Source organism: Martinezella miluonensis (genome assembly GCF_900094545.1).
GTDB lineage: Bacteria > Pseudomonadota > Alphaproteobacteria > Rhizobiales > Rhizobiaceae > Rhizobium > Rhizobium miluonense.
This window is the reverse complement of record NZ_FMAH01000031.1, coordinates 1-57,025: the sequence shown is the minus strand read 5'-3', so window position 1 is coordinate 57,025 and position 57,025 is coordinate 1. Positions and strand designations below refer to the sequence as shown.

General features: G+C 60.0%; 52 protein-coding genes and 1 other RNA gene (1 of these 53 cut by a window edge). 15 read left to right on the top strand and 38 right to left on the bottom strand.

The window, feature by feature from the left end; genetic code table 11:
* Together GA0061102_RS22200 and gcvA are read right to left on the bottom strand one after the other, a co-directional pair.
* Nucleotides 1–679 carry the 5' portion of a polysaccharide biosynthesis protein gene (locus tag GA0061102_RS22200; RefSeq protein WP_092853286.1) on the bottom strand. Its footprint begins 713 nt before the window's first position, so 679 of the gene's 1,392 nt are visible here — the first part of the coding sequence; the start codon lies at nt 677–679; its stop codon lies beyond the left edge, outside the window.
* Between the two features lie 131 nt (nt 680–810).
* Nucleotides 811–1,701, bottom strand: coding sequence for a transcriptional regulator GcvA (gene gcvA / locus GA0061102_RS22195; protein ID WP_092853284.1), 891 nt, complete (start codon nt 1,699–1,701; stop codon nt 811–813).
* 124 nt (nt 1,702–1,825) lie between these two features.
* On the opposite strand from gcvA, the gene GA0061102_RS22190 reads away from it, so the two are divergent.
* The 3 genes from GA0061102_RS22190 to panB all read left to right on the top strand — a co-directional run bounded on the left by GA0061102_RS22190 (nt 1,826) and on the right by panB (nt 4,501).
* Complete coding sequence (locus GA0061102_RS22190) at nt 1,826–2,530, top strand: SDR family oxidoreductase (protein ID WP_092853282.1); 705 nt, start codon at nt 1,826–1,828, stop codon at nt 2,528–2,530.
* Between the two features lie 272 nt (nt 2,531–2,802).
* Nucleotides 2,803–3,678: a pantoate--beta-alanine ligase gene (panC, locus tag GA0061102_RS22185; protein WP_092853280.1), complete on the top strand. Its 876-nt coding sequence runs from the start codon at nt 2,803–2,805 to the stop codon at nt 3,676–3,678.
* Nucleotide 3,679: 1 nt separating this feature from the next.
* Nucleotides 3,680–4,501: a 3-methyl-2-oxobutanoate hydroxymethyltransferase gene (gene panB / locus GA0061102_RS22180; RefSeq protein ID WP_092853278.1), complete on the top strand. Its 822-nt coding sequence runs from the start codon at nt 3,680–3,682 to the stop codon at nt 4,499–4,501.
* 7 nt (nt 4,502–4,508) lie between these two features.
* On the opposite strand, the gene GA0061102_RS22175 is transcribed toward panB, so the two are convergent.
* Nucleotides 4,509–4,760 carry a DUF2164 domain-containing protein gene (locus GA0061102_RS22175; RefSeq protein ID WP_092853276.1) on the bottom strand — a complete coding sequence of 84 codons (252 nt, stop codon included), beginning with the start codon at nt 4,758–4,760 and terminating at the stop codon, nt 4,509–4,511.
* A gap of 245 nt (nt 4,761–5,005) precedes the next feature.
* Between GA0061102_RS22175 and GA0061102_RS22170 the strand changes: the two genes are divergently transcribed.
* Both GA0061102_RS22170 and GA0061102_RS22165 read left to right on the top strand, forming a co-directional pair.
* A complete protein-coding gene (locus GA0061102_RS22170) occupies nt 5,006–5,728 on the top strand; it encodes an AzlC family ABC transporter permease (RefSeq protein WP_092853274.1) in 723 nt (240 codons plus the stop codon).
* Between the two features lie 2 nt (nt 5,729–5,730).
* Nucleotides 5,731–6,042: an AzlD family protein gene (locus GA0061102_RS22165; protein ID WP_092853272.1), complete on the top strand. Its 312-nt coding sequence runs from the start codon at nt 5,731–5,733 to the stop codon at nt 6,040–6,042.
* Nucleotides 6,043–6,093: 51 nt separating this feature from the next.
* On the opposite strand, the gene GA0061102_RS22160 is transcribed toward GA0061102_RS22165, so the two are convergent.
* From GA0061102_RS22160 to GA0061102_RS32985, 5 genes are all read right to left on the bottom strand, one after another.
* The gene (locus tag GA0061102_RS22160; protein ID WP_092853324.1) at nt 6,094–7,929 is read right to left on the bottom strand and encodes an aminopeptidase P family protein; all 1,836 of its coding nucleotides are present in this window, start codon (nt 7,927–7,929) and stop codon (nt 6,094–6,096) included.
* A 685-nt stretch (nt 7,930–8,614) separates the two neighbouring features.
* On the bottom strand, nt 8,615–9,493 hold the full coding sequence (locus tag GA0061102_RS22155) for a 50S ribosomal protein L11 methyltransferase (protein WP_092853270.1): 879 nt from the start codon (nt 9,491–9,493) through the stop codon (nt 8,615–8,617).
* Between the two features lie 20 nt (nt 9,494–9,513).
* The gene (locus GA0061102_RS22150; protein WP_092853268.1) at nt 9,514–10,656 is read right to left on the bottom strand and encodes an FAD-dependent oxidoreductase; all 1,143 of its coding nucleotides are present in this window, start codon (nt 10,654–10,656) and stop codon (nt 9,514–9,516) included.
* 8 nt (nt 10,657–10,664) lie between these two features.
* Entirely contained in the window at nt 10,665–11,267 is a 603-nt protein-coding gene (locus GA0061102_RS22145) for an SCO family protein (RefSeq protein ID WP_092853266.1), read from the bottom strand.
* A gap of 307 nt (nt 11,268–11,574) precedes the next feature.
* Nucleotides 11,575–11,739 (bottom strand): hypothetical protein, encoded by a 165-nt coding sequence (locus GA0061102_RS32985; protein WP_208858687.1) that lies wholly within the window; start codon nt 11,737–11,739, stop codon nt 11,575–11,577.
* Between GA0061102_RS32985 and GA0061102_RS22140 the strand changes: the two genes are divergently transcribed.
* Nucleotides 11,726–12,190 carry a chemotaxis protein CheW gene (locus tag GA0061102_RS22140; RefSeq protein ID WP_092853322.1) on the top strand — a complete coding sequence of 155 codons (465 nt, stop codon included), beginning with the start codon at nt 11,726–11,728 and terminating at the stop codon, nt 12,188–12,190. The two genes, GA0061102_RS32985 and GA0061102_RS22140, sit on opposite strands and share 14 nt — an antisense overlap.
* A gap of 267 nt (nt 12,191–12,457) precedes the next feature.
* Here GA0061102_RS22140 and GA0061102_RS22135 read toward each other — a convergent pair whose 3' ends face one another.
* From GA0061102_RS22135 to GA0061102_RS22125, 3 genes are all read right to left on the bottom strand, one after another.
* Complete coding sequence (locus GA0061102_RS22135; RefSeq protein ID WP_092853264.1) at nt 12,458–12,952, bottom strand: CreA family protein; 495 nt, start codon at nt 12,950–12,952, stop codon at nt 12,458–12,460.
* Nucleotides 12,953–13,137: 185 nt separating this feature from the next.
* Nucleotides 13,138–13,581, bottom strand: a complete 444-nt coding sequence (locus GA0061102_RS22130) for an SRPBCC family protein (protein ID WP_092853262.1) — start codon at nt 13,579–13,581, stop codon at nt 13,138–13,140.
* 38 nt (nt 13,582–13,619) lie between these two features.
* The gene (locus GA0061102_RS22125; RefSeq protein ID WP_092853260.1) at nt 13,620–13,943 is read right to left on the bottom strand and encodes an ArsR/SmtB family transcription factor; all 324 of its coding nucleotides are present in this window, start codon (nt 13,941–13,943) and stop codon (nt 13,620–13,622) included.
* A gap of 318 nt (nt 13,944–14,261) precedes the next feature.
* Here GA0061102_RS22125 and GA0061102_RS22120 point away from each other — a divergent pair, with 318 nt between their 5' ends.
* On the top strand, nt 14,262–14,798 hold the full coding sequence (locus GA0061102_RS22120) for a GNAT family N-acetyltransferase (protein ID WP_092853258.1): 537 nt from the start codon (nt 14,262–14,264) through the stop codon (nt 14,796–14,798).
* A 40-nt stretch (nt 14,799–14,838) separates the two neighbouring features.
* Here the strand turns inward: GA0061102_RS22120 and ligA are convergent, their stop codons facing one another.
* From ligA to aqpZ, 9 genes are all read right to left on the bottom strand, one after another.
* Entirely contained in the window at nt 14,839–16,992 is a 2,154-nt protein-coding gene (gene ligA, locus GA0061102_RS22115) for an NAD-dependent DNA ligase LigA (protein WP_092853256.1), read from the bottom strand.
* A gap of 122 nt (nt 16,993–17,114) precedes the next feature.
* Nucleotides 17,115–18,788 (bottom strand): DNA repair protein RecN, encoded by a 1,674-nt coding sequence (recN, locus tag GA0061102_RS22110; RefSeq protein WP_092853254.1) that lies wholly within the window; start codon nt 18,786–18,788, stop codon nt 17,115–17,117.
* A gap of 12 nt (nt 18,789–18,800) precedes the next feature.
* Entirely contained in the window at nt 18,801–19,670 is an 870-nt protein-coding gene (locus GA0061102_RS22105; protein ID WP_208858686.1) for an outer membrane protein assembly factor BamD, read from the bottom strand.
* Between the two features lie 286 nt (nt 19,671–19,956).
* Nucleotides 19,957–20,913, bottom strand: coding sequence for a UDP-3-O-acyl-N-acetylglucosamine deacetylase (gene lpxC / locus GA0061102_RS22100; protein ID WP_092853250.1), 957 nt, complete (start codon nt 20,911–20,913; stop codon nt 19,957–19,959).
* Between the two features lie 329 nt (nt 20,914–21,242).
* Nucleotides 21,243–22,979, bottom strand: a complete 1,737-nt coding sequence (gene ftsZ / locus GA0061102_RS22095; RefSeq protein ID WP_092853248.1) for a cell division protein FtsZ — start codon at nt 22,977–22,979, stop codon at nt 21,243–21,245.
* Between the two features lie 103 nt (nt 22,980–23,082).
* Entirely contained in the window at nt 23,083–24,414 is a 1,332-nt protein-coding gene (ftsA, locus tag GA0061102_RS22090) for a cell division protein FtsA (RefSeq protein ID WP_092853246.1), read from the bottom strand.
* Nucleotides 24,411–25,343 (bottom strand): cell division protein FtsQ/DivIB, encoded by a 933-nt coding sequence (locus GA0061102_RS22085; RefSeq protein WP_092853244.1) that lies wholly within the window; start codon nt 25,341–25,343, stop codon nt 24,411–24,413. The genes ftsA and GA0061102_RS22085 overlap by 4 nt, the downstream gene beginning before the upstream one ends.
* Complete coding sequence (locus tag GA0061102_RS22080; protein ID WP_092853242.1) at nt 25,331–26,257, bottom strand: D-alanine--D-alanine ligase; 927 nt, start codon at nt 26,255–26,257, stop codon at nt 25,331–25,333. The genes GA0061102_RS22085 and GA0061102_RS22080 overlap by 13 nt, the downstream gene beginning before the upstream one ends.
* 302 nt (nt 26,258–26,559) lie before the next feature.
* Nucleotides 26,560–27,246 carry an aquaporin Z gene (gene aqpZ, locus GA0061102_RS22075; protein ID WP_092853240.1) on the bottom strand — a complete coding sequence of 229 codons (687 nt, stop codon included), beginning with the start codon at nt 27,244–27,246 and terminating at the stop codon, nt 26,560–26,562.
* Nucleotides 27,247–27,501: 255 nt separating this feature from the next.
* Here aqpZ and GA0061102_RS22070 point away from each other — a divergent pair, with 255 nt between their 5' ends.
* Nucleotides 27,502–28,833 (top strand): MFS transporter, encoded by a 1,332-nt coding sequence (locus GA0061102_RS22070; RefSeq protein ID WP_092853238.1) that lies wholly within the window; start codon nt 27,502–27,504, stop codon nt 28,831–28,833.
* Nucleotides 28,834–28,925: 92 nt separating this feature from the next.
* On the opposite strand, the gene murB is transcribed toward GA0061102_RS22070, so the two are convergent.
* The 17 genes from murB to GA0061102_RS21985 all read right to left on the bottom strand — a co-directional run bounded on the left by murB (nt 28,926) and on the right by GA0061102_RS21985 (nt 47,516).
* Complete coding sequence (gene murB / locus GA0061102_RS22065; RefSeq protein WP_092853236.1) at nt 28,926–29,900, bottom strand: UDP-N-acetylmuramate dehydrogenase; 975 nt, start codon at nt 29,898–29,900, stop codon at nt 28,926–28,928.
* The gene (gene murC, locus GA0061102_RS22060; RefSeq protein ID WP_092853234.1) at nt 29,897–31,312 is read right to left on the bottom strand and encodes a UDP-N-acetylmuramate--L-alanine ligase; all 1,416 of its coding nucleotides are present in this window, start codon (nt 31,310–31,312) and stop codon (nt 29,897–29,899) included. The genes murB and murC overlap by 4 nt, the downstream gene beginning before the upstream one ends.
* Nucleotides 31,309–32,430, bottom strand: coding sequence for an undecaprenyldiphospho-muramoylpentapeptide beta-N-acetylglucosaminyltransferase (murG, locus tag GA0061102_RS22055; protein WP_092853232.1), 1,122 nt, complete (start codon nt 32,428–32,430; stop codon nt 31,309–31,311). Before murG ends, murC begins: the two co-directional genes overlap by 4 nt.
* A gap of 171 nt (nt 32,431–32,601) precedes the next feature.
* Entirely contained in the window at nt 32,602–33,756 is a 1,155-nt protein-coding gene (gene ftsW, locus GA0061102_RS22050) for a putative lipid II flippase FtsW (RefSeq protein ID WP_092853229.1), read from the bottom strand.
* Between the two features lies 1 nt (nt 33,757).
* Nucleotides 33,758–35,170, bottom strand: a complete 1,413-nt coding sequence (murD, locus tag GA0061102_RS22045; RefSeq protein WP_092853227.1) for a UDP-N-acetylmuramoyl-L-alanine--D-glutamate ligase — start codon at nt 35,168–35,170, stop codon at nt 33,758–33,760.
* 7 nt (nt 35,171–35,177) lie between these two features.
* On the bottom strand, nt 35,178–36,299 hold the full coding sequence (gene mraY, locus GA0061102_RS22040; protein WP_004116058.1) for a phospho-N-acetylmuramoyl-pentapeptide-transferase: 1,122 nt from the start codon (nt 36,297–36,299) through the stop codon (nt 35,178–35,180).
* Between the two features lie 11 nt (nt 36,300–36,310).
* Entirely contained in the window at nt 36,311–37,771 is a 1,461-nt protein-coding gene (locus GA0061102_RS22035; protein ID WP_092853225.1) for a UDP-N-acetylmuramoylalanyl-D-glutamyl-2,6-diaminopimelate--D-alanyl-D-alanine ligase, read from the bottom strand.
* Entirely contained in the window at nt 37,768–39,231 is a 1,464-nt protein-coding gene (locus GA0061102_RS22030) for a UDP-N-acetylmuramoyl-L-alanyl-D-glutamate--2,6-diaminopimelate ligase (RefSeq protein WP_092853223.1), read from the bottom strand. Before GA0061102_RS22030 ends, GA0061102_RS22035 begins: the two co-directional genes overlap by 4 nt.
* Before the next feature lie 65 nt (nt 39,232–39,296).
* Nucleotides 39,297–41,051: a peptidoglycan D,D-transpeptidase FtsI family protein gene (locus GA0061102_RS22025; RefSeq protein WP_092853221.1), complete on the bottom strand. Its 1,755-nt coding sequence runs from the start codon at nt 41,049–41,051 to the stop codon at nt 39,297–39,299.
* Nucleotides 41,051–41,575, bottom strand: a complete 525-nt coding sequence (gene ftsL / locus GA0061102_RS22020) for a cell division protein FtsL (protein WP_092853219.1) — start codon at nt 41,573–41,575, stop codon at nt 41,051–41,053. Before ftsL ends, GA0061102_RS22025 begins: the two co-directional genes overlap by 1 nt.
* A gap of 1 nt (nt 41,576) precedes the next feature.
* Complete coding sequence (rsmH, locus tag GA0061102_RS22015) at nt 41,577–42,602, bottom strand: 16S rRNA (cytosine(1402)-N(4))-methyltransferase RsmH (protein WP_092853217.1); 1,026 nt, start codon at nt 42,600–42,602, stop codon at nt 41,577–41,579.
* Nucleotides 42,603–42,616: 14 nt separating this feature from the next.
* The gene (gene mraZ, locus GA0061102_RS22010) at nt 42,617–43,057 is read right to left on the bottom strand and encodes a division/cell wall cluster transcriptional repressor MraZ (protein ID WP_092853215.1); all 441 of its coding nucleotides are present in this window, start codon (nt 43,055–43,057) and stop codon (nt 42,617–42,619) included.
* A 429-nt stretch (nt 43,058–43,486) separates the two neighbouring features.
* Nucleotides 43,487–43,886: RNase P RNA component class A (gene rnpB, locus GA0061102_RS22005), an RNA gene on the bottom strand.
* A 67-nt stretch (nt 43,887–43,953) separates the two neighbouring features.
* Nucleotides 43,954–45,147, bottom strand: coding sequence for an NAD(P)/FAD-dependent oxidoreductase (locus tag GA0061102_RS22000; RefSeq protein WP_092853213.1), 1,194 nt, complete (start codon nt 45,145–45,147; stop codon nt 43,954–43,956).
* 77 nt (nt 45,148–45,224) lie between these two features.
* The gene (locus GA0061102_RS21995; protein WP_092853211.1) at nt 45,225–45,782 is read right to left on the bottom strand and encodes a lytic transglycosylase domain-containing protein; all 558 of its coding nucleotides are present in this window, start codon (nt 45,780–45,782) and stop codon (nt 45,225–45,227) included.
* A gap of 265 nt (nt 45,783–46,047) precedes the next feature.
* The gene (locus GA0061102_RS21990) at nt 46,048–46,809 is read right to left on the bottom strand and encodes an N-acetylmuramoyl-L-alanine amidase (RefSeq protein WP_092853209.1); all 762 of its coding nucleotides are present in this window, start codon (nt 46,807–46,809) and stop codon (nt 46,048–46,050) included.
* A complete protein-coding gene (locus GA0061102_RS21985) occupies nt 46,806–47,516 on the bottom strand; it encodes a J domain-containing protein (RefSeq protein WP_092853207.1) in 711 nt (236 codons plus the stop codon). Before GA0061102_RS21985 ends, GA0061102_RS21990 begins: the two co-directional genes overlap by 4 nt.
* 289 nt (nt 47,517–47,805) lie before the next feature.
* Here GA0061102_RS21985 and GA0061102_RS21980 point away from each other — a divergent pair, with 289 nt between their 5' ends.
* The 3 genes from GA0061102_RS21980 to GA0061102_RS21970 all read left to right on the top strand — a co-directional run bounded on the left by GA0061102_RS21980 (nt 47,806) and on the right by GA0061102_RS21970 (nt 51,045).
* The gene (locus tag GA0061102_RS21980; RefSeq protein WP_092853205.1) at nt 47,806–49,017 is read left to right on the top strand and encodes a pyrophosphate--fructose-6-phosphate 1-phosphotransferase; all 1,212 of its coding nucleotides are present in this window, start codon (nt 47,806–47,808) and stop codon (nt 49,015–49,017) included.
* A gap of 120 nt (nt 49,018–49,137) precedes the next feature.
* The gene (locus GA0061102_RS21975; RefSeq protein WP_092853203.1) at nt 49,138–49,773 is read left to right on the top strand and encodes a LysE family translocator; all 636 of its coding nucleotides are present in this window, start codon (nt 49,138–49,140) and stop codon (nt 49,771–49,773) included.
* 135 nt (nt 49,774–49,908) lie between these two features.
* On the top strand, nt 49,909–51,045 hold the full coding sequence (locus GA0061102_RS21970) for a lytic transglycosylase domain-containing protein (RefSeq protein WP_092853201.1): 1,137 nt from the start codon (nt 49,909–49,911) through the stop codon (nt 51,043–51,045).
* Between the two features lie 27 nt (nt 51,046–51,072).
* Here the strand turns inward: GA0061102_RS21970 and GA0061102_RS21965 are convergent, their stop codons facing one another.
* Entirely contained in the window at nt 51,073–52,461 is a 1,389-nt protein-coding gene (locus GA0061102_RS21965) for a serine hydrolase domain-containing protein (protein ID WP_092853199.1), read from the bottom strand.
* A gap of 191 nt (nt 52,462–52,652) precedes the next feature.
* Between GA0061102_RS21965 and GA0061102_RS21960 the strand changes: the two genes are divergently transcribed.
* From GA0061102_RS21960 to GA0061102_RS21945, 4 genes are all read left to right on the top strand, one after another.
* A complete protein-coding gene (locus tag GA0061102_RS21960) occupies nt 52,653–53,900 on the top strand; it encodes a BtaA family protein (RefSeq protein WP_092853197.1) in 1,248 nt (415 codons plus the stop codon).
* Complete coding sequence (locus GA0061102_RS21955; protein ID WP_092853195.1) at nt 53,897–54,568, top strand: class I SAM-dependent methyltransferase; 672 nt, start codon at nt 53,897–53,899, stop codon at nt 54,566–54,568. The genes GA0061102_RS21960 and GA0061102_RS21955 overlap by 4 nt, the downstream gene beginning before the upstream one ends.
* A 214-nt stretch (nt 54,569–54,782) precedes the next feature.
* Nucleotides 54,783–55,574, top strand: a complete 792-nt coding sequence (locus tag GA0061102_RS21950) for a glycoside hydrolase family 25 protein (protein ID WP_092853193.1) — start codon at nt 54,783–54,785, stop codon at nt 55,572–55,574.
* A gap of 79 nt (nt 55,575–55,653) precedes the next feature.
* Nucleotides 55,654–56,898 carry a lytic murein transglycosylase gene (locus GA0061102_RS21945; protein ID WP_092853191.1) on the top strand — a complete coding sequence of 415 codons (1,245 nt, stop codon included), beginning with the start codon at nt 55,654–55,656 and terminating at the stop codon, nt 56,896–56,898.
* The last annotated feature ends 127 nt before the right edge of the window (nt 56,899–57,025 follow it).

Below are 57,025 nucleotides of genomic sequence, written 5' to 3'. Positions count from 1 at the left end.
CCGCCGTCAGGATTGACTTCAAGCCCAGTGGCGCCAGCATACCGAGCACCGACGCGCTGGCCGCAACACTGCCATAGACGAAATGCTTGCGGACCAGCGGCGGCTCGAAGCGGGCAGCCTCGTGCAGGTTGTCGCGGGTTAGAAACACAGCCCATAGGCCATAGCCGAGATAGCCTGCCAGCAGCCCAACGATTGTAGAGGTGAAGTTCGGAGCAACGACTGCCCCGGCGAGCGTGCCGACAGCAAGAATGGTAGCGCGCGATCCCTGCAGGCGCGAGAAGGCGCGAAATTCCTGACGGAAGCGCAGCATGGTGAGGTGCAGATCGCTGCCGCCCTGGAGAACCGCGACCAGGCCGCCGAGCACCGCGATCTCTCCCGGAACCGAAAAGAACATCGAGGCCGAGGCCGCAACCAGGCAGATTGCTGCGCATGCGGCAAATTCAATGGTCAACGCCTTCCGCTCCAAAGCCTCGCTCCCTGGCGCCGAACCTGGATAGAAACGGCTGCAGGCATAGCGGATCCATTCGAAGCAGAAGATTGCCGCAAACTGGCTGATCGTTATGAAAAGCGAATAGGCCGCATAGTCCGCCGGCGTCAGCAGATGCGCCACCGCGATCAGCAGCCCGAAGGCCACTGCCGCCTGATAGAAATATGCTGCCAATGCCACAATCTTTGCCATGCTGTCAGCTAACAGCAAAAGATTGAGAAAAGCGCTAATCCGAAACGGAGGAATCCTGAGCCGGATGATCGTCGCCTCCGGCGAGTACTACCGGCAAGGCAGCGCGCTGGCGGCGTCGGGACACGGTGCTTCTATTTCCGTCTCGCCTCTTCGCTCATCCAGGCAATAACCGTCTCCAAGGCTGCCGATTTCCGATAGCGCGGCCAGACGAGGTAGAAATCGGAGGGGCCGCTCAGCGATCCCTCGATGATCTGCGTCAAGCGACCCTCAGCCAAGTCTTGCGCAACGAAATCGCGATTGGCAAGCACGATGCCCTGCCCGGCAATGGCGGCCTCGATGGCGTGCGATGTCTGGCTGAAGCTGATCCCCTTGTAAGAAGCCTGCGCCGCCCCTCCGAAGTGCCTGTCTATGAATTCCGGCCAGGAATTATGGGCGTCATGGAGCAGCACATAGCCCGCAAGCTCCTCCGAGGTCTTCGGCGGCTCCCGATCCCGCAGTAGTGCCGGGCTGCAAACTGCAATGATCTCCTGTTCGAAGAGCAGCTCGGTCGCCAATCCCGGTCCGAAGGGCGGACGCCCGTAGCGAACGGCAAGATCCACCCCATCCGCCTGAAAGCCGGACATGCGCTCTGTCGCAAGGATATGAAGATCGAGGTCGGGATGACGGGCCGTAAAATCCGGCAGGCGCGGGATCAGCCATTTCGATGCGAATGTCGGCGTGGTGCTGATGGTGAGCCTGACGGGTTGCGGCCTGAGATCACCCGTTGCCTGGGCTATAATTTCAAAGGCGCGCCTGATATCGGCGATGTAGCCGCGCCCCTCGCCCGTCAAAACCAAGCTCCGCGGCATGCGCTCGAACAGCTTGACGCCAAGCTCCGCTTCCAGCCCGCGGACCTGCTGTGCTACCGCGCCCTGCGTCACCCCAAGTTCCTCGGCAGCCAGCGTGAAGCTATGATGCCGCGCGGACACTTCAAATGCCTTTAGGCCATTCAGGGAAGGAAGTTTACCGAGTAAACCGTTCATGCGATAGTTTTTCTACTGACAATCGAGAGCTTAACTGCTTCGTCCTCGCGTGAAGAAAATGATATTTCATCGGAGAGTTTGAAGCAATCAGCCTTTCCAGACCAGCACGATGGAGGAATCACATATGTCGATAGAAAAAGTGGCTGTTATCACCGCAGGCGGCAGCGGCATGGGCGCCGAAAGCGCCAGACGCCTTGCTGCCGATGGATTCAAGGTGGCTATTCTGTCGTCCTCCGGAAAGGGCGAGACCCTTGCGCAAGAGCTCGGCGGCATCGGCGTCACCGGCTCCAACCAGTCCAATGACGATCTGAAGCGCCTCGTCGATGCCACGATGGAGAAGTGGGGACGGATCGATGTGCTCGTCAACAGCGCCGGCCACGGCCCGCGCGCGCCGATCCTCGAGATCACCGACGAGCAGTGGCACACTGGCCTCGACGTCTATCTGATGAACGTCGTCCGTCCGGTCCGCCTCGTCGCTCCCATCATGCAAAGGCAGAAGTCCGGCGCCATCGTCAACATCTCCACCGCCTGGGCGTTCGAACCCTCGCCAATGTTCCCGACCTCTGCCGTATTCCGCGCGGGCCTTGCCTCCTACACGAAGATCTTCGCCGACACCTATGCCGCAGATAATGTGCGGATGAACAATGTCCTGCCCGGCTGGATCGACAGCCTGCCGTCAACCGAGGAGCGCCGCGACAGCGTGCCGATGAAGCGCTACGGCACCAGCGCCGAAATCGCCGCCACCGTCGCCTTCCTCGCCTCCGACGGCGCCGGTTACATCACCGGCCAAAATCTCAAGGTCGACGGTGGATTGACCCGCTCGGTCTAGTCCCGGCAAGAGATCCAACCATTTCGCTTTCGCTCTCCCGAGCCTTGCCTGGGGGAGCGTTTTCGTTTGGAGTATAATGACGGAGATTAAGCCGTCCCTGACTTGCCGGCGCCGAGAGTTGCGAACCTCGTAGGTCGAAAGCGACGCCGCAGCCGGTGGCGCTTGCCGCTCCCGAATTGCTTTTTTGCACTGCACACGTTAGAAGGCCCCCGCGAATTCAGGGGACGGAAACGGGCGGCGTGGGACGGCGCTGCCTTGGGAGGAGTGTCACTATGAACGTCATCAGCACGATTGCCGCCTTGCGCGAACGGCTTGCTGAGCATCGCAAGTCCAGCCGCAGGATCGGCCTCGTGCCGACCATGGGCTATCTGCATGGCGGCCATATGGAGCTGGTCTCCCGCGCCAAAGCCGAGAACGACATCGTCGTCACCTCGATCTTCGTCAATCCACTGCAATTCGGCGCCAATGAGGATCTGGCGAAATATCCGCGCGATCTCGAGCGCGACAGCGCCATGCTGCGCGACGCCGGTGTCGATTTCCTCTTCGCACCCGACGTGACCGATATGTATCCGCGCCCGATGGAGACGCTGGTCGATGTCCCGAGGCTCGGCGCGGAGCTGGAGGGCGCCGTTCGCCCAGGCCATTTTGCCGGCGTCGCAACCGTCGTCACCAAGCTCTTCAATATCGTCCAGCCGGACAGCGCCTATTTCGGCGAAAAGGATTATCAGCAGGTGGCGATCATCCGCCGCATGGTCGAAGATCTGGCGCAGCCGGTTCGCGTCGTGCCGGTGCCGACCGTTCGCGATGTGGATGGCCTGGCCCTGTCCTCACGCAACGTCTATCTCTCGAAGGAAGAGCGCGCCGCCGCCGTCGTCGTCCCGAATACGTTGGCGGAAGCCGAAAGGCTCTATGGCCTTGGCGTCGACGATCCATCCGCATTCGAGGAAGCACTGCGGGTTTTCATCGAAAAGGAGCCGCTTGCCACCGCCGAAGTCGCCGCCGTCCGCCATCCCGACACACTGGAAGAACTGACGAAACTGCAAGGCCAGCCCGTACTCGTCGCCCTGTTCGTACGCATCGGTACCACCCGCCTGCTCGACAATCGAGTCATCGGTCGCAAGCCGTCCGCCAACGAAAGGACCGCTTGAGATGAGCACTGTCGGACACACCAAGCGCAAGACGCCTGCCGCCATTGCAGCTATGAAAGGCACGCGACCCATCGTCAGCCTGACGGCTTACACGACACCGATTGCCCGCCTGCTCGACCCGCATTGCGACCTGCTGCTGGTTGGCGATTCCCTTGGCATGGTGCTCTATGGCATGGAGACGACGGTCGGCGTCACGATGGAGATGATGATCGCCCACGGCCAGGCCGTCATGCGCGGCGCAAAGCACGCCTGCATCATCGTCGACCTGCCGTTCGGTTCCTATCAGGAGTCGAAGGAACAGGCCTTTCGCAATGCCGCCCGCATCCTGAAGGAAACGGGTTGCGACGGCGTGAAGCTGGAGGGCGGCGAGGAAATGGCGGAAACCGTCTCCTTCCTCACCTCTCGCGGAGTTCCGGTCTTCGGCCATGTCGGCCTGATGCCGCAGCAGGTCAATACGACCGGTGGCTATCGTTCTCTCGGACGCTCGGACAAGGAAGCAAGCAAGATCCGCCACGATGCCAAGGCGATCTCGGAGGCCGGCGCCTTTGCCATGGTGATCGAAGGCACGATCGAGCCACTCGCTCGCGAGATCACCGCCGCGGTCGCGATTCCGACGATCGGCATCGGCGCATCTGCGGCTTGCGATGGGCAGATCCTTGTTTCCGACGACATGCTTGGCCTGTTCAACGATTTCAAGCCGCGTTTCGTCAAGCATTTTGCCGAATTGGCACCCCTGGTCTCGAAAGCAGCAGAAGCCTATGCCGAGGAAGTGAAGGCACGCACCTTCCCGGCCATCGAACACACTTTCCAACCAAAGAAATGAGACTCTGTCAGCCCTTGGCAGGCTCCTTTTCAAGCAGATAGATCGCCTCGCCGAAGTCCTCCATCTTGCTCATCAGCGCTGCGTGAGCATCGCGCAGGCCCTGATTGTAATAGTATGGCCCGATCTCGGTCGTGAGGAAATCGAGCAAGAACTCGGCCGGCAATGTTCCAAGCGTCTGATCGAGTTCCTCGGAGAAATAGCGCTGAAGACGAGCGACGATCGCTGCCTTCTCTTCCTTCGTGAAGGTGATCTTCTTCATTCTCCGCATCTCCCATTTCGCAAGCAGACCCAAGAAACTGCTTCAAGAAAATCAATTAATCCATCAAGTAAATTGAATTGCTGCTTCCGCGCTCACGGCTTACAGCTCTCGCCATTGAACAGCGCTCGGGGGCAGATGCGCAAGGGGTGCGATGATGTTGTACTTCGCGCTCGATCTGCGTGCCGGACTCCAAATGCGGCACCCGGACGAAACCACCGGGTTTTCCACAAAGGATAGAGCGGACGATGAGTCGCGCGGATTTTTTTGAAGGCACGAAGGGTGGTATTGCCGTCGGCCTTGCTGCGGCGCCCTTCGGCGCCTTGTTTGGCGCGCTGGCCCGCGATCAAGGCATGTCGCTCGGCGAATTGACCCTGATGAGCGGCACCGTCTATGCCGGTGCCAGCCAGATGGTGGGGCTCGATCTATTCGGCCACAAGGTTGAGGCCTGGCTCATCGTCCTGTCGATACTGGCGGTAAACTTCCGTCATGTGCTCTATTCGGCTGCGATCGCGCGCTACATCAGGTACTTTTCCGTTGTGGAGAAGTTCTTCACCTTCTTCCTTCTCGTCGATCCGCAATTTGCCGAAACGATCAAGCGGCATGAAAGCGGCAAGGCGGTGACCTTCGCCTGGTACATGGGCTTTGCGGCGATGGTTTACATTCCCTGGGTGGTTATCAGCCTGATCGGCGGCCTGCTCGGGAGCCTGATCGGCGATCCGAAGGCCATCGGCCTCGATATCCTGCTGCCGATCTATTTCCTCGGCATCGTCATGGGCTTTCGCAAGCGGGACAACTTCCTGCCGGTCGTGGCCGCCAGTGCCGTGGCATCCGCCATCGCATATCGCTATGTCGGCTCGCCCTGGCATGTCAGCATCGGCGCGCTTGCCGGCGTCGCCCTTGCCGCGATGCTGCCGCCGATAAAGGCGAACCGCAAGCCCGACCTCGTCCACGAAAACCACGAGGTCTGACCATGTTCGATTTCAATCCGCATATGGTCCTGCTGATTGCGGCTGCGGCCGTGGTGACCTTCCTGACGCGAATCGGCGGCTACATCCTCATCGTCAAGATGACCCGCATTCCGCCTCGCGTCGAAGCGGCGCTAAATGCTGTGCCCGCCGCGGTCCTCACGACCCTCGTCGCACCTGCCTTCTTCATCGGCGGCTGGGATATCAAAGTGGCGATGCTCGCAGCCCTTCTCGTCGGCCTGCGCTATCCTTCGACCTATATGCTGGTCGCAGGGTGGATCGTCGTGATGGCATGGCGCCATTCCGTCGGCGCCTGAAACGTTAAGAGACCCCATCCCGTTTTTGAGTCGGGATGGGGCTCCTACTCCTTAGTGTTTCAGCTCGAGCGTGGCATTTTCCAGCCATGCCCGGATGTCGTGATCATGGATCAGCGGCATCAGCGCTTCGCGCGTCCTGACGTGATATTCGTTCAGCCAATGCAGCTCGTCGTGCGTCAGCAGCTCGACGAGAATCAGGCTGCGATCGATCGGGCAGAAAGTCAGCGTCTCGAAACCCAGCATCGGCATGTCGCCGCCTTCGATCCCCTCCGGATCTCGGATATAGATCAGGTTTTCGATGCGGATGCCGAAGTGGCCGGGACGGTAATAGCCGGGTTCGTTGGAAAGAATCATGCCCGGAAGCAGCTCCTGCACGGCAAGCCGGGCGATGCGCTGCGGTCCCTCATGCACGGAAAGATAGGAACCGACACCGTGGCCGGTGCCATGGGCATAATCGACGCCTGCCTTCCAGAGCGCGATGCGCGCCAGCGGATCGAGATCGCAGCCGCGCGTCCCCTTGGGGAAACGTGCCGTGCTGATCGCGATCATTCCCTTCAGCACCAGCGTGAAGAGACGCTTCTGTTCTTCGGAGACTGCTCCGATGCCGACGGTGCGAGTGATATCAGTCGTGCCGTTGATGTACTGCGCGCCCGAATCGATCAGGAACAATTCGCCCGCCTGGATCATCCGATCGCTCGCCGTCGTCACGCGGTAATGGATGACGGCAGCATGCTCACCGGCGCCGGAGATCGTATCGAAGGAGATGTCCTTCAGCGGGTTCTGCATGCTCTCGCCGACACGGGCGCGGCAGGCCTCCAGCCGTTCGGCCGCGGCAATCTCCGTGACCGTTCCCGGCTTGCTCGTCTCGAGCCAATAGAGGAATTCGACCATGGCGGCGCCATCCTGCAAATGAGCGGCCGCCGAGCCGTTGATTTCGGCGGCATTCTTGCAGGCACGCGGTAGTTTGGCAGGATCGCTGCCTTCGACGATCTCGCCGCCCTCGCGACGGATAATGTCCATGAGCGTATAGGGAGCCAGATCCGGATCGACGAGGATGCGCCCACCATTCGCCGCAGCCGCGGCCAGGCGCTTGGTGAGCTCAGCGGGCGGCAGCTGCTTGCAGATCTGTGCCAGATAGGCCTCCGCCTCGACCTTGGTCTTGCGCTTGTCGAGAAAGAGTTCCGCTGCGCCCTCGGCATGGATGATGGCACGCGCCAGCGGGTGCGGCGTGTGCGGAACGTCGCTGCCGCGGATATTGAAAATCCAGGCGACCGAAGACGGATCGGTGATCAGAACCGCCTTGAGGTTCTTTTCCTTGAGGTTGGCCGCGATGGTCGCAAGCTTATCCTTGGCCAAAACGCCGGCCTGGCCGATATCCTGAATGATGACGCCGCCGAGCGGCTCGGCCGGCCGGTCCGTCCAGAGCTTGTCGAGCGGATTGTAGAGGAGGAAGACGAGCTTACCGTCGATCTCAGCCAAGGCCTTTTCCAGGCGGCGCACTTCAGCTCCCGTATGCAGCCACGGATCGATGCCGAGCCGGAAGCCTTTCTTGGCATGGCGCGGCAGCCAGATATGCGGCGGCTCGTTCACGAGATCGCCGCCGGTGAAAACGCTGCGATCCGCCTGCTCGGCAAGCTGCGTGACATAACGGCCATCCACGAAGACCACGGCCTGAGAGTGTGTCACAAGCGCAACACCTGCCGAGCCAGTGAAGCCCGTGAGCCATGCGAGACGCTCCGAGCATTTGGGCACATACTCGCCCTGATACTCGTCGGCACGCGGCACGAGGAAGCCGTCAATGCCAAGATCACCGAAGGCGGCACGTAAGCCAGTAACGCGCTCGCGACCGAATTGCGGGGTGGAAGTGACGTCGAAAGACTGAAACATGAGCTGATCCAAGACTGGTGGAGAATCCGTGAAACCGAATTGTGCCAGTATGTTAGAGCATGATTGTCGGAAGCGCGATGTGATTTTCGGAAGCGGCTGAAAACTGTCTGCGCGATAGCGGCTCGGGCCTGCTCCCTTGCCGAATCCGCCCTCGATGCCGTTAACGAATCCGCCCATTTCATGAGCATCGCTGACCAAATATGACAACTTCACGGCACGAAACATGCATATCGCGCATAGCTCCCATGAAGCCTCCCCCCTGCCACGCAAGCGGGCGAGTCGCTATATCCGCCACATCAAACGGGGTTCGCGAAGAACCCGCTCAAACTAAGGACTAAAGACAATGTCTATCACTCGCTCCGCATATGTTAGCCCGGCGCTGGCTGGCGAGCGTCGTACCGTACGCCACTCCGTTGGCTTGCTTCGTCAGCTCGAAGTCGAAACCTCGAGGGCAATCGGCGCAAGCCGCGGCGGTCACCGCTAAGAAGTTTACAAGCTACGCGTTCTAAGCGATCGCAATCCGGTTCTCCTCCTCCCTCCCGGATCACGATCAGAACGCTAGAGCCCGCTTGAGCACTCCTCCACACACGCTCGCGGGCAAGATCGGCGAAAGCCGGTCTCAAGGCGGTGCCTCGGCACCGCCTTTTTTATTTGCTTGCAATCGGATCGGCAGGAAGTGACCGGCTCAGGGCCGGTCGAGATGGATGGTGACCCAGCCATTGCGCCAGATCGTGCGCACATGGCGCAGATGAACGCCGTTATAAGCCGCCAAAACCTTCCAGCGCTGCTCGGCCAGGATACCGGAAAGAATGACCGAGCCGCCCGGCGCCAGATGCGCCACCAGCTGCGGCGCCATCTTGATGAGCGGGCGCGCCAGAATATTGGCGATGATCAGGTCGAAGGGGCCATGGCGAGAAAAGGCCGTGGAGTGAAACCCCGGCGCAGTCTCCAATGCGATACCCGAAGCGATCCCGTTGCCGCGGACGTTTTCCCGCGCGACGCGGACCGCAACCGGATCGATATCGGTCGCCAGAACCGGAATATTGCGCAGCTTGCGCACCGCGATCGCCAGAACGCCGCTACCGGTGCCGAGATCGAGCGCATTGCGCACGCGGCGGCTGGCAAGAACCTTCTCGATCGTCTCAAGGCAGCCCGCCGTCGTTCCATGATGGCCGGTGCCGAAAGCCTGCCCGGCTTCAATCTCGATGGCGATATCGCTTGCGCCGACCTTGTCGCGATCATGCGAGCCGTGAACGAGGAAGCGTCCGGCGCGCACGGGCTTCAGCCCTTCCAGCGACTTGGCAATCCAGTCGATATCGGGGATGACTTCCTTTTGGACGGACAATCCGGAGAAATTCGGCTTCAGGAGCGCCTCAAAACGGCTGCGGACATCTTCTTCGTCGTCGGCATACAGATAGATGGAGGCTTCCCAGATATCCTTCTTCTCGTCGATCTCGGTCGTCGCGATCGGCAGTTCCTCATCCTCGAAAACCGGCGTCATCAGGTCAAGGATCTGCCCTGCCTCTTTCTCTGTTGTCGTCACATAAAGGCGGATTTCGCTCAACTCGTCGCTCTTTCTCGTTTTTACTCGGCCCAGTCGATCCAAGGCGGCCTTGGCGTATCGTAACCGGCTATACTCCGAAGCAGGGTCCGTCGCGCCGGTCCGAAGCGCAAAAGCAGCGGTGCAAAAAGATTGCGCGCCGCGATTGCCAGCGGATTTGTCATGGTGATCAGTCGCGTCAGGCCATAAGTCTGCTTCAACACTTGTTTTACGGCGGGAATTCTTAGCGCCGAATACTCCTGTTCGCGGCCTTCCGCAATGAGCCAGGCAAGCCAGCAGGCATCTTCGATACCGAGATTCATGCCGCGCGCGCCGGCCGGCGAATGGATATGGGCGGCATCACCAGCCAGAAAAACATTGCCTTTGGCCATCGGCTCGACATGACGAAAATGAACGCGAAACTGCGAGGCCCAGATCCTTTCGGCAACTACTGCGGGATGAACGATCCGGCTTTCGAAATCCTCCAGCGTCGAAATATAGCGAATGACATCCGATGCCACCGGCAAGCGGCCGATCATGCCGGGATCCAAGACCGAAACATCGCCGAAATGGGTATCGATCGGGCCGGCATAGCGAAAGTCAACGAGATAGAAATAGGCCTCCAGCGCCTCGCCCGGGAAGCCTGCTCCCATGGCCTTGCGCACGACGGAGTGGGCACCGTCGGCACCGACCAGAATGTCTGGGCGAACCGTTTCCATCCCGCCGTCCGGGTGCCGAAGCGTGACCTCCGGCTTCTGCAAATCGGCAATCTCGCTCGCGACGACCGCCGTCTGCCATTCAGGCGCGATACCATAACTCGCAAGCGCCTCCATCAGCAGACGTTCCGTATGACCCTGAGCCAAGCCGCGAATGGCGCTGAAGCGGCCGCTCACCTGCCTTGGATCCAGCTCGAAAAGCGTCTTTTCGCCGGAATGGAAACGGAAACGATCTATGGATTGGGCAGCGTCGATAATGCGCTCCGCGACACCCGAGGGAGAAAGCAATGTCAGCGTGCGGGCGTTGACGCCAAGAGCGCGGCTCTCTTCGGCGGGCGTCGGGCCGGAGCCGTCATCGACGATGCGTGGCGCAAAGCCGCGCCGCGCAAGCTCGAGCGCCGCCGTGAGACCGGCAGGCCCCGCTCCTGCAATCAGAATGGATCTTCTTTCCTTGCTAGCCCCGTTTCCCATCCAAGCCCCTATCCCTTCTTGATCAGCTTCTCCAGCTTCTTCACTGCCACGTCCGGATCCTCCTGATAGGCGATGGTTCCGGCAAAGCCGCCGGACGAATCGAGCAGGAAGACCGAAGCGGTATGGTCCATCGTGTAATCGCCGTTCGGCTGCTTCTCATCCGCCGGTACCTTCTTGGCGTAAACCCGGAATCCCTTGATCATATCCATCACCTTGGCGGGGTCGCCCGAAACGCCTGTAATGCGCTTGGACACGTTGGAGACATACAGGTTCATGATTTCGGGCGTGTCGCGCTCGGGATCGACGGTTACGAAATAGGCATTGAGCTTGGCGCCGTCCGGATCGACCTTCTCCAGCCAACCGTTCAGCTCGAACAGGGTCGTCGGGCAGACATCCGGACAATGCGTATAGCCGAAGAACACCGCCGAAGGCTTGCCGCGAAATGCCTGCTCGCTGATCGGCTGGCCGCTCTGCGAGACCAGCGTGAAGGGCACGCCATACGGCCCCGCTGCGGCTACCTCGGGCGTCTTGCCGCCGCCGAAGCTCAGCCAGCCCAATATGCCGGCGACGATCAATACGGCCACCCAGACACCAATTCGCACGCTTCTCATGACTGCCATTCCTCATCCAACCCCGGCGACGGCACCTGAAAGCCGGTGGCGTCGATCTACCTGTCGGGTGTAGCGGCTCAAAGTAGAGGACGCAATTCAAGAAGACGTGCCGAACAAGCCGAAATTGCCGCAGCGAGCGAGCCGCTACTTCAAGTGCTTCCGCATTCCCCCGCACGTGCATCTCGCAGGCACGCACAGATAAATTCTGTTTCAGTGTTAAAGCAATCCTAACCAGTCCGCGCGAACATCTATCGCAAATGTCGAGCTCGACTTCGGCCATCACTGCCGGAACGCACGGCAGACCGATTTACTTCAGAAGGGCATGACGCCCGCCGGGTACAGCCAGGCGTTTCCCGCCGAAGCACCGGATGCTGCCGCTGCTCAAGCCGCTCCAGCCGATCTTTCTTTTCAATCGCCAGCGCCGCTTGCCAGCGGCGCCAAACGGGAAGCCTTCAATCATGACGAACGCCATCAAACAAGCCGGCGCCTATCTGGAAATCGTCTCCTTCCACCTCGGCGATCAGGAGTTCTGCATCGACATCATGGCCATCCGCGAAATCCGCGGCTGGGCGCCCGTGACGCCGATGCCGCATACGCCGCCTTATGTGCTCGGCCTGATCAACCTGCGTGGCGCCGTAATCCCGGTCATCGACATGGCTTGCCGCCTCGGCATGAAGATGACGGAGCCCTCCGAGCGCTCAGCCATTATCGTCACGGATATCGCCGGCAAGCTCGTCGGCCTGCTGGTCGAGCAAGTTTCCGACATGATGACCATCAAGAGCGAGGATCTGCAGCCGGCGCCGGAGATCATTCCGGAGGTACAGCGCGCCTTCTGCCGAGGCATCGTGGCCCTGGAGAAATCGATGGTCTGCTTCCTCAACCTCGACACGATCATTGCCGATCAGCTGGCACAAGCCGCGTAACTTCAAGAAGTTAGCACAAAATAAAAATCGCCCTGGAGCCTCGCTTCAGGGCGATCGATTTTTGTGTGACCAGCATTGGCAGGGGTGTAGCCAACGCGCCAGTCAGCAGGCCGTGAACAAGCGGAAGAGTCACCTCCCTTGTTCATTTTCGAAATTGCATCAAAAAGGTGCAGACCGAAAGCAACCAGAAGGAATTCGACAACCCAAGAGTATGACTTTTTTTGGTACTATCCTTCTATCGGTTGTCATTGAGGTATTCTGGTAACTCTATTTTGGCTTGCCGTTCTTCCAGTTAACGTTCTGGCCGAACAGAGGTATCGTCGAAATCGCCATTTTAGCCGACCCATCCGTCAGCTGGCGTGAGTGGATGAGATAGACCAACGTATCGTTCTTCTTGTCGTAGATGCGGGTGACAACCAGCTTCTTCCAGATAAGCGACAATCCGGCGCGGAACACTTCCTCGCCGCTCTGCGACAGGTTGATACTGCCGATCTCGATCGGTCCGGTCTGGCGGCAGGCGATGGAATTGTTGGAGGGATCTTCGAACCAGTTGCCCTTGCGCAATCGGTCAATGACGCTGCGATCAAAATAGGTCACATGGCAGGTGATGCCCGAGACTTGCGGATCCGGCACGGCATCGACCAGAATATCGTTACCCGTCCAGTCCACGCCAACCTTGCCAACCACCTCGGCAGAGGCGGAAACAGGCGCCAGGGTCAAGAAAGATGCGGCAATGGCGGCGCAGAATTTCAGTGAGGTCATCGATCATCCTCCAACATCAGCCGCAGGGAGCGAGAGCGGCTCCGCTAAGGTAAGACGGCGAATGACCGATGCAAGAGACTGCGGCTCGCAAAGCAGTGCCCGTTAAAAGGCATCGACGGCAATTCTCGTCGAGAGGCGCCATCGCCAAGGCAACGGCGCTTCCCAACATGGAGGAGAGGCGGCTCTCACTTGTTCTCGATCGCGATCCTGCCCGTTTCCAGCAGCGACTTGAGATTGGACAATATCTTCGGCCAGCCACCGGAGACCGCTTCGATGAACTTCGAATTCTCAAGCTCGATCGTGTGGGTGACCGTCAGTTTGACGGCGTCGGCGGCGGGCTCCAACTCCATGACGCAACGCGACCAGCCCTCGGCTTTCAGCTCTGGTCTGAACTCATTGCGCCATTTGAAGGCGATGCGCCGCGGCGGTTCGAATTCGGCGATTTCCCCCGTGTCGGCGATGCGGCCATCGGGAAAAAGCATCTTCCACGGCGAGCCGACCTTCCAATCGGTCTCGTGCGTCATGTCGAACCAGTATTGCCTGATGAACTCCGGTGTCGTCAGTGCCGACCAGAGCTTCTCCGGCGAAGTGCGGATGAATGTGACGTAGACGAACTTGCTTCCAGTCATGTCATTTCTCCTTGTTTCACTATTCTTGCTTCTCGGGCCTATGAACCGCCCTCGCCTTCAAGAGCCTTCTTCAATGCCGAAAGCGCGCTCAGCTGCCGGCGCTCGAACTTGCTGATCCAACGCTCGGCAATCTCGTTGATCGGCACCGAATTGATGAAATGCAGCTTCTCCCGCCCCTGTCTCTCGGTCGACACCAGATTGGCCTCCTCCAGAATGGCGAGATGCTTCGCCACTGCCTGTCGGGTCATGGCCAGATCCTCGCAAAGCGCGTTCAGCGTCTGGCCGTTGTGCTCATGGAGTCGATCCAGCAATTGCCGCCGACTGGTGTCCGCCAGAGCCTTGAAAACCGCGTCGTCATTCATATCAATACGGAACCATTTGGTTGCCTATATCTCTCTTATAGGCAACCAAATGGTTGCCTGTCAAGTAATCTTTGGAGGGCACAGCCGTAATCGATGGTAGCAAAATTGGAGGAAGACAATTGACAACGACCCCATCGCATCGGATCATCGCTCCATGATCGCAATTCGCACCACGGCAATGCATCTTATCACCATCTCTCCCTTTGCAGGGCGAGTGGAAGCTGTGTTGCGCTGAGCTAACTGCGATCCATCTCAACCCTGCCGAGGCGAGCAGGGTTGAAATCTCCTTGCTCTCCTCCCCAATACCAAGGAGAGCCCATGTCTTTCGACGAACAAGAGCCCGTTAAGCGACGATCAGGCAAAGTCGGCCCGATCGAGATCCGTGCGACGCGGCCGTCCGATGCCGAAGCGATCGCGGCGATCGCCAATCTTCCCGGTTTCCGCGCCGGCACCTTGCGCCTGCCCTTTCAAAGCGTCGAGGAAACCCGGGAATGGCTGGAAAAGCCCGCCCCCAACTCGACCCGCCTTGTCGCGGAGGTCAACGAACAAGTCGTCGGCAATGCCGGCCTCAACCGGCTTTCCGGACGACGGATGCACATCGGCCAGATCGGCATGGGTGTGCACGACGATTTCACGGGCTGCGGCGTCGGCTCGGCGCTTCTTGCCGCGCTTGTCGACAGCGCCGACAACTGGCTGGCGATCAAGCGCCTGGAACTCACCGTCTTTGTCGACAATGCACCGGCGATCCGGCTCTACGAGAAATTCGGCTTCGAAACCGAAGGACGCCTGCGCGCTTTTGCATTCCGTAACGGCGAATATGTGGACGCCTTCACGATGGCGCGCTTAAGACTCTGAACGATCGAAGGGCGGTGGGTCACGATCCCGCCGCCATCTCTTATCCGCCGATAAAATCCAGCCACTCGTCCTCGGTCATGATCTGGACGTTGAACTCCCGCGCTTTGTCGAGCTTCGAACCAGCGCCCGGTCCTGCTACGACAATATCGGTCTTTTTCGACACCGAGCCGGAAACCTTGGCGCCTAGGCTCTCTGCCTTGGCCTTGGCTTCATCGCGGGTGAACTTTTCCAAGGAGCCGGTGAAGACAACTGTCTTGCCGGCAACTGGGCTCCCGGATGTCACGGGCTGCTCGGCCTCCTGAGGCTGCACCTCTTTGAGCAAGCTTGCGATCACCTCGGTATTGCGCGGCTCCTTGTAGAATTCGACGATCGCACGCGCCACCACCTCGCCGATACCCTCGATATTGTTGAGGTCGTTCCACGCATCGCCTGAAAGCGGGGCCGCCTCTTTCATCGCCACCTCGAAGGCTTGGTAAGTGCCGTAGGAGCGTGCAAGCAGCTTGGCGGTCGTCTCGCCGACATGACGGATGCCAAGCGCGAAGATGAAGCGGTGCAAGGCAATCTGCCGCCTCTCATTGATGGCAGCATAAAGCTTGCCGACGCTGACCTTACCGAAGCCGTCGATATTTTCCAGCTTCGCAAGCGACGATTGCTGGCGCTTCTCAAGAGTGAAGATGTCAGGCGCGGTCCTGATCTGCAGTGCCTGATCTTCGCTCTCGAAAAAGAAATCGATCTGCTTCGAGCCCAAACCTTCGATATCGTAGGCATTGCGCGAGACGAAATGCTTGAGATGCTCGGTCGCCTGCGCCCGACAGATAAAGCCGCCGGTGCAGCGGGTCACGGCATCGACCTTGCCGGTCTTTTCGTTGATGTCCCGCACTGCGTGGCTGCCGCAGACCGGGCAAACCCTGGGAAACTCATAGGGCGCACTCGACGCTTCACGCTTCTCCATCACGACATCGACGATCTGAGGGATGACGTCGCCTGCTCGCTGCACGATCACCATATCGCCGACGCGGATATCGCGGCCATCGCGGATCGGCTCGCCCTTGTTGCCGATACCCTTGATGTAATCGGCGTTGTGCAGCGTCGCATTGGTGACGACGACACCACCGACCGTGATCGGCTCAAGCCGCGCGACCGGCGTCAGCGCGCCGGTGCGACCGACCTGGATATCGATGTCGACGAGACGTGTGAACGCCTGCTCTGCGGGAAATTTATGTGCCGTCGCCCAGCGCGGCGAGCGCGAGCGGAAGCCAAGGCGAGCCTGAAGTTCCAGGCTATCGACCTTGTAGACCACGCCGTCGATATCATAATCGAGATCGGGTCGCTGCAGGCCGATTTCCTCATAATGGCCGAGAATATCGGCGACGGAATTCAATCGCGCCATCAGCGGATTGACGGGAAAGCCCCACGATTTGAAGGCCTGCACCATGTCATATTGCGTATCGGCCGGCATGTCCGACATCTCGCCCCAGGCATAGGCAAAGAATTTTAGCTTGCGGCTCGCCGTTACCTTCGCATCGAGCTGACGCAGCGAGCCCGCCGCGGTGTTGCGCGGGTTGACATAGGCCTGCTTGCCCTCGGCCTCCATCTGCGCATTGAGCGCCAGGAAATCGCTCTTCGCCATGTAAACCTCGCCGCGAACCTCGACAATAGCGGGCGCGCCTGCGGGCAGCGTCTGGGGAATTTCCTGGATGGTTCTGATATTGGCGGTGACATTTTCGCCGGTCGTGCCGTCGCCGCGCGTTGCAGCACTCACCATCCGCCCATTCTCGTAGCGGATCGACATGGAAAGACCATCGATCTTCGGCTCAGCGGTAAAGGCAATCGAATTGTCCGGAAGCCGGCCGAGGAAGCGATAGACGCTCGCGACGAAATCCTCCACATCTTCCTGCGAAAACGTGTTGTCGAGCGACAACATCGGCCTCGCATGAACGACAGGCGCGAAGGTTTCCGAAGGTGCTGCACCCACCCGACGCGATGGGCTGTCGGCGCGAATCAAAGCCGGGAACCGGGCTTCGATAGCGTCATTGCGCCGCTTCAGCGCATCATAGTCGGCATCCGAGATCTCCGGCGCGTCCTTGCTATGATAAAGCGCATCGTTGCGTGCGATCTCCGCGGCCAGATAGGCAAGTGCGGCGGCCGCTTCCTCTTCGGTCAGATCTTCGACGGGCTTTTGTTCGGTGCTCATGAATCGACACTCCCCGATTTCGGAGATGTTTTAGAGCACTTCGAGAAAAAGTGTGAAGCGGTTTTCCGCCCGGAGCGCGTAAAAACAAAGGGAAAAATCAAGTGGTGGGACGCGTGCAGCGATCAGCCGTTGCCTGATAGCAAGCGCTTGGCAGCCGCCCTCGCCTCTTCCGTCACCGAAGCACCAGCAAGCATGCGGGCGATTTCCTCGGTGCGGTCCTTGGGCTCCATGGTCGCCACGCGTGTCGAGATTTTTTCCGATCCATCTGCGACCGGGCCTTTGGAGATCAGGAGATGCGTCCCGGCGCGTGCAGCGACCTGTGGTGCGTGCGTGACGGAAAGCACCTGCACGCGATCGGACAGGCGTTTCAGCCGCTGGCCGATCGCATCGGCGACCGCACCGCCAACACCGGTATCGATTTCATCAAACACGAGGGTTGGTGCCGAACCACGATCGGCGAGCGCCACCTTCAGCGCCAGCAGGAAACGCGACAGCTCGCCGCCGGACGCGACCTTGGTGATCGGACCGGGGCGCGTGCCGGGGTTGGTCTGCACATGGAATTCGACAACATCGATGCCCTCGGCCGTACCGGCGTCCCGGTCGCTGGTGATTTCCACCATGAAACGCGCCCGCTCGAGCTTCAGCGCCGGCAATTCCGCCATGACGGCGGCGGCAAGGGCCTCGCCCGCATGATGGCGCTTTTCCGAGAGACGGCGTGCTGCAACATCATATTCCGCCTTTGCGGCAGCCAATTCGGCATCAAGGCGGGCCAGCTTCTCTTCGCCGGCATCGACATCGGCGAGATCGGAAACCATGCGCTCAGCGAGAGCCGGAAGCTCGCTTACGGGCACCGAATATTTGCGCGAGGCTGCGCGGAGCGCAAACAACCGCTCCTCGACCCGCTCAAGTTCGCGCGGATCGTATTCCGTCTTGCGCAGTGCGGCCTCTACTTCCATCTGCGCGTTGGAGAGCTGGTCGAGAGCCGCGTCGAGCAACGCGACAGTATCCTCCAGCAGGCCCGGCGCCTCATGGCTCTTGCGCTCGAGCCGGCGGACCAGCGAAGCGATATGCGGCACGGGCGAGGCATTGCCGTTCAGGAACTCCGAAGCCTCGGCGATATCGCCGGCGATGCGCTCGGCTTTCATCATCCGCGAGCGCTTTTCGGCGAGCTCATCCTCCTCGCCGTCCTGCGGCGACAGCTTTTCCAGCTCTTCGACGGAAGCACGCAGATAGTCGGCCTCGCGGGCCGCCTTCTCCACCTGCTCCCTGTGCTTCTTCAAGGTGCGCTCGTTGTCGCGCCATGCCTTGTGCAGCCTGCCGACCCCCTGCGCCTCTTCCGCGAGACCGGCGAAAGCGTCGAGCAGCATGCGGTGTGCATCCGTATCGACGAGTGCACGGTCGTCATGCTGTCCATGGATTTCGACGAGAAGCTGCCCGATCTGGCGCATAAGCTGAACGCTGAGCGCCTGATCGTTGACAAAGGCCTTGGTGCGGCCGTCAGCAGATTGAACGCGGCGAAAGATGAGATCGCCGTCGTCATCGAGGCCATTCTCGCGCAGGAGCTTGCGAGCGGGATGTTGCGTGCCGACCTCGAAAACCGCCGTTACCTGACCGCGGTCCTCTCCATGACGCACGAGACCGCCATCGCCGCGCCCGCCAAGGGCCAGCGACAGGCTATCAAGCAGGATGGATTTGCCTGCACCCGTCTCGCCGGTCAACACCGAAAGTCCGGACTCGAAGGCAAGATCCAGCCGCTCGATCAAAACGATATCGCGGATCGAAAGCTGGATCAGCATCTGCGCTCAATCTCACGTCCCAAGAAGAAGTTTCTTGCCCGCTCTGGAAATCCACGAACCGGAGTTTTCGCTCGGCTCCACGCCACCCTTCTTCAGCAGCTGAAAGGAATCGGAGTACCAGCGGCTGTCCGGATAGTTGTGGCCGAGAACGGCGGCTGCCGTCTGGGCTTCAGGCACGATGCCCATCGCGTAATAGGCCTCGACCAGACGCGCCAAGGCTTCCTCGATCTGGTTGGTCGTCGGGTACTTCTCAACGACGATGCGGAAGCGGGAGATGGCGGCAAGATAATCCTTGCGCTCAAGATAATAGCGCCCGACCTGCATTTCCTTGCCGGCGAGTTGGTCGCGGGCAAAGCGGATCTTTTCCTGCGCGTCGCTGACATATTGCGACTTCGGATAATTGGTGACGAGCTTGCTCATTGCCTCGATCGTCTGCTGCGCCGCACGCTGGTCCTGCGTGATGTCGACGATCTGCTTGGCGTAGGACGAGCCGACCAGGTACTGGACGTAATCGGCATCTTCGGAGGCCGGATACTGCCGCAGGTAGCTATTGCCCGTCTGTACGGCGTCGTCATAGCGACCTGTACGGAACTTCACGAAAGTGCTCATCACCATCGCCTTGCGCGCCCATTCGGAGAAGGGCTGCTGCTGGTTGATGGCATCGAACTTCTTGCCGGCTTCCGCCATGTTGCCGGCCTTGATATTGGCGAGGCCCTGATTGTAGAGCAATTCCGGCGGATCGGTATCGACACCGAGCTTGGTGATGTCGATATCCTTCTTCGTATTACAACCGGTCACCACAGCACTGGTACCAGCCAGGAGAAGCGATACGAGCAAAGCCCGTGCTGCGATATTCATGCTTTCAGACCTTGCAAAACTCATCGGATCACTGTCCCACTAGCCGTCGTTGCGGAGACGGCGTTCTCTCGCTGGCGTTTCTAGCCGTAAAAACACCATCAGGGCAACGCATTGATGATGCATTAACGCATTTTTGTGGCAAAGGCCGGATTTCAGCAGGCTTTAATCACTGTTTTGACAGGGAATTCCTTTGCCGCTCACCTGATTTTCACGTCCTGCTCCAACCGAAGACAAAGCTTGCGAGTCGCCTGTCAAAAAAAGAGCCGCTCCTCATCAGAGCGGCACTCAATTTCATCGCGATTCCGAAAGGTCACGCCGACCAGGGGGCGAATTCCGGAGCGTTTACCGGAACGAAATCGCGGCTGTGAGCACGCTGACGCTGCGCCGAAGACTCGACGACATCATAAGCACTGGGATCGCTCAGCAGCGCCTTGAGAGCATTCGCATTCATCCGATGGCCGCCGCGATAGGAGCGGTAATGGCCGATGAACTGCGCGCCGGCAAGCGCGAGATCTCCAACGGCATCCAGCGTCTTGTGACGAACGAATTCATCCTTGGCGTAACGCAGGCCTTCGACGTTGATAACCGTATTGTCGTCGGAGATGACGACGGAATTCTCAAGCGACGAACCCAGCGCGTGGCCCGAAGCCCAGAGGCGTTCGACGTCGCGCATGAAGCCGAAGGTGCGCGCACGCGACAGTTCCGTCTTGAAGCTCTCGGCGGTCAGGTCGCCTTCCCATTTCTGTCGGCCAATCAGCGGGCATTCGAAATCGATCTCGACTTCGAATCGTGTGCCGTCATATGGACGAAACTCGCACCAGGAACCGCCGGCCTCGATGCGCACCGGCTTGGTGACGCGGATATAGCGACGCTTGGCGCTGAGCGAGACGATACCGGTCTGCTCGATGGCTTCGATGAAGGGATAGGAACTGCCGTCCATGATCGGCATTTCGGCGCCGGTGACTTCCACGACGACGTTATCGAGGCCGACCGCGTAGATCGCAGCCATGACATGCTCCACCGTCGCAACGGAGCGCGCCGGAGAAAAGCCAAGAACCGTGCAGAGATCCGTATTGCCGACCTGCGAGGAAACGGCACGCAGCTCGGTCACATCGCCATTACCATGCAGGCGCTGGAAAACGACACCGGTGCCTGCCTCAGCAGGATAGAACGTAATCGACACATTGGCGCCGGAATGAACGCCGATACCCGAAAGTGTCACAGGGTTTGCAATAGTGGTCTGAAAACCCAGCAATCCGATTGCCATATAATTCTGCCTTCGTCTGTCTGATCCATGCTGGGTGGCCATCTTCGGACGCTTACCCTTCTCGCCGGTTCAGTCTGTTAACTATGCCGCTCTCTTACAAAAGCTCGCTGCCAAATGTGATTCCGCAGCCTTGCTTGGTATTTACATACGCGCCGGGGCACAGCATTCCAAATCACTGTTTCTTTCGCATTGTTACGAAAGCAGCTGATTGAATTTGTTGGATAATTTCGGATATGACAACAAGTCTAAAATAAGGAAATCCGGAGCCTTGCGGCCCCGGATTTCGTCAAGATGGTTAGCGACCTATTAAAAGGTCGTTCAGCATCAGGTCAGTTCGACTGGCGGCGCAGGAAGGCCGGAATCTCGAGCTGATCGTCTTCATGGTTCGCCATGCGTGCCTGCGGAGCCTGACGGCCCTGGTCGTCGAGGTTGCCGCGACGCGGAGCGTAGAGGCTGGCTTCCGGCGACGGTGCCCGGCGCTGCGGCGCTGCGTTCGTCGAGGCCATCATGTCATCGAAGGCCGGATCTTCTTCGCGGCGGCCGAGCGAATTGGTGATTCGCTTCAGCAGGCCCATCGGGCCACGCTCTTCGGTGGCCTGGGGGGCTGCCGGCTGGGCGCGGTGTTCCATTTCAGCCTTAACGACCGGCGGGAAATCCTCGACCTTCGGCATGCGAACCTGCTCGGGAGCCTGACGGATGATCGGCTGCTGATGCATGACCGGTGCCTGCTGCTGAGGCTGCGCCTGAACCGGGGCCTGACGGACCGGCTGAGCTTCCGGAGCAGCTGCGAAGATGCGGCTCTGCGGACGGAAGCTATCTTCCGGCGCTGCGGCCTGCGGCATTACCGGCTGCTGCTGGACATGAGCCTGACGGCTCATCTGGATTTCCAGCTCGCGCTCGAGATCGGCCTCTGCCGCACGAATGGTCTGGGCAACCGGGTCCACGGTACGAGGAGCCGGAGCGGCAGCCTGTGCGGTATGGGCCTGCGCGACATGGGCAGGCTGAGCTGCGGCCGCTACCGGAGCGGCGGCCGCGGAAGGACGCATAGCCGGCTTGGCGGCCGGACGGAATTCCATTCCTCTGTCGGCAGCTTCGTTCATCGCGCGGTCGATACCCGTTGCGACGACGGAAACGCGGATGATGCCTTCCAGCGATTCGTCGAAGGTGGCGCCGAGTATAATGTTGGCGTCGGGATCGACCTCTTCGCGGATGCGGGTTGCAGCTTCATCGACTTCGAACAGGGTCAGGTCACGGCCACCGGTGATCGAGATCAGCAGGCCCTGTGCGCCCTTCATCGAGGTTTCGTCGAGCAGCGGGTTGGCAATGGCGGCCTCGGCGGCCTGCATTGCACGGCCCTGGCCGGAAGCCTCACCGGTGCCCATCATGGCGCGGCCCATTTCGCGCATGACCGAACGGACGTCTGCGAAGTCGAGGTTGATGAGACCTTCCTTCACCATCAGGTCGGTGATGCAGGCAACGCCCGAATAGAGAACCTGGTCGGCCATCGAGAACGCGTCGGCGAAAGTCGTCTTGTCGTTTGCGATGCGGAACAGATTCTGGTTCGGAATGACGATCAGCGTGTCGACCGACTTCTGCAGTTCCTGGATACCCTGTTCGGCGAGACGCATGCGGCGGCCGCCTTCGAAGTGGAACGGCTTGGTGACGACGCCGACGGTCAGGATGCCCTTGTTGCGAGCGGCCTGTGCGACGACCGGTGCGGCACCCGTACCCGTACCACCGCCCATGCCGGCGGTAACGAAGCACATATGCGTGCCATTGAGGTGGTCGATGATTTCATCGATGCACTCTTCAGCGGCTGCACGGCCGACTTCCGGCTGCGAACCGGCGCCAAGACCTTCCGTGACGTTGACGCCGAGCTGGATGATCCGCTCCGCCTTCGTCATGGTCAGCGCCTGTGCATCAGTGTTGGCGACGACGAAATCGACGCCCTGCAAGCCTGCCGTGATCATGTTATTGACGGCATTGCCGCCACCGCCACCAACACCGAACACGGTGATTCGCGGCTTAAGCTCGGTGATATCTGGCTTATGCAGCTTGATAGTCATTGTACCCGTTCCTTCTCTTTATGGCCGCATCGCCACGCCGGCCAATTCACTCGATTTCACTTGCCTGACGCTTACCCGGAGAAACGACCTCCGGATCAGGCACTCAAAAACTCTCTTTCAACCATTGGCCGACACGGCCGATCCGGCTGTTGTTACCCCCAAGCGACGAGAGCAGACCGCTGCTCGGCGCATGTGTTTCCATGTCTGCGACCTGCGGATAGATCATCAGGCCGACCGCCGTCGAAAAAGCCGGCCCCTTGGCTGCCGTCGGCAGACCGGACACGCCCATCGGACGACCGATGCGGACATTGCGGGCAAGGACCCGGCGCGCCACATCAGGCAAACCGGTCAGCTGGCTGGCGCCGCCCGTCAGGACGACACGCTTGCCGACGATCGGGCTGAAGCCCGAACGCTGGATGCGATCGCGAATGAGTTCGAGGGTTTCCTCGATACGAGCCTTGACGATGCGCGACACCAGGGCCTTCGGCACCTGCGTCGGCTGGTCACGCTCATCTTCGCCGATCGGCGGGATGGAAATCAGTTCGCGCTCTTCCGAGGAATTCGCCAGCGCGGAGGCATGGACGACCTTCAGACGCTCCGCATCCTCGATGCGGGTGGAAAGGCCACGAGCGAGGTCGGTCGTGACGTGATGGCCGCCAAGGCTGACGGCATCGGTATGCACAAGCTTACCCTCGGCGAAGACCGAGATCGTCGTCGTGCCGCCGCCCATGTCGATCGCTGCGCAGCCCAGCTCGACTTCGTCGTCGACGAGAGCGGCAAGGCCGCTGGCATAAGGCGTCGCCACCATGCCTTCGACCGAAAGATGTGCGCGATTGATGCAGAGTTCGAGGTTACGAAGCGCGGCGCGCTCGGCCGTCACGACATGCATGTCGACACCGAGAGCGTCGCCGAACATCGCAAGCGGGTCGCGGATGCCACGCTCGCCGTCGAGCGAGTAGCCTGTCGCCAGCGAATGCAGCACGGCGCGCTCCTGGCGGACCGACTGCTGGCAAGCGGCGGCCAGTACCTTCTTGAGATCGTTTGATTCGACTTCCTGCCCGCCCAGGTCGATGGTCGCGGTATAGATATCGCTGCCGAGACGGCCAGCCGAGACATTGACGATCAGGCTGTCGACGGTGAGGCCGGCCATGCGCTCGGCCGCATCGACGGAGAGCCGGACGACACCTTCCAGCGCGTCGAGATCGGCGATCACGCCGGTCTTGATACCACGGGAGCGCTGATGGCCGATGCCGATGATCTCGATGTTATGCGTGCGGTTCGGCAGAACCTGGCTCTCTTCGCGCGGCGTCAGACGGCCGATCATGCAGACGACTTTCGTCGAGCCGATATCGAGAACCGAGACGATGTGCGACCGCTTGGAAGACAGCGGCTTCAACCGCGGCAGGCCGAAATGAGACGAACCGAATAAGCTCATGTATCCTGCCCTGCTTTCTTCAAAGCCTTGTTTCTTGCATCGACCGCGGCCTGGCGGCGAAGCGTTGCGTCGGGGGTCAATTCTATTGCGGTACGATCTGCGAGACGAAGATCCACGGCAGCGATGTCGCGCTGCAGAAGGCTCTGGTCCTTGTCGAGCTTGGTAAGCCGCGCCAGCGCGCCATCGATATTGTCTTCCGGCAGCCTGACGATCACGCCGTTGTCGAGATACAGATCCCAGCGACGGCCGGCGACGCGGACGAATGCTTTTACCTGAGCGTGAATATCAGGCCATTTGGCAAACGCCTCTTCCACGGAAGCGGCCGAGGTCTCTGCATCGCGCCCGACAAAGAGCGGCAGCTTGGCAAACTTGTTGTCGCGCAGCGGCGCGATCACGCTGCCGTCCTTCTGGATCAGCGAAAGTTCCGCCCCGTGCTGCCAGATGGCATAGGCCTTGCGCTCTTTCAGCTTCACTTCGACGGTCTTCGGATAGACCTTGCGAACCTCGACATTCTGAACCCAGGGCAGATTGGCAATCTTCTGGCGAGCAGCATCCGCATTGAGGGCCACGAGCGAGGTCGTACCATCGAGGCCGAGCAACTGCAGGATTTCGATTTCAGAAGTCTCATCGTTGCCGGAGACCTTCACATCCTCGATCGCGAACCCAGCAGCGGACGTCGTCGCCTCTGCAACTGCCTGGCCATGACCACCGACGGACATGCCATAAAGGCCGGTGACAGCAAAGAGCAGGACGGTCGAGACCGTACCGGTGTGAGCGGGAATATTGATACGACCCGAACCGAGGCTAACCAGGAAGCGGACTGCACGGCGCAATGGACGCGGCAGGACGAACGCATCTTCGACGTCATCGATGGCGAGCGGGACGCGATGACGGGACCGCCTCATATTTTTGACCGTCAGCGCAAACAAGACGCGTCCTCCACCATCCACCGGAGAAATTCACCAAACGAGTAGCCGGCATGAGCAGCCATTTCGGGCACCAGCGAGGTAGGAGTCATACCGGGCTGAGTGTTGATCTCCAGCCAGATAAGTTCACCTTCTTCGGAAAAGCGATCATCGAAACGGAAGTCAGATCGACTGACGCCGCGGCAGCCGATAGCTTCATGCGCCCTTAACGATAATGTTTGTATCTTTTGGTAAAGATTCGGTGAAATTTCCGCCGGCAGGACATGTTTTGATCCACCTTTGGCATACTTCGCGTCGTAGTCGTAGAAGCTGTGGCCGAGCGGCACGATCTCGGTAACGCCGAGAACCTTACCTCCCATCACCCCGCAGGTCAGCTCGCGGCCATGAATATAGCGCTCGACCAGCACCTCATCGCCATAGCGCCACTCCGAAGACGTTATGATTTGCGGCGGATGCGCCTGATCTTCCTTGACGATCACGACACCAAAGCTCGACCCCTCGCGCACCGGCTTGACGACATAAGGCGGCTTCATCGGATGCTCGCTGACGATGCGGAAACGATCCATGACGAGCGAAGCTGCGACGGGAATGCCAGCAGCGGCCGCGACCGTCTTTGCCCGCGCCTTATCCATCGCAAGAGCCGAGGCAAGCACGCCGGAATGGGTATAGGGAATCTGGAGGTATTCGAGGATACCCTGAATGGTGCCGTCCTCGCCGAACGGTCCGTGCAGAGCATTGAAGACGACATCCGGCTTCAGCTCGGCCAAACGGCTGGCAACATCATGATCGACGTCGACGCGAGTGATCTGAAAGCCTTCGGCTTCGAGGGCGTCAGCGCATGCCTTTCCCGAGGAAAGGCTGACAGGCCTCTCCGAGGAAAATCCGCCCAAAAGGACAGCCACATGCTTGGCACCCATTAATACCCCCGACTTCACGGTCTCTGCTCTGCTTTTGCCGGGCCTCGCCTAACAGCGATTCTCGCCCCGCTTTCAATAGGTCGATTAGAACAACATTAAGGTTAATGAAGCGTTTACTTTCGTTAACTTTCGGCCGCTCTGCTGATGCTCGAATGGTTCGAATCAAATCGATCTAAAGAATTCTGCCATTAGATTCAGAGAGTTGCTACTTTTGAAATCGCTACATTTAGATTTTTCAAACAAAGAGGCCCGCATCGAAGGATCCGATGCGGGCCTGAAAGCCTTAAAATTGCACGCTGATTTTACTCGCTATCGTCGACCAATTTCCAGACGAGGCCGCCCAATGCACCCCCCACGATCGGCGCGACCCAGAACAGCCAAAGCTGCTGCAGCGCCCAACCGCCGACGAACAGGGCCTGACCTGTCGAACGGGCCGGATTGACCGAGGTGTTGGTGATCGGGATGGAAATCAGATGGATCAGCGTCAGTGCCAAGCCGATGGCGATCGGCGCGAAGCCAGCTGGCACCTTGCTGCTCGTCGATCCGAGAATCACGACGAGGAAGAACAAGGTCAACACGATCTCGGCCACAAGAGCCGATACCATGGAGTAGCCGCCGGGCGAATGCTCTCCGTAACCATTCGCAGCAAAGCCGCCGAGCTGGAAATCAGCCTTGCCGCTGGCGATCAGATAAAGCACGGCAGCAGCGGCGATGGCACCGACGACCTGCGCGATGATATAGGGAATAAGCTGCCCACCGGGAAAACGGCCGGCCACGGTCAGGCCAACCGATACGGCTGGATTGAAGTGCCCGCCCGATATGCCGCCGACGGCAAAAGCCATAGTCAGCACAGTCAGACCGAACGCGAAGGCAACACCAAGAAAACCAATACCGAGGCTCGGAAATGCTGCTGCGAAGATCGCGCTGCCGCAGCCGCCAAATACGAGCCAGAATGTTCCAAGAAATTCAGCTATAAGCTTTTTCTGCATGAAATATTTCCCCTTTGCCCTCAACCGAAGCGAAAATCAGCCATTTACGAAAAGATTCCGGGAAGGTCTCGCCGGAAAGACACATACGCGGTGGCAAACATTCGCCCAGTTGCTCGCGAATCAACCATTGCGGCTAAATAGTAGCATGCAACCGTTGATTTCTTGCGCAGTTGGCGTTTGCGTTGAACAAAAATTACGCTAAGGACAGATTCTGTCCGCTAAGTACCCCTTAGAATCGTCCAAAATGGTGGGAACATGACTGACGCGATATCTCCTTTATCGCCGACCCCCTCGTCATCGAACAACGCCGTTGCCAATTCTCCGGCACGTGTTCTGATCGCGAGCCTTATCGGCACAACGATCGAATTCTTCGATTTTTACGTTTATGCGACGGCGGCGGTTATCGTCTTCCCGAAGCTGTTCTTCCCTGCAAGCGACCCGACATCTGCAACGCTGCAGTCTTTCGCAACCTTTTCCATCGCCTTCTTCGCGCGCCCGATCGGCGCGATGATCTTCGGGCACTTCGGAGACCGGGTCGGCCGAAAGGCAACGCTTGTCGCGGCCTTGATAACCATGGGCCTATCGACGGTGGTGATCGGCCTGCTGCCGACCTATACCTCGATCGGCGTTCTCGCACCGATATTGCTGGCGCTTTGCCGGCTCGGCCAAGGCCTCGGTCTCGGCGGCGAATGGGGCGGCGCAGTGTTGCTCGCCACGGAAAACGCTCCGGAAGGCAAGCGCAGCTGGTACGCCATGTTTCCGCAGCTCGGCGCACCGATCGGCTTTATCCTGTCGGCAGGTCTGTTCCTGATCCTGCGCGAGAGCATGGCTGATGCGGACTTCCTCGACTATGGCTGGCGCATTCCCTTCCTGATCAGCATCGTGCTCGTTGCCGTCGGCCTTTATGTCCGGTTGAAGATCACGGAAACTCCGGAGTTTCAGCGCGCCATCGAGAAGGAAGAACGGGTTTCCGTTCCGATCGCGGTCATCTTCCGCTCGCACTTCCGCAGCCTGATCCTCGGCACCATCATCGCGGTCGCCACCTTCGTGCTGTTCTACCTCATGACGGCCTTCACGCTGAGCTGGGGCACCCGGCCTCCCGGCAACGCTCCGCTGCCGGCAGGTCTCGGCTACTCGCAGGGCCAGTTCCTCGTCGTCCAGCTCGTCGGCGTCGTGTTCTTCGGCCTGATGATCCCGCTCTCCGGCCTGTTGTCGGACCGCTATTCGCGCCGTCTGGTTCTGATCCTGACGACGATCGGCATCCTCATCTTCGGCCTGTTCTATTCGTCGCTGCTGACGGCCGGCCTTGCGGGTGCCTTCGTCTGCTCGATCATCGGTCTGGCATTGATGGGCTTCACCTATGGTCCGATCGGCGCCGCGCTGGCAGCGCCCTTCCCGACCACGGTGCGCTATACCGGCGCCTCGATGACCTTCAATCTCGGGGGCATCGTCGGTGCGTCTCTGGCTCCCTACATCGCCACATGGCTCGCAACGACCTACGGCCTCGTCTATGTCGGCTATTATCTGGCCGCCGCCGCCCTGCTCTCGCTGATCGGCATACTACTCTCGGGCAATGACGAAGTCTGAGAAAACAAGCATAACCAATTGAAAAGGCCGGGTGAAAACCCGGCCTTTTTCTTGAATCAATTTAAGAGGTTTGGGCCGATTGCGGCACCAATCTATTCCGTCGTAACGCCCTGGAACGGGCGAACTTCGCGACCGGGCATGAAGTGGCCGAAGCGCTTGATTTCCCATTCCAGCTTGACACCGGAACTCTCGAAGACCTCGCGGCGTACCTGTTCGCCGAGATATTCCAGATCGTAGCCCGTCGCCTGCTCCATGTTGATCATGAAGTTGCAATGCAACGACGACATCTGCGCGCCGCCGATCACAAGACCGCGGCAACCGGCTTCATCGATCAGCTTCCAGGCGGAAAGGCCTTCAGGGTTCTTGAAAGTCGACCCCCCGGTCTTCTCGCGAATGGGCTGCACCGTCTCGCGATGCGCACGCACGGCATCCATCTCAGCGCGGATCTTGGCGCGATCTTCGGGATAGCCTTCGAAAAGGACATGCGTGAAGATCAAGTCTTCCGACGCGTCCGAATGCCGATAGCTGTAGCCCATCTCGGCGTTGGTCAGCACATGCTTTTCGCCCTTGCGGTCGATTGCATGAACTTCAATGACGCGCTCGCGGGTCTCGGCGCCATTGGCGCCGGCATTCATCCGCGCGGCGCCGCCGATACTGCCCGGAATGCCGTAGAAGAAATGGAAACCGCCAATGCTGTTGTCCATCGCCATGGCGGCGACGTGCTTGTCCGGGCAGATGGCGCCGGCCAGAATACGGTTCTCACCTGCAAGCTCGACCGCGCCGAAGCCCTTGGCCGAAAGCCTGAGGACGACGCCCGGAATGCCTCCGTCGCGCACCAATATGTTCGACCCCACGCCGACGACCGTCAGCGGTACTTCTTCCGGCAGGATCTTCAGGAAGGCGATCAGGTCGTCCGTATCGTGCGGCTGAAACATGAGCTCCGCCAATCCACCGGCGCGAAACCACGTGACGCGATCCATCGGCGCGTCCGGCGTCAGCCTTCCCCTGATGTCCTTTACGCTGTCGCCGAGCGACGCCAGAAGCTTTTCTCCATTTACCTGTTTCATGCGGATTTACCCGAGAGGCCTTCCAATTCCTTTGGCAATGATGCTGCCCAATATGTGATACTGCCAGCCCCCAACAAAACCACAAAATCACCCGGTTGCGCAATCTCCGCAACCATAGCGGCAAGATCTTCCTGTGACGACAGATAGCGCGCGTCGCGATGACCGCTAGCCTTGATGCGCGACACGAGAGTCTGTGAATCCGCGCCTTCGATGGCATCTTCACCAGCGGCGTAGACCGGCGCCAGGAAGATGCTGTCGGCATCGTTGAAGCAGGCGGCAAACTCTTCGAAAAGGCTCGACAGGCGCGTGTAGCGATGCGGCTGATGCACGGCGATGACACGGCCCTTGCAGGCCTCGCGCGCAGCCTTCAGCACGGCCTTGATCTCGACCGGGTGATGACCGTAATCGTCGAAAACCTTCACCCCGTTCCATTCGCCCGTCAGCGTGAAGCGCCGCTTGACGCCGCCGAAGGACGCCAGCCCCTTGGCGATCGCCTCGTTGGAGATGCCCAACCGATTGGCAACGGCAACAGCCGCCGTCGCGTTGGAAATATTGTGACGTCCGGGCATCGGCATCACGAGATCCTTGATATGGATCACCTTGCCGGTGCGGCGTCTGCGAATTTCGACATCGAACAGCGACCGCGTGCCTTCGACGCGCACATTCATGAAACGCACGTCGGCCTGCGGATTCTCACCATAGGTAATGACCTTGCGGTCCTCGATGCGCCCCACGAGCGCCTGCACTTCCGGATGATCGATGCACATCACGCCGAAGCCGTAGAACGGCACGTTCTCGACGAACTGCCGGAAAGCCGCGCGGACGGCATCGAAATTGCCGTAATGGTCCAGGTGCTCCGGATCGATATTGGTAACGACCGCGACATCGGCGGGCAGCTTCAGGAACGTGCCGTCGGATTCGTCGGCCTCGACAACCATCCACTCGCCCGCGCCCATGCGCGCATTGGTGCCGTAGGCATTGATGATGCCGCCATTGATGACGGTCGGATCGAGCCCGCCGGCTTCCAGAAGCGTCGCCACGAGCGACGTGGTCGTCGTCTTGCCGTGCGTGCCGCCGATGGCGATCGCATTGCGGAAGCGCATGAGTTCGGCGAGCATTTCGGCACGACGCACCACCGGCAGCAGCTTCTCGCGCGCAGCAATGAGTTCCGGGTTACTCTTCTTGATGGCAGTGGAAACGACCACGACTTCCGCGTCGCCGAGATTCTCCGCCTTGTGACCGATATGGACCGGAATGCCCTTGTCGCGCAGCCGTTGTACGTTGGCGCTTTCCGATTGGTCGGATCCCTGCACGCGATGGCCGAGGTTATGCAACACCTCGGCGATGCCGCTCATCCCGATACCACCGATACCGATAAAATGCACAAGGCCGATTGCCTTCGGCAGCTTCATACGCCTGCCCCCTTGAATTGCTGAATTGAACGTCCCCCGGCAATAGCCTCAACCATGTCGGCAAGCAAGTTAGCCGCATCCGGCTTGCCTGCCTGCTTGGCGGCCGCCGCCATCTTGGCGAGTTTTTCCGGCATGGTCATGGAGCCGCGCAGGATCGTGGAAAGCTTTTCCGGCGTCAGTTCCGATTGCGCGATGACCTTGACGCCGCCGGTTGCCGCCAGTGCTGCGGCATTGGCCGCCTGATCGTGATCGAGCGCATGCGGATAGGGCACCAGGATGGCCGGACGGCCGATTACTGCCAATTCAGATACCGTGGAAGCACCGGAACGGCAGAGAACCAGATGTGCAGCACCGATACGCTCGGCCATATCGTTGAAGAATGGCGCGACATCGGCGCCCATCTCCAGCTTTCTGGTGCAGCTGTTGACCGTCTCCATATCCTCGGGACGCACTTGCTGCGTGATCCGCAACCGCTTGCGCAGCGGCTCTTCCAACAGGCTGATGGCCGTCGGCACCGCTTTTGAGAAATATTGTGCGCCCTGGCTGCCGCCGAAAACGACCAGATTGAACGGATCGTCCGGAACGGAAGGCACATAGGGCCGCTTCGCAGCTTCGATGACGGCCGGACGTACGGGGTTGCCCGTTGTGACCGTCTTCTCCCCAAACGGCCCCTCTTCCGAAAGGAAACCGCCCGCAATCGCCCGCACCCGCGTCGCCAGCATCTTGTTGGCGCGGCCCATGACGGCATTCTGCTCATGCAGCATCGACGGCACGCCCATGCGCGTAGCCGCAAGCAATGGCGGAACAGTCGGATAACCGCCGAAACCGACGACGCAGACGGGCTTGATTCTCTGGATCAGCTTGCGCGCGGCGCGCATGCCCGTCCACAGCGTCCAAAGGGCGCGCGCAACCTTCAACGGGCTCTTCGAGCCGATCGTTGCCGAGGGCACGACGTGGATCTCATCGGCCGGAAATTTGCCGGCATAGCGTTCGGCGCGGCTGTCGGTGACCAGGTGCACGGAATAGCCGCGCTCCTTCAGCTTGTAGGCCAGAGCTTCGGCCGGAAATACGTGGCCGCCGGTTCCGCCGGCGGCAAGAAGGACAATGCCTTTACTCATAATTTTCGCTCCAGCGAAGACCCCATTACTCGGGGCATCTCCCTGATATAGGAAGTCGCCACGACCGCGTCATCAGCGCGGACCAAGCCCCCCTCATAGACCGGCGCCTGTGCAAAAGCGACCGGAGAATGAACGGGAAGTATGGGGTGAAGTAAGGGCAAGTCCACGATGCTACTCCGCCGGCAGTCCATGCGTAACACGGAACATGCTGCGATCCTGCGCACGCTTTTCCGGGCGGTGACGCGTCAGCGCCAGAATGAAGCCTGCGGTCACGCAGATCGCGGTCATCGACGAACCACCATAGGAAATCAGCGGCAGGGTCATGCCCTTGGCGGGCAGCAGCTGCAGGTTCACGCCGATATTGATGATCGACTGAATGCCGATCTGCAGCACCAGGCCGGCAACCGCGAAACGATTGAAGTCGTTCTTCTCCCTGTAGGCATGCGACAGGCCGCGCAGCACGAGGAAGGCGAAGACGCAGACGAGTACCATGCAGAAGATCACGCCGAACTCTTCTGCGGCCACCGAGAAGATGAAGTCGGTATGGGCGTCCGGGATGATCCGCTTGACGACGCCTTCGCCCGGGCCGACGCCGAACCAGTTGCCATGGACGATCGCCTGCTTGGCGGTATCGACCTGGAAGGTGTCGCCCTCACCGGTCATGAATTTATTGACGCGTTGCGCCACGTGATCGAAGACGTAATAGGCCGCAACGAAACCACCGGCGCCAAAGCCGCCAAGAACGATGATCCAGAGCCAGGGCATGCCGGCCATGAAGAACATGCCACCCCAGACGGCCGTCGTCAGGATCGTCTGTCCAAGGTCCGGCTGCGCGACGAGCAGCGCAACGACGATGCCGAACAGAATGATGGCAAAGAGATTGCCCGGAATTTCCGGCTGGCGCGCATGCTCGGCAAACAACCAGGCGCAGACGACGACGAAAGCGGGCTTCATGAATTCCGAAGGCTGGATCGACAGCGCCGCGATGTTGACCCAACGCCGCGAACCCTTGACCTCGATGCCGAAGAATAGCGCGAAAAGCATCATCGCCAGCGAAACGATCAGCAGGATGACCGCCGTGCGCCGTACCTGACGAGGCGACATGAACGAAATGCCGATCATCGCCGCGATCGCCGGAACGAGGAACAGGGCGTGGCGCTTGACGAAATGGAAAGGCTCAAGCCCGATGCGCTCTGCCACCGCCGGCGACGCCGCGAAGGAGAGCATGAAACCGATACCGATCAACAGGATGAAAAGGGCAAGGAATACACGGTCGATGGTCCAGAACCATTCGGCCAAGGCCCCACGTTCAACGCGGCTTACCATATCATTTGCCTCCAGTTGCTGAACCGATCAGCATGGTGACGCCCTCGATCGCAGCCACATGGCTGACGAACGCGTCACCCCTGACCTCGAAATTCTTATACTGATCGAAACTTGCGCAAGCCGGTGACAACATTACCGCCGCAGACTGATGCTCGTCCCCGTCCGCGTCCGCGGCCGCATGCGCCACCGCTCGCTCCAGCGTGCCGGAGATCTCGTAGGGCACCTGTTCACCGAGCGTTGCCGCAAAGGCAGGAGCAGCCTCACCGATCAGATAGGCTTTTGCGATGCGCGGAAAGAGCGGTGCGAGCGTCGTAATGCCACCCTCTTTCGGCAGACCGCCGGCAATCCAGTAGATATTCTCGTAGCTCGAAAGCGCCGGCGCCGCGGCATCCGCATTGGTTGCCTTGGAGTCGTTGACGAAGACGACCCGACCGCGCCGGCCAACGGGCTGCATGCGATGCTTGAGACCTGGGAAGGATTTCAACCCTGCGCGAATCTCATCGGCGGTGACGCCAACCGCAAGGCAAGCGGCAATCGCCGCTGCTGCATTTTGTGCGTTATGACCACCGCGCAAGGTTTGGATACCGTCGAGATCGGCGATCCCACTCGCTGCACCGTTCGATGCCCGCATGATGCGGCTGCCCTCGGCATAGAGACCATCCGCCAACGCATGCCGGCGCGAGATTCGCGTCACCTTGGTGCCCGCCCGCTCGATGCGATCGGCGACCAGCGAGGAATAGCTGTCATCGATACCGACGACTGCAACGCCACTGCCCGCAACGAGGCGCTCCTTGATATCGGCATAATGCTGCATGGTGCCATGCCGGTCGAGATGATCGGGCGTCAGATTCAGCAAAATACCGGCAGAAGGATCGAGCGTCGGCGCGAGATCGATCTGGTAGGAAGAGCATTCGACGACGTAGAAACGGCCGGCCTTCGGCGGGTCGAGCGTCAGGATTGCCGTACCGATATTACCGCCGAGCTGCGTATCGCGACCGCTCGATTGCAGGATATGAGCGATCAGGGCCGTTGTGGTCGACTTGCCGTTCGTTCCAGTGATAGCGATGAATGGACAATCCGGCGCATGCGCTCGCCGCTCGCGCACGAAGAGTTCGACATCGCCGACGACTTCCACGCCAGCGGCATGTGCGAGATCGACCGTCCAGTGCGGCTTCGGATGCGTCAGCGGTACGCCCGGCGACAAGACGAAGACCGACAGGGCATTCCAATCGATCGTCCTGAGATCGGCAACCGGGATGCCCTCGGCCGCCGCATTGCCCACGCTGTCGGGATTGTCATCCCAGGCCGTGACCTCGGCGCCACCGGCAACAAGCGCACGCGCCGTCGCAAAGCCCGAACCGCCAAGACCGAAGAGTGCGACCTTCTTTCCTTTCAGCGTGGTGACAGGGATCATCGGAGCCTCACCGCAGCTTCAGGGTGGAGAGACCGATCATCGCCAGAATGACTGCGACGATCCAGAAACGAACAACCACCTGGCTTTCCGTCCAGCCCTTCTTCTCGAAGTGATGGTGGATCGGCGCCATCAGGAACACCCGGCGCTTCGTCATCTTGAAGAAGCCAACCTGGATGATGACCGAAAGCGCTTCGACGACGAAGAGACCGCCGATGATCGCCATGACGATCTCATGCTTCGTAGCGACAGCAACCGAGCCGATCATGCCGCCCAGCGCCAAAGAACCGGTATCGCCCATGAAGATTGCGGCCGGCGGCGCATTGAACCAGAGGAATCCGAGGCCGGCGCCGATGACAGCACCGAGAACGACGGCCAATTCGCCCGTGCCCGGCACGAAATTGATCGCGAGGTAGTCGGCGAAGACGAAGTTGCCGGCGAGATAGGCGATGACGCCGAAGGACGCAGCCGCGATCATGACCGGCACGATCGCAAGCCCGTCAAGACCGTCGGTCAGGTTGACGGCATTGCCAGCGGCTACGATGACGAAGGCACCGAAGAATACGAAGAACATGCCGAGATTGAGCAGCAGGTTCTTGAAGAAGGGGAAAGCGACCGACGAGCCGAAGGTCGAGCCGGCGGGACCGGAAGACAGTGCGGTCGTCATCATGAAGTACACGGCGATCGCCGCGATGACGAATTCGATGCCCAGGCGCGCGCGACCGGAGAAACCCTTGTCGCTCTGCTTCGTCACCTTCAGATAATCGTCATAGAAGCCAATGGCGCCAAATCCGAGCGTAACGAGCAGCGTGGCGACTACGTAGACATTGGCCAGATCCGCCCAAAGCAGCGACGACACAACGATGCCAGCAAGGATCATCAGGCCGCCCATGGTCGGCGTGCCCGCCTTCTTGAAGTGTGTCTGAGGACCATCCGCGCGAATCGGCTGTCCCTTACCCTGGCGCACGCGCAGCGAAGAGATGATTCGCGGTCCGAAAAGGAAGACGATCAACGCTGAGGTAAACAGAGCACCGCCGGTACGGAACGTGATGTATCTGAACAGATTGAGGAATCTGAAATGTGTACTGAAAAATTGAATATGGTCCGACAGTTCGGCTAGCCAAATCAGCATAAGAGCCCTTTCTAAAGCCCCTGATGGGTGCGGGTGCCCGTGTCGGAAAATGCGGGAAACTTGTCAAGCAAGCCGGCCACGATCTTTCCAAACTTCATCCCCAACGACGATTTCACCATCAACACGTCGCCAGGGGCGACCGAGTTGAGCGCGAATTCCGAGAGTTCCTCCGTCGTCTCACGATATTCGACATGAACACTTTCCGGCAGCTCATCCCTCAAAGCCGCCATCTCCGGACCCGCCAGCCAGACATGCTCGATACCGGCCGCCAAAAGCGGTCCGGCAAGGTTTGCATGAACCTGCTGGGCGTAATCCCCCATTTCCAACATGTCGCCGAGGACGGCGATCCGCCTGCCCGTCCGACCGCCGACACCCGCATTCGGCAATGTCGTCGCCAGCAGCCCGATGGCTGCGCGCATGGAAGCGGGATTGGCATTGTAGCTCTCATCGATCAGCGTGAAGTAGCCATTGCCGATCGCGCGTTTATGGCGCTGCCCTCTGCCCTTTTCCGGCTGCAGGTCCGCCAGCGCCGCGACAGCCTGGTCAAGATCCGCCTCGACGATCATGACAGCGCCGAGCACGGCAAGCGCATTCTCGGCGATGTGACGACCCGGCGCACCGATCGCCACTTCCAGCGTCTCGCCGCCGATGGTCAGCCAGAGAGTCGAGTTCTCTTCCGAGGCATTGAATTCGGCGAGACGCACATCGGCCTTGGCATGCTGGCCGAAGCTGTGAATGTGTTCGATGCCTGCCGCCGTCGCTGCGCGCTCCAGCATCTCGAACTGGTCGTTGTCGTGGTTGAGGATGGCATGCCCGCCGGGCACCACGCCGTCGAAAATCTCGGCCTTGGCTGCGGCGATCTCGCCAATGCTGTTGAAATTGCCCAGATGTGCCGGCGCAATCGTGGTGATGATGGCGACATCCGGCTGCACCATCTTTGCGAGCGGCCTGATCTCCTCGGCATGGTTCATGCCGATTTCGAAAACGCCGAAATCCGTATCTTCGGGCATGCGTGCAAGAGTGAGCGGCACGCCCCAATGATTGTTGAAGGAGGCAACGGAGGCATGCACCTTGCCCGATGGTGTCAGCGCACGGCGCAGCATCTCTTTCGTGGTCGTCTTGCCCACGGATCCGGTGACGGCGATGATCTTGGCCTGCGTACGCTGACGAGCCGCAACGCCCAGCCGCGCCAAAGCCGCCAACACATCATCCACGACGACCTTCGGCACGGTCAGGCTGCCCATTGCAGGCAGACGCGCCTCGCTGATGACGATAAAGGCCGCGCCGTTCGCCATGGCGACATTGGCATAGTCGTGACCATCGACACGATCGCCCTTGATGGCGAAAAAGGCCTCGCCCGGCTTGATGGAGCGACTGTCTATGGAAATGCCCGTAATGCCGGCAGGCAGCGATCCGACGAAGCGGCCCGAGATTGCAGCGATCAGATCCTCAGTTGTCCATAGCCAGCTCAAGACTTCAATTCCTCCAATGCTTTGCGCAGTTCGGCATGATCGGAGAAAGGCAGCGTTACGCCGCCGATCGTCTGCCCTTCCTCATGCCCCTTGCCGGCGACGATCAGCGTGTCGCCGGATTTCAGCATGCCGACGCCCTTGTGGATAGCTTCGGCGCGATCGCCGACCTCCGTGGCGCAGGCAGCCGCTGCCATAATTTCCGCGCGGATAACAGCCGGATCTTCGGAACGCGGATTGTCGTCGGTCACGACGACCACATCGGCGAGACGGCAGGCGATTTCGCCCATGATCGGGCGCTTGCCACGATCGCGGTCGCCACCGCAGCCGAAGACGACGATGACGCGGCCGGTCGTGAACGGCCGCACCGAATTCAGGACGTTTTCCAGCGCGTCCGGCTTGTGAGCGTAGTCGACATAGGCAAGCGCGCCGTCATGTGTATGACCGACGAGCTCGAGACGGCCGGATGCGCCGACGAGCTTCTCCAGCGCCGCCATTGCAACCGACACGGCAACACCCGTCGATATGGCAAGACCGGCAGCGACAAGCGCATTGGCAACCTGGAAATCGCCCGCCAGCGGGATATGGATTTCGAAAATCTCATCGCCGACATGGACTTCGGCGATCTGCTTGTGGCGGAAATGCTCGACGCGCTTCAGCGTCAGGAAATCGCCCTTGCGTCCCACCGTGCGCACATCTTGCCCGGCGGCACGAGCTGCAGCGATCGCCTGCTCCGACCAGACATCATCGGCAAAGATCACCGCCGGCGAACCTTTCGGCAGCAGATCTCTGAACAGCCGCATCTTGGCGGCCATGTAGTCCTCGACCGTCGGATGGTAGTCCATGTGGTCGCGACCGAGATTGGTAAAGGCGGCGGCGGCGAGCTTGACGCCATCGAGCCGGAATTGATCGAGGCCGTGGCTGGAGGCTTCCATCGCCGCATGGGTGACGCCTTCGTCGGCAAGTTCGGCAAGCAGCGCGTGCAGCGACGCCGGATCCGGTGTCGTCAACGAGCCATAATCGTTGCGGGTCGGCGACACCACGCCCGTCGTGCCGATCATCGCGGCTGGGTGTCCGGCAAAGGCCCAGATCTGCCGAGTGAAGGATGCGACCGAAGTCTTGCCTGCGGTGCCGGTCACTGCAACCATGGTCTCCGGCTGACGTCCGTAGAAACGGGAGGCGGCAACCGCAAGAAACCGGCGCGGCTCGGATACCCGCAGCAAGGGCACACCGTTCGCGGCGCCTCCAGGCCCCGCAACGATGACGGAAGCGCCGCGTGAAACAGCATCGGCGATGAAGCTTGCTCCATCAGCCTTCGTGCCGGCGACGGCAACAAAGGCCATGCCCGGCGATACCTGTCGGCTGTCGGCAGAAATCCCGACTATCTCGAGATCGCCAAGCGCTCCGTCAATCTGTGTGTTGAGTTCCGGAAATCCATCTCCGGCAATATCCCGCAGTTTCATCGAATGTACTTTTCGCTCTTGATCGACCCGCCCTCTCGCGAATCGACCCGTGTATTCTTTCACGCTTAATAAGACGCCAGCAAGGCCGAGTTATCTTTTCCAAAGCTGGGTTGTACTCCGAGGATGGGCGCAGCTCTGGCGATGATGTCGCGGGCGATCGGCAGTGCCGTAAAGGCCGAGATCGTGCCGCCGCCGCGCTCGCCGCTCTTCGGCTCATCGATGAAGGTCATGACCATATATTGCGGATTGTCGATCGGGAACGCCGCCAGGAAGCTGTTGAAGTTCAGCGTATGCGAATAGCGACCGTTGACGACCTTGTCGGCCGTGCCGGTCTTGCTGCCGACATTATAGCCGGGAACACGGGCGTTCCGGCCGGAGCCACGGGTGCCGTTAAATTCGAGCAGGTAACGAACGTCGTCGCTGGTGCTCTTCTTGACCACCATCTTTGCGATCGAATCGGCTTGATCACGCGAACGAGGCAGGAAGGTCGGCTCGATCAGCTTGCCGCCGTTGACCAACGCTGCCGCTGCAACCGCAGTCTGCAGCGGTGTGGTCGAGACGCCGTGGCCGAAGGAAATGGTGATCGAGTTGATCTTCTTCCAGACGCGAGGCTGGCTCGGCGCCTTCACCTCAGGCAATTCGGTGTCCATCTTGTTGAGCAGGCCCAGGCGGGTCAGAAATTCCTTGTGCGCGTCGATCCCGACAAGATCGGCGATCTTCGCCGTACCGATGTTCGACGAATACTGGAAGATTTCCGGAACGCTCAGCACGCGACGCTGGCCATGGAAGTCATGAATGGTAAAGCCGCCGATGCGGATCGGGTTCGTCGCATCGAAAGCGTCGCGCAAGCTGATCTTACCGGAATCGAGCGCCATCGCCATGGTGAAGGTCTTGAAAGTCGATCCCATTTCGAACGTGCCGTTCGTCATGCGATTGAGCCATCCCTCGCTGGCGCCTTCGTTCGGATAGTTCGGATCGAAGTCGGGAGCCGAGGCCATGCCCAGCACCTCGCCGGTGTGCACGTCGATCACCGCTGCGCCTGCACCCTTCGCCTGGAAGTTCTTGACGGCGTTGACGACCGCGTCGCGGACGATGCCCTGCACACGCAGATCGATCGAAAGCTTCACCGGCTGCAGCGGCTGGTCGTTGGTCATGCCTGCGGCTGCCAGATCGGCGAGGCCCTGATTATCGATGTATTTCTCCATCCCGGCAACGCCGCGATTGTCGATGTTGACATAGCCGAGAATATGGGGGGCGGTCGTGCCGCCCGGATAGAAGCGACGCTTCTCGGGACGGAAGCCGATTCCGGGGATGCCAAGCGCCAGGATCTGGCTCTGCTGCTTCGGCGTCAGTTGCCGGCGAAGCCAGGCAAAATGCGAGTTTTTGGCAGCAAGCTTCCTGTAAGTGGACTTCGCATCGAGATCCGGCAGGACCTTGCGCAGCTCTTCGACGGCCTCGTCGGCATCGATGATCTTGTTCGGCTCGGCAAACAGCGAGACGGTACGGATGTCGGTTGCCAGCAGAGCGCCATTGCGGTCGACGATATCTGGGCGCGAGGCCATCAGGCGATCCGGCGGCAGAATGCTGGAGGTGGTGTCGGGCGGCGTCATGGCGAACTGGGCAAGCCGGCCGCCGATCACGCAATAGATAGCGATGAAGCTACCCACCAGCAGAACAACGCGGCTTTTGGCCTGATTGGCCTTGCGCTTGCGCGCCCCTTCGAACCGCGAACGGGAAAAACCATCGCTCGGTCGATTGTTGCCGTCGGTGGAGAAATGCGCCTTGCTCTTCAAGACCATGATGCGGGAAAGGAAAGACATTATTCAGCCACCGATCCCGTTGCGATGTTGTCGATTTCCGGCTTCTTGCGCTTGGCCAAGGCGGGCGTCTTCGGCCGAGGCGCCGGAGCGGACGCAACGTCGGCGATGGCCTTTCTGATCTGCGCGTCGGTCGTGTCACCATTCTTGGAGGCTGCAGCGGCAAGCCCCTTGGAACCGACCGGCTTGCCGCTCTTGCCGCTGTCCTTCGCATCCGCCACGATTGGCGGCGGAACCTGCGAGCGCAGCATCGGCAGCTCGCTCGGCTGAACGATGGACGTCGAAAGGGTCGGCTGCAGCTGAAGCTCTTTGCTGTAGTTGTTGACCAGACGCTCGAGGCGGTTCGGCTGCGAGACCAAGGCCCAGTCGGCCTTGAGGAGTTCGATCGTGTCCTTCTCGAGCTTGATATCGGCCTCGAGACGACGAACCTCTTCCAGCTTCAACTCAGCCCGGTGCTTGATCGTATAGGTCACGCTGGCCATCGCCGTCATGACGCCAATCAGCACGATGTCAAAAGTCTTCAGCATATCAACCTCCGAGCTTTCCGAGACTGGCGAGATTGGGCAGATCGAAGATCGAGAGATCGGCGGCCTCGGCGGGCGCCGTGGTGCGAAGGCCGGCACGCAATTTGGCCGAGCGCGCCCGCGGATTGGCTTCCGCCTCCGCATCGCTGGCTGAAACCATCGACTTACCGATGGCATCGAAGGTTGCCGCCCGCTCATGCACCATCGGCATGTGGCGGGATCCGGCAGCACGGCCGGAGCGATCGGCAAAGAACTTCTTGACGATCCGGTCTTCCAGGGAATGGAAGGTTACGACAACCAGGCGCCCGCCCGGCTTGAGCGCGCGCTCGGCGGCAAACAGCGCCTGAGCCAGTTCGCCGAGCTCGTCGTTGACGAAGATGCGCAATGCCTGGAAGACGCGCGTGGCAGGATGGATCTTATCCTTGGCCTTTCGCGGCGTCACGATCTCGATCAGACCGGCGAGGTCGCGGGTGGTCACGAAGGGAGCCTCGGCACGCCGCTTTTCGATGGCATGCGCGATCCGCGGCGCCTGTTTTTCCTCGCCCAGAAACGCGAAGATGCGAATGAGATCCGCCAGTTTGGCACGATTGACGACATCGGCCGCCGACACGCCGCTTGCCGACATGCGCATGTCCAGCGGGCCGCTCTTATTGAAGGAAAAGCCGCGCTCCGCCTCATCGATCTGCATGGAAGAGACGCCGATATCGAGCACGACGCCATCGAGACCGCCGGCGGGCGCATGATCGGAGAGCTGAGAGAACTGCGACTGAATGAGCTTGAGCCGACCCCCATGAGCCGCGACGATCGCCTGCCCAGCCGAAATCGCCGTCGGATCGCGATCGAGCGCGATCACATCGGCACCACCAGCCAGGATAGCCGAGGTATAGCCACCCGCGCCGAACGTTCCATCGAGAATGATCTTGCCAGGTGCGGGGGCCAGCGCCTCGAGCACTTCGGAAAGGAGAACCGGAATGTGACGAACCGGTCCGCCACCGGCATCAGAAGAACCTCCGCCTGAATTCGCCACCATTCCGCTTCCCCGTTCTATTCCGAGCGCCTGCCCGCCAGCCTGCGCTCCTCTCGTGCCTGCGCCTGCAAAGCCAGAAAGGCTTCCGGTCGCCACAATTGAAAATGATCCGCCCGACCGACGAAGGTCACTTCGCCTGCAATTCCGGTGAAGTCGCGGATGAAATCCGTGACCATCAGCCGCCCTTCCGCATCGAGCTTCACGAAGACCCCGCCCCCATGAATGAGGAGCGACATCTGGTTCGCCGCCGGCGAAAAAGGATCGTCCGCCGCGATCTGCCGTTCGAAGCGATCGAGCAGATCGAGACCGCCGACACTGATCGCCGGAAAAACAAAATCCTGGAAGCAATAAAGCTCCTGAATATTGCGCTCGGCCAGTACGGAACGAAACGCCGCCGGCACGGAAACCCGCCCCTTGGCATCGATCCGTTTGGTCGCATTTGACAGGAAGCGGTTCATGACCCGAAACACCCGTTCCCCATGACCCGCGTGCAATCATGCGCTCGCAGACACAGCCAAAATCGGACACAGCTTCGCAAACCGAAAGAGCCGACGCCCCTTCGACACTCCCGGAACGGGAGCATTCACGGCTTTGCGATGATTGGGCTCTGATTTGCCCGTATGCAGTGTTCGTTTGGGATACCATGGGACCATATGGGCGTCAATGGGATGAAGCCACGTCAGCCATGGCAACAGCTCGAATATTCATAAGCCGTTAAGTTTAACGAAAGGTTAGGATCACCTTCAGCGGACACCCCGAAACGGATTGTTTTCACAGGCGAAAACTCTTGCCCGCAACAACAGGAAACCCCGGAAAACCAGGGCATCCAAAGGCTCCCGAAATTATTTTGAGAGAGCGAAAGCGCCCTTGTTGAAGGGACGTGTTGATTTGCCAGTTGGCCTGTAAGCCGGGTTCTGTATGGCTCCGGCCGAGGCCGGAACGTGGCAGCCATTCATCTGGGACGGCGCTTGCGCGACGCCTCTTGCAACCCACCCGGATGACCGGCCCGGAAACAGGCTGGAGCGCTTGCGCGCTCCGCGTCATCCCTATTCGGTTTTGCTCCCGGTGGGGTTTTCCGTGCCGTCGCTGTTTCCAGAGACGCGGTGGGCTCTTACCCCACCCTTTCACCCTTACCCGGTCACAAGACCGGGCGGTTTGCTTTCTGTGGCACTTTCCCTGAGGTTACCCTCGCCGGACGTTATCCGGCACCGTGTTTCCGTGGAGCCCGGACTTTCCTCACCTCATCGCCTTTCGGCATTGATGAAGCGCGGCTGCCCGGCCAACTGGCACTGGCTCATTAACCGAGACTTCAGGCAATTGCCACCGAAATATGCGGCTTTGCCCCGGCCCAATATCAGTTGCTGAAATGCGCTGAAAAATCCGTGCTGTAGCCTTCGTCTTTGATTCGACCTGCGAGCAGAAGCTCCGCTCCTAACCGGCCGATCTCATCGGAACTCTTGGCGGCAGTACCGCAACCGCCGGTCAAAACCGCCAGACGTGGCGACGATGTATAGCCGATCATCGGGTAGCCAGTTGGCGAATAGGAAACGGCACAGGAATTGGTGAAAGCCGGCGGGCGAGCTGCACTCGGAACAAGCTGATGGAATATCCGCACCAGATGCTCGCGCGCCTTGTCGCGGCCGTGCGTGCGGAACCACGCACGCAGCCGCGTCTCGTTTTCAAACTGAAGATCGTCCGGATCACCGCCGATCTTGATGTAATACCTGCCATCCGGATAACGGATCGGCGGCAGCATATAGATGCTGTCCACGTCGCCTGGCGTCACCGAAATTAGAGAGGGCATGCCGGAAAGCGCTTCGGCTTCGCTTTCGCTCACCTCGAAAAAGGTGACCGTGCGGCCATAAACCTTCATCTCAACAGGTCGCTGCAAGAGATTCTCGGCAATGGAGAAACCGCCGGCGGCCAGCAGCACTTTTTCGGCGCTGAAAGTCTCGCCCTCGGCGGTCGTCACAACGGCGAGGCCGGCCTCATCGCGGATCGACAGGGCAGTCTGCTTGATCACGCGCGCCCCGGCCTTTTCCGCCAGCAGCGACTGCGCCTTCACCAGCCGGCGTGGGCTGATATGGCCAGCACCATACGGTTCAAACACCCCTTCGCTTCCTGACGCAAAGGAGAAGAAGGGAAACTTCGCCTTAAGCCCGGCATCGTCGAGGATATCAGTTCGAACGCCGAGCCGCCCGGCTGCTTCGACGACATCGTCGACATAAGTGGTTTCGCTTCCCCGCTTCGGGCCGGTGACGAGGCAGCCGACGGGCGCATAGAATTGGATGCCGCTATCCCGTTCGATTTCCGCGTAGCGGCTGATCGAACGATTTGCGAGGCGGGCCCAATCCTGGTCCGGATCGATCGTCCGGGTAATGCGGCCCTCGTCATAATGGCTGCCGAAGACGCCCCCATGGCTATCGCGGTTCTCGGGTTCATCAGGCCCGATGACAGCAATGCCGTCCGTTTGCCTGGCCAGATGACGGGCGGCAGCTGCCCCCATCATACCCCGACCGACGACGATGAACCTGAAATCCGCTGCCATGCTACAACCCTCGCAAATGATGGTCGTTCGATAACATGGAAAGCGATTCCGCCCTACCCGCTACCTTGAGCATGACGTCAGTTCAGAAGCGCCAAGACCTTGCCGCAATAACGCTTCGAAACCGGGTTCATGCGCGTGGCGCCATGACCGGCATTGTATTTCAGGATGGTATTGCAGGTCGGGCCACCGCCGAGGTTCTGCGCCATGGCTAGATATTTCATGCCGAACTTGATGTTCGTCTCGGGATCGTAAAGCCCCTTGGCACGACCGGAATAGCCCATCAGCCGCGCCGTTGCCGGCTTGATCTGCATCAGGCCGATTTCCCCGGCGCTTCCGTGCGTTTTTGGATTGAAGTTGCTTTCGATCTTAATGACGGCCTTCGCCAGATCGACGGACACGCCGTTCTGCTTGGCATATTTGGTAATCAGTGCGGAGTAATGATCTTGCCGTACGAAGGAATCTTCGGCGCTACGCATTTCGGTGGGAACATTGGGCGTTGGAAAGCCGGTGGTGCGGCTGACAGTCTTGAGAGGAGCGGTCCGTTGCTTTGCATCAAGCGGTCCCGCAAAGGCACAATTATAGCCCACCAGCAGCATGCCCACGCACGCTGCTGCCGCAACAATCAAATTTTTCATGTAGTCTTTTGTCTCCGGGCGCGGGACTGCGGACAGCCTCAAGCCGTCCGTCCGGTTGGAGGCAAAAAGAGCCACCGGAGTGCACAGTCCCCATTTGTCGTCTACGACCGCGCGACACACAAACCAGACGGCGCGGCCGCCGTTCAGTGAGCGCCGTTAGATCAACGTAATGCGGAGATAATAGGGAAAAGCTGTGGCATAGCAGGGAGTTACGCACTTTATGGATCATAGCCAGCTATGGATATCGCCGCCGGCGACCGCGTCTTTATGAAAAGCGAGGCAATGCGGACAGAAGGCGGTGAAGCGTATCGATCGTGGAAAAATCGGCGATACCGTCAATACGCTCGGGGCGAAAATGGCGCTGGAAGGCCTCGACATCGCCCTTCAGTTTCTCTGAAAATTCGCCTGTGATTTCAGTTCCGTACCCGTAGAGCGAGAGCATGGACTGCAAGGCCTCGATCGGCTGCCCGGCATCGCCCTTCTGGAAGAAGCGCCCGCCGGTAATGGCAGCCGGCTCAACCCAGTGCCCGACACCTTCAGCCGCAAGCCGAGCCCAGGGGAATTTTTCACCCGGATCGACCTTGCGCACAGGGGCTACATCGGAGTGCCCAAGCACCCGTTCAGGCGCAATTGCCCAGCGTTGGCCGCAATCGTGACACAGTTCGATAACCGCTTCGATCTGCGCATCAGGAAATTCAGGCAGTCCGCCGGGATGGCCGGCATTGGCTATTTCAATGCCGATCGACCGTGAGTTGATGTCGATGTCGCCATGCCACGAGCTCTTGCCCGCATGCCAGGCACGCCGCTCTTCGGGAACGAGCTGAACGATGCGTCCATCCTCGAAAACGAAGTAGTGGCTCGACACCTGGCTCTCCGGGCGACAGAGCCAATCCAGCGCTCCCTCGGCCGTGCCCATGCCGGTATAGTGCAGAAGGATGATGTCTGGTCGAACACCATCGCGCCGTTCGCCGTGGTTCGGCGACGGCTGTACCTTGGCGCGAGCGAAATCGGCCTTAAATGCATTCATGCTGCGCGGCGTTCTTTCTCGATCTCGGCATAAGCCGCATTCAAAGCTGCCATGCGCTCGTTGGCGATGGCATGGAACTCCTCCGGCACGCCGCGCGATACGAGGCGATCTGGATGATTCTCATAGACGAGACCATGATAACGGCGGCGGATCGTCGGAAAATCGTCCTGGCGAGATACACCGAGCACCTTGTAGGGATCGCGGCCACCGGCGTTCACATGCCGCGCCATGATCTGGTCGAACCGACCCTCGCTCATATGGAATATCTGAGCAACGTGCTGCAGGAAATCCATTTCCTTTTCGTGAATCAGACCATCCGCCTTGGCGATATGGAACAAGCCATCGAGCACGTCTTCCAATACAGGGCAATTCTTGGTGCAGGTCTCGCAAAGCGTCGACAGCCGCTCCGCATAAGCTTCGTAGCCCGCCACGTCCTGCCGTGCCAGATTATAAAGGCGGGCAACATTCTTGGCCTGGTCCGGCGGAAATTCGAAAATCTCGCGAAACGCGTTGACCTCGTTTTCGGTCACAATGCCGTCCGCTTTCGCCATCTTGGCGGAAAGCGCGATGATCGCGACGGAAAAGGCCACCTTGCGGCGGGTTTCCGGATCGCCTTCGAACACGGTGCGAATAGCCTCGACCACCGCCGATAGGGCATTGCCAGCAGTGCTACCAATAGCATTCAGCAATTTTTCCCAAAACGACATAAGCGGTTCCGCAGGCTCTCATAAACTATGGGACACCTTGACCAAATAATGCCTGCCATTGCAAGCGGTCCATTCGTCGCAAGGCCGAAAACACTTTTCACAATTTGGTAATGATGCCGTGTATCAGGCTCGCGCCCACAGCCGAGCGCGAACACGGCCCGACCAAGCCTGAGCGGCAAAACAAACCGCGGATTTCTTAAATTCTTTACTTTACAGCCATGCACGCCTGTCGCATCCATTCCGACGGCAACCATCGAAATGACGCAGCTTGACTGCAAGGAGGATCTCCATGGCCAAACAGAAAGTCGCAATGCTTACAGCCGGCGGATTGGCGCCCTGCCTTTCTTCCGCGGTTGGCGGGCTTATCCAGCGCTATACCGACGTGGCGCCGGAGATCGACATCATCGCCTATCGTTCTGGCTACCAGGGTGTTCTGCTGGCTGACAGCATCGGGGTGACGCCGGCCATGCGCGACCGCGCCCACCTTCTGCACCGCTACGGCGGCTCGCCGATCGGCAACAGCCGCGTCAAACTCACCAATGCCGCCGACTGCGTGAAGCGCGGCCTGGTCAAGGAAGGCGAAAACCCGCTGCGCGTCGCAGCCGAACGCCTCGCAGCCGATGGCATCACCATTCTTCATACGATTGGCGGTGACGACACCAATACGACCGCGGCTGATCTCGCCGCCTATCTCGACGCCAATGGCTACAACCTGACCGTCGTCGGCCTGCCGAAAACGGTCGACAACGACGTCGTGCCGATCCGCCAGTCTCTCGGCGCCTGGACGGCAGCCGAAGTCGGCGCGCATTTCTTCGACAATATCAGCAACGAACAGACCGCTGCCCCACGTACTTTGGTCATTCATGAAGTCATGGGCCGTCACTGTGGCTGGCTGACGGCGGCCACAGCCCGCGCCTATATCCAGAAGACCAGCGCCAACGAATATGTCGAAGGCTTCATGATGAATGCCGCGATGAAGAGCATCGACGGCCTCTACCTGCCGGAAATGGCCTTCAATATCGAGGCGGAAGGCGAGCGGCTGCGGAAAATCATGGAGAAGACCGGCCAGGTGACCCTGTTCGTATCGGAAGGCGCCGCCCTCGACGCCATCGTCGCCGAGCGCGAAGCCGCCGGCGAGACCATCAAGCGCGATGCCTTCGGCCATGTGAAGATCGACACGATCAACGTCGGCGGCTGGTTCCAGAAGCAGTTTGCCTCGATCATCGGCGCCGAGCGCTCCATGGTGCAGAAATCGGGTTATTTCGCCCGCTCCGCACCGGCAAACGGCGATGATCTCCGCCTTATCCAGGGCATGGTCGATCTCGCGGTCGAAAGCGCCCTCAACAAGGTGTCCGGCGTCACCGGCCACGACGAAGGCCAGGGTGGCAAGCTGCGCGTCATCGAATTCCCCCGCATCAAGGGCGGAAAGGCATTCGACATGTCCGCGCCTTGGTTCGCCGACGTGATGGCGCATATCGGGCAGAAATACACACAAGCCTGACTGATCGGCGATCAATCGGCCTGATCGCTGATCAAGCGGCCCGATTCATAATCAGGCGGATTGACTGATCGTCAATCCGATGTCTTTGCTGGCGGCGAAAAAGGAATAGGGGAGGATTCCATGTCCATCGAAACCTGGCTCGCTTTCGCCGCCGCATCCTGCATTATGCTGGCCATACCGGGGCCGACCATTCTCCTTGTCATCTCTTATGCGCTTGGCCATGGCCGCAAAACGGCCTTGGCGACAGTCACCGGCGTCACGCTCGGCGACTTCACGGCGATGACAGCTTCCCTGGCCGGCCTGGGCGCCCTCCTCGCCGCCTCGGCGACCTTGTTCACGATTCTGAAGCTGATCGGCGCAGCCTATCTAGTCTTCCTCGGAATCAAGCTCTGGCGGGCTCCAATTGTGACCGGCCCGATGGGCGATAACGACAATCTTCCGGAAGAAAAACCGTTAAAGATTATGTTGCACGCTTATGTTGTAACGGCTCTCAACCCGAAGAGCATCGTCTTCTTCATCGCTTTCGTGCCGCAGTTCCTCGACATGTCGAAGCCATTTCTTGAGCAAACGCTTATTTTGGAGGCAACTTTCCTCACTCTGGCGGCATTGAATTCACTGATTTACGTCTTTGTCGCCGACATGGCGCGCGGGTTTATTCGCAAGGCAAACGTGCAACGCGCCGTTAACCGAACCGGCGGAACCCTGTTGATTGCAGCCGGCGCAGTGACCGCCGGATACCGCCGGATGGCTGCTTGACGCCGTCCAGGGTTGCGGCGCGATCACGGATAGGTTAATGGGGATTCATAATTTTATCGATCCTGTGACCGAATTGTGAGGTCCTGTGACCGAATTGCATCGCAAATTAGGTTTGGTTTTTTCGAAAGTGACAGAATGGTAGCGATCGGATTTCCCAGCCTGAAGCGCAGCGTTGCCTTATCGGCAATGATGTGCGGCGCTCTCGCAGGGTGTGCAAGCACTCAGCAGCAGCAGACGTCTCAGGCAGAACTCCCGTCGGCACACACCAACGTGCCGCATCCGAATACGACCCTGACCGCAACTGGCGCCGCCGCGCCCGCAGGCGGCGTAGCAATGGCAGCAGTAGCACCTGGTTTCATCGGGCCGCAGCTGCCGCAACAGGCGGTAATGGCAAAATCCGGTCGCGTGGCTGCCGGTACGGTCAACCGGCAGCAGATCGACGCCGCGCAGTCCCGTTTCGGCCAGCCGACGGTAGCGGCAGCGAACGGAGCGAGCGTTGCCATCGCCGCTGCGACGGGCGCGCCTGCGGCCAATACGACGGCAGCGGCCGCCTATGCCGCCTCCGACGTGCCGCTCGTTCCTTCCGTCGTCGCAATTCCGGTGCCCAACCCGGCGCGTCCCGGTGATGCTGCGATGATGCCGGTCTCCGGCCCCATTGCGCAGGCAGAACCGACGATCCCGATGACGTCGGACATCGCTGCCATCCAGGTCGCCGTGCCGACCCCGCGCCCCGATCCGGCTGCGCAGACAGAAGTCGCCTTTGCAACGCCGGCGCAGATCGGTGCGCTACGCTATGCGGATAACCGCGCGCATTACGACTTCAACTTCGACAGCACCGGACCGACGGTCGTGCCGGCTGTCATGACCACCCAGAATTATGATTCCGACGTTCCCACAGAGCAAAAGGGTTACGTCTCGAAGCTGATTCAGAAATACGCCAAGCTTTACGAGATCCCGGAATCGCTGATCCATCGCGTCGTTCACCGCGAAAGCCGCTATAATCCGAAGGCCTATAACAGGGCCGGCTATTTCGGCCTGATGCAGATCAAATACAACACGGCCAAGTCGATGGGCTACGAAGGCCCGCCGTCCGGTCTGCTCGACGCCGAGACCAACATCAAATATGCCGCGAAATACCTGCGCGGCGCGTGGATGACGGCGGACAGCAAGGCCCAGAACAAGGAAGCCAGCGCCGTTCAGCTCTATGCTCGAGGCTACTACTACGATGCCAAGCGCAAGGGTCTGTCGGACGTCGCCAACGGCAATTACTGATTTTACCGAAGCATCTTGAAAGCCGGCCTAGTTTGTGGCCGGCTTTATCACATCCATGATCCGCTTCAGCAGGATTTGCGGCCGGTAATCGGCCCAGGATGGCGTCAGTCCCATACGAACCACGACGAGATTGGCTGATGGAACGATCGCGATGGTCTGGCCATCGTGACCGGTCAGCCAGAACGTATCCGCCGGCAAGCCGAACTGAGCGTTCGAGCCGCCGGGGCCTGCGAGCCAGGCCTGAACCTGCGAGTAAACGCCTTCGGATGCTGTCGTCGGCGTGCGCATGGCGCCAACGAAGCCCTCCGGCAGAAGACGGCTCCCCTTCCAGACGCCATCCTGCAGCAGAAATTGGCCGAAGCGCGCCCAATCGCGCGCGTTGGCATAGAGATAGGAGCTGCCCACATAAGTTCCGCGTTCATCGGCCTCAAGAACGGCGCTGTGCATGCCGAGCGGCCCGAAAAGCGCTTCGCGCGGATAGGATATCGCAGCGCTCAGGTTCGGCAGCCGGTTCATCCAGAGCCGCGAGAGCAATATCCCGGTGCCGCTGGAATAGCTGAAGCGTTCGCCTGGCGCTGATACCTGACGCGCGTTGGCTGCGATACTCGTCGTATCCGGATCGAGGTAGAGCATGCGGGTTACATCGGAAACGTTGCCATAGGACTCGTTGAAGGCAAGGCCGCTCTCCATGGCGAGAAGGTCGCTGAGCTTGATCTCCTTGCGCGCATCGGCGCTCCATTGCGGAAGGAGATTCTTGTCGTCGAAAGACATGCGGCCGGCCAGCATGAGGCGACCGATAATGGCGGCATTGACGGTTTTCGTCATAGACCAGCCAATCAGGGGCGTAGCCTTACTGAAGCCGTCGCCATAAGCTTCGGCCACGATATGCCCATCCTTGACCACGACGACGGCGCGCATGGCGGGGCCGGCAAGATCGGGATTCGCCACGATATTGGCAAGCTTGGTGCCCTCTTCGCCCTCGGCGAGATTGACGGTGTCTCCGTCCGGCCACAGCGCATCGTTCTTCGGAGACTTGACCTTGTTCAGGAAGACAGCGCTGCGTGCCGCCTGCAGATCGCCGTCCGGCACTGCCGTGCAGCCGAGCGCTCCGCGATAAAGAGCATAGTTAGGAGCGAACATCCCGAGGAAACGCGCCCTGACCACGCCATCGTCCCGATCGACTGAAACCTGTATGAGCTTCAGTGCCGGATTTCCGGGAGCCTGCACATCGTCAGCCAGCACCTGAGTCGGATCCCGTTTGGCGACGAATGTGTTGGAGCAGACAATCTTGGCGGCATAGCCATCGCCGACCTTCAGCAGTTCCGGCGGCGAAACGGAAAGCCACACGGCTCCGCCTGCGACAATGATCAGCAGCAAAACAACAACTGCTACGATCACTCTCGAAATCAAACGCATGTCACATACCCTCCTAAAGGTAGGCGGAGACAATCAGGAAACGGTGCAAGAAGAAAGCCCCATCGCCGCCGGCACTCCTGAAATATGTGCAGCAGCGCATTTCCGCCGGATATTCCAACAGTCTGCGTCATCAGACTGTAGCATTGCCGGGTTACACGCCCTGAACCTTAAAAAACGGTAACAAGACTCAGATGACGGAATTCGCCCCGGATGCCGGTCTCCAGAAGAACCGGAAACTCAAGGACGCTCTGCTGCAGCATAAGGCACTCTCCAAAGCTGGCCTCTCCGAGCGCCTCTTTGGGATGCTGTTTTCCGGCCTCGTCTATCCGCAGATCTGGGAGGATCCGGATGTCGACATGCAGGCGATGGAGCTTCAGCCGCATCACCGCATCGTCACCATCGGCTCCGGCGGCTGCAATATGCTTGCCTACCTCTCTCAGAGCCCGGCCTCGATTGATGTTGTCGACCTTAACCGTCATCATATCGCGCTGAACAAGCTGAAGCTCGCAGCCTTCCGGCTGCTGCCCGGCCATTCCGATCTGGTGCGCTTCTTCGCGACGCCGGATGCTGCCGCAAACAGCCAGGCCTACGACCTGCACATCGCACCGCGGCTGGATGCAGCCACGGCTTCCTACTGGGACGGCCGCGACCTCTACGGCCGCCGCCGCGTTACGGTCTTCAACCGCAACATCTACAAGACCGGCCTGCTCGGCCGCTTCATCGGCGCGGCCCATGTGCTCGCGCGCCTGCATGGCGTCCGGCTTGCCAAGATGACGGAAGCCCGCACCCTGCGCGAACAGCGGCAGTTCTTCGAAAACGAAATCGCTCCGATCTTCGATCGGCGGGCGGTTCGCTGGCTGCTCGGCCGCAAGAGCTCGCTCTTCGGTCTCGGCATCCCGCCGCAGCAATATGACGAACTTGCGAGCCTTGCCGGAGACGATTCCATCTCGGCCGTGCTCAAGCACCGCTTGGAAAAGCTCGCCTGCCATTTCCCGATGCGCGACAATTATTTTGCGTGGCAGGCCTTCGCACGCCGCTATGCAGGTCAGCATCAGGGGCCTCTGCCCACCTATCTGAAGCCCGAGCATTATGCTGCCATCCGCGCTAATGCCGATCGCGTCGACGTGCACCATGCCAACTTCACCGAGCTGCTTGCCTCGAAGCCGGCCGCCTCTCGCGACCGCTACATCCTGCTCGATGCGCAGGATTGGATGACTGACGAGCAGCTCAACAGCCTCTGGGCGGAGATCACCCGCACGGCGCGCGAAGGCGCCCGCGTCATCTTCCGCACCGCGGCCGAAAAGAGCATCATCGAAGGCCGTCTCTCTCCGGCAATCCGCGATCAGTGGGTCTATTTCGAAGAACGTTCGCAAGAGCTCAATGCACTCGATCGTTCTGCCATCTACGGCGGCTTCCACATCTACGGGAAAAAAGCGTGAGCCAGGCGGATACCGGCATAGAGACCAGTTCCAACAACCATGCCAGGCTGATGGACGGCATGTACCGTTATCAGCGTCACATCTACGATCTGACGCGCAAATACTACCTCTTCGGCCGCGACCGCACGATAGCGCAACTGAACGTGCCCGTTGGCGGCTCGCTGCTTGAAGTCGGTTGCGGCACTGGCCGCAACATGCTGCTGGCTTATCGGAACTTCCCTTCCGCAAGGCTCTATGGCCTGGACATTTCGCAGGAGATGTTGATTTCCGCGCGCCGGAATTTTCGCGGCCTGAAGCAGATGCCGGATTTTCGCGTCGCCGATGCCACCGCCTTTTCGCCCACTGACTTCAATGTCGATGGCTTCGACCGCGTGATGGTTTCCTACGCGCTGTCGATGATTCCCGACTGGAAAAGCGCCATCGATGCGTCGCTCGATGCCGTGGCACCCGGCGGTGAACTCCACATCGTCGATTTCGGTCAGCAGGAAGGCTTGCCGAGCTGGTTCCAAGCTCTTCTCAAGGGATGGCTGAGAAAGTTCCACGTCACCCCACGCGCCGATCTCCTCACTGTGCTGCAGGAAAAGGCGCAAGCGCGGGGCATGTCTCTCAAGACCGAAAAAATCGGGCGGGGTTATGCCTGGCGAGCCGTCGTCGCCAAGCAGGCTTGAACAACAGCTATTTTCAGCGCTAAATCACAGGCCGGAAGCCATCAAGCATGAGAATTTGCTTGAAGATAACGCATTTTTTACGTTGATATGGTGAATAAAGTGGCAAGACCAGCTGGCTACGGTATGGTCTGCCGCTCTTTCGGATTCTCGGGGACCATATTACGGAAGCCAAGTCTTGGGGCAGCAAGATCACTCGCGCCATAACAGGATACCCATGCGCCGGCTTCTGGCATGTCTACTGCCGCTCGCTCTTTTCTTGAATGGCTGCACGACGGGCTATGACGCCCTTTCGACAACGTCCCTTCCCAAAACCAAGTTCAGCGATACCAAGCCGCAGGATTTCGGCCGCGATCATCCGGAGCGCCACCCCATCCACGGCATCGATATCTCCAAATGGCAGGGCGATATCGACTGGAAAACCGTCAAGAGCTCGGGAGTTGCCTTCGTCTTCATCAAGGCGACGGAAGGCAAGGACAGGATCGATCCGCGCTTCACCGAATATTGGAATGAAGCGAGCGCCGCAGGACTTCTGCACGCGCCCTATCATTTCTTCTATTTCTGCTCCACCGCCGACGAGCAGGCCGATTGGTTCATCCGCAATGTGCCGAAGGATGCCATGGCGCTTCCGCCTGTCGTCGATGTCGAATGGAATCCAGGATCCCCGACCTGCAAGACCAGACCGGACCCGGAAACGGTGCGAACGGAAATCAAGCGGTTTATGGATCGCCTCCAAGCCTATTACGGCAAGCGCCCGATCATCTACACATCGGTCGATTTCCACCGCCAGAACCTTGTCGGTTACTTCAAGGACTATCACTTCTGGGTTCGCTCGGTGGCAAAACATCCCAAAGAGATTTACGCGGACCGCACCTGGGCCTTCTGGCAATATACATCCACAGGTATCATTCCCGGCATCAAAGGCCCGACGGATATCAATGTCTTTGCCGGCTCCGAGCAAAATTGGCACAACTGGGTGGCGGCAGTACAGAAGCAAGGAAATTCTTGAGACTGATGCCACTTCTCTCTTGCTAATGTCACAATCTTCTGTGAAAGCGACCCTATTCTATCACTAGAGAGGATCGTTCATGGACCGTCACACCATTCGACGCAGCGCGCTCGCGTTGATCTTCGCTTCAGCCATGGCCGGCTCTGCGATCGCTCAGAGTGCGGCTCCGGCAGCAGTACCGCCCGCAAGTAGCGCGGCCACGCCGAAGCCAGCCTGCGGTGGTGATCTTGCAGCCTTCCTGGCCGGCGTGAAAGCCGAGGCGATTGCCGATGGCGCCGACGCCGCGTCCGCCGACAAGACGCTGGCCGGCGCGCAGATCGACCAGAAGGTCCTCGCCATGGACCGCAGCCAGGGCGTGTTCCGCCAGACCTTCCTCGAATTTTCGCAACGTACCGTCAGCCAAGGTCGCCTGGATATCGGCCGTCAGAAGATGAAGCAGTATGCCGACGTCTTCGCCAAGGCTGAACAGGACTATGGCGTTCCTGCCGGCGTCATTACCGCCTTCTGGGCGATGGAAACCGATTTCGGCGCCGTTCAGGGCAATTTCAACACCCGCAACGCCCTGGTCACTCTCGCCCACGACTGCCGCAGGCCGGAATTCTTCCGCCCGCGCCTGATCGCGCTGATCGAGCTGGTGCAGCGTGGCGATGTCGACCCCGCAACCACGACGGGTGCATGGGCCGGCGAAATCGGCCAGACACAGATGCTGCCGCCCGATATCATCGCCTACGGCACCGACGGCGATGGCGACGGTCACGTCAACCTGAAGACAAGCGCGCCCGACGTCATCCTGACCACGGCGAGATTCCTCCAGCATCTCGGCTTCATTCGTGGCCAGCCCTGGCTGCAGGAGGTTGCGGTACCGGACAATCTGCCCTGGGAGAAATCCGGCATCGGCGGCCCGCTCACGGCCGGGGACTGGTTCAAGCTTGGCGTCAAGCCGCGCGATGGAGATACGAATTTCGCGTCGCTGCCGGCCGCCCTCATCCTGCCGCAGGGCCGCAAGGGGCCGGCGTTTCTGACCTATCCGAACTACAACACCTATCTCGGATGGAACCAGTCGTTCATCTACACGACGTCGGCCGCCTATTTCGCCACCCGCTTCGCCGGTGCTCCTCCCTACAGCAAGGGTGCGCCTGAGCCAGGCCTGAACGATGTCGACATGAAGGCGCTTCAGACTAAGCTCGTGGCGCGCGGCTACGATGTCGGCAAGATCGACGGTATCCTCGGCTCGGGTACGCGTGTCGCCATCCAGAAGGAACAGTTCCGCCTGGGCATGCCAGCCGATGGCTGGGCGACGTCTGCGCTGCTCAACGGTCTCTGAGCACTTCAACATTCCTATCGAAGAGGCGGCCAGCGCAGCCTGTGTGGAAACGTTTGGAGGCTCCGGTTTGACCGGGGCCTCTTTTGGTTTCTGGGTCTATGCGGGTTTTGATGTTATGTTTATGGTG

Excerpts from the sequence above, each read along its gene's own strand:
- GA0061102_RS22130 (WP_092853262.1), bottom strand. The coding sequence starts at position 13,581 with ATGACTGGAAGCAAGTTCGTCTACGTCACATTCATCCGCACTTCGCCG.
- ftsL (WP_092853219.1), bottom strand. The coding sequence starts at position 41,575 with ATGCTGAAGACTTTTGACATCGTGCTGATTGGCGTCATGACGGCGATG.
- GA0061102_RS22165 (WP_092853272.1), top strand. The coding sequence starts at position 5,731 with ATGTTCGATTTCAATCCGCATATGGTCCTGCTGATTGCGGCTGCGGCC.
- gcvA (WP_092853284.1), bottom strand. The coding sequence starts at position 1,701 with ATGAACGGTTTACTCGGTAAACTTCCTTCCCTGAATGGCCTAAAGGCA.
- GA0061102_RS21990 (WP_092853209.1), bottom strand. The coding sequence starts at position 46,809 with ATGAATGCATTTAAGGCCGATTTCGCTCGCGCCAAGGTACAGCCGTCG.
- GA0061102_RS22140 (WP_092853322.1), top strand. The coding sequence starts at position 11,726 with ATGACGAACGCCATCAAACAAGCCGGCGCCTATCTGGAAATCGTCTCC.
- GA0061102_RS32985 (WP_208858687.1), bottom strand. The coding sequence starts at position 11,739 with ATGGCGTTCGTCATGATTGAAGGCTTCCCGTTTGGCGCCGCTGGCAAG.
- GA0061102_RS22120 (WP_092853258.1), top strand. The coding sequence starts at position 14,262 with ATGTCTTTCGACGAACAAGAGCCCGTTAAGCGACGATCAGGCAAAGTC.
- GA0061102_RS21965 (WP_092853199.1), bottom strand. The coding sequence starts at position 52,461 with ATGCGTTTGATTTCGAGAGTGATCGTAGCAGTTGTTGTTTTGCTGCTG.
- GA0061102_RS22145 (WP_092853266.1), bottom strand. The coding sequence starts at position 11,267 with ATGAGAAGCGTGCGAATTGGTGTCTGGGTGGCCGTATTGATCGTCGCC.
- GA0061102_RS22135 (WP_092853264.1), bottom strand. The coding sequence starts at position 12,952 with ATGACCTCACTGAAATTCTGCGCCGCCATTGCCGCATCTTTCTTGACC.
- ftsZ (WP_092853248.1), bottom strand. The coding sequence starts at position 22,979 with ATGACTATCAAGCTGCATAAGCCAGATATCACCGAGCTTAAGCCGCGA.
- lpxC (WP_092853250.1), bottom strand. The coding sequence starts at position 20,913 with ATGGCAATCGGATTGCTGGGTTTTCAGACCACTATTGCAAACCCTGTG.
- GA0061102_RS22070 (WP_092853238.1), top strand. The coding sequence starts at position 27,502 with ATGACTGACGCGATATCTCCTTTATCGCCGACCCCCTCGTCATCGAAC.
- GA0061102_RS21975 (WP_092853203.1), top strand. The coding sequence starts at position 49,138 with ATGTCCATCGAAACCTGGCTCGCTTTCGCCGCCGCATCCTGCATTATG.
- mraY (WP_004116058.1), bottom strand. The coding sequence starts at position 36,299 with ATGCTGATTTGGCTAGCCGAACTGTCGGACCATATTCAATTTTTCAGT.
- panB (WP_092853278.1), top strand. The coding sequence starts at position 3,680 with ATGAGCACTGTCGGACACACCAAGCGCAAGACGCCTGCCGCCATTGCA.
- GA0061102_RS21980 (WP_092853205.1), top strand. The coding sequence starts at position 47,806 with ATGGCCAAACAGAAAGTCGCAATGCTTACAGCCGGCGGATTGGCGCCC.
- GA0061102_RS21970 (WP_092853201.1), top strand. The coding sequence starts at position 49,909 with ATGGTAGCGATCGGATTTCCCAGCCTGAAGCGCAGCGTTGCCTTATCG.
- murB (WP_092853236.1), bottom strand. The coding sequence starts at position 29,900 with ATGAAACAGGTAAATGGAGAAAAGCTTCTGGCGTCGCTCGGCGACAGC.
- murG (WP_092853232.1), bottom strand. The coding sequence starts at position 32,430 with ATGAGTAAAGGCATTGTCCTTCTTGCCGCCGGCGGAACCGGCGGCCAC.
- GA0061102_RS22030 (WP_092853223.1), bottom strand. The coding sequence starts at position 39,231 with ATGAAACTGCGGGATATTGCCGGAGATGGATTTCCGGAACTCAACACA.
- murC (WP_092853234.1), bottom strand. The coding sequence starts at position 31,312 with ATGAAGCTGCCGAAGGCAATCGGCCTTGTGCATTTTATCGGTATCGGT.
- GA0061102_RS21985 (WP_092853207.1), bottom strand. The coding sequence starts at position 47,516 with ATGTCGTTTTGGGAAAAATTGCTGAATGCTATTGGTAGCACTGCTGGC.
- ftsA (WP_092853246.1), bottom strand. The coding sequence starts at position 24,414 with ATGAGCTTATTCGGTTCGTCTCATTTCGGCCTGCCGCGGTTGAAGCCG.
- GA0061102_RS22175 (WP_092853276.1), bottom strand. The coding sequence starts at position 4,760 with ATGAAGAAGATCACCTTCACGAAGGAAGAGAAGGCAGCGATCGTCGCT.
- GA0061102_RS22150 (WP_092853268.1), bottom strand. The coding sequence starts at position 10,656 with ATGGGAAACGGGGCTAGCAAGGAAAGAAGATCCATTCTGATTGCAGGA.
- GA0061102_RS21945 (WP_092853191.1), top strand. The coding sequence starts at position 55,654 with ATGGACCGTCACACCATTCGACGCAGCGCGCTCGCGTTGATCTTCGCT.
- GA0061102_RS22190 (WP_092853282.1), top strand. The coding sequence starts at position 1,826 with ATGTCGATAGAAAAAGTGGCTGTTATCACCGCAGGCGGCAGCGGCATG.
- mraZ (WP_092853215.1), bottom strand. The coding sequence starts at position 43,057 with ATGAACCGCTTCCTGTCAAATGCGACCAAACGGATCGATGCCAAGGGG.
- murD (WP_092853227.1), bottom strand. The coding sequence starts at position 35,170 with ATGATCCCTGTCACCACGCTGAAAGGAAAGAAGGTCGCACTCTTCGGT.
- GA0061102_RS22170 (WP_092853274.1), top strand. The coding sequence starts at position 5,006 with ATGAGTCGCGCGGATTTTTTTGAAGGCACGAAGGGTGGTATTGCCGTC.
- GA0061102_RS21960 (WP_092853197.1), top strand. The coding sequence starts at position 52,653 with ATGACGGAATTCGCCCCGGATGCCGGTCTCCAGAAGAACCGGAAACTC.
- GA0061102_RS21950 (WP_092853193.1), top strand. The coding sequence starts at position 54,783 with ATGCGCCGGCTTCTGGCATGTCTACTGCCGCTCGCTCTTTTCTTGAAT.
- rsmH (WP_092853217.1), bottom strand. The coding sequence starts at position 42,602 with ATGGTGGCGAATTCAGGCGGAGGTTCTTCTGATGCCGGTGGCGGACCG.
- GA0061102_RS21995 (WP_092853211.1), bottom strand. The coding sequence starts at position 45,782 with ATGAAAAATTTGATTGTTGCGGCAGCAGCGTGCGTGGGCATGCTGCTG.
- GA0061102_RS22025 (WP_092853221.1), bottom strand. The coding sequence starts at position 41,051 with ATGTCTTTCCTTTCCCGCATCATGGTCTTGAAGAGCAAGGCGCATTTC.
- GA0061102_RS22000 (WP_092853213.1), bottom strand. The coding sequence starts at position 45,147 with ATGGCAGCGGATTTCAGGTTCATCGTCGTCGGTCGGGGTATGATGGGG.
- GA0061102_RS22160 (WP_092853324.1), bottom strand. The coding sequence starts at position 7,929 with ATGTTTCAGTCTTTCGACGTCACTTCCACCCCGCAATTCGGTCGCGAG.
- recN (WP_092853254.1), bottom strand. The coding sequence starts at position 18,788 with ATGCTGATCCAGCTTTCGATCCGCGATATCGTTTTGATCGAGCGGCTG.
- GA0061102_RS22105 (WP_208858686.1), bottom strand. The coding sequence starts at position 19,670 with ATGAGTTTTGCAAGGTCTGAAAGCATGAATATCGCAGCACGGGCTTTG.
- ligA (WP_092853256.1), bottom strand. The coding sequence starts at position 16,992 with ATGAGCACCGAACAAAAGCCCGTCGAAGATCTGACCGAAGAGGAAGCG.
- GA0061102_RS22080 (WP_092853242.1), bottom strand. The coding sequence starts at position 26,257 with ATGGGTGCCAAGCATGTGGCTGTCCTTTTGGGCGGATTTTCCTCGGAG.
- panC (WP_092853280.1), top strand. The coding sequence starts at position 2,803 with ATGAACGTCATCAGCACGATTGCCGCCTTGCGCGAACGGCTTGCTGAG.
- aqpZ (WP_092853240.1), bottom strand. The coding sequence starts at position 27,246 with ATGCAGAAAAAGCTTATAGCTGAATTTCTTGGAACATTCTGGCTCGTA.
- GA0061102_RS22125 (WP_092853260.1), bottom strand. The coding sequence starts at position 13,943 with ATGAATGACGACGCGGTTTTCAAGGCTCTGGCGGACACCAGTCGGCGG.
- ftsW (WP_092853229.1), bottom strand. The coding sequence starts at position 33,756 with ATGGTAAGCCGCGTTGAACGTGGGGCCTTGGCCGAATGGTTCTGGACC.